The 57,671-nt window shown below is 73.4% G+C and carries 45 protein-coding genes; 27 read left to right on the top strand and 18 right to left on the bottom strand.

Annotated features, from left to right (window positions below):
* The first annotated feature begins 204 nt into the window (after positions 1–204).
* The 5 genes from ACGF7U_RS25480 (at position 205) to dinB (ending at position 5,354) form a co-directional block, all read left to right on the top strand.
* Positions 205–1,371, top strand: a complete 1,167-nt coding sequence (locus ACGF7U_RS25480) for a PP2C family protein-serine/threonine phosphatase (protein WP_393110702.1) — start codon at positions 205–207, stop codon at positions 1,369–1,371.
* A gap of 102 nt (positions 1,372–1,473) precedes the next feature.
* Positions 1,474–3,048, top strand: a complete 1,575-nt coding sequence (locus tag ACGF7U_RS25475; protein ID WP_393110700.1) for an FMN-binding glutamate synthase family protein — start codon at positions 1,474–1,476, stop codon at positions 3,046–3,048.
* A gap of 29 nt (positions 3,049–3,077) precedes the next feature.
* Complete coding sequence (locus ACGF7U_RS25470) at positions 3,078–3,482, top strand: DUF2809 domain-containing protein (protein WP_393110698.1); 405 nt, start codon at positions 3,078–3,080, stop codon at positions 3,480–3,482.
* 55 nt (positions 3,483–3,537) lie between these two features.
* Positions 3,538–4,062, top strand: coding sequence for a GNAT family N-acetyltransferase (locus tag ACGF7U_RS25465; protein WP_393110696.1), 525 nt, complete (start codon positions 3,538–3,540; stop codon positions 4,060–4,062).
* A 104-nt stretch (positions 4,063–4,166) separates the two neighbouring features.
* Positions 4,167–5,354, top strand: a complete 1,188-nt coding sequence (dinB, locus tag ACGF7U_RS25460; protein WP_393110694.1) for a DNA polymerase IV — start codon at positions 4,167–4,169, stop codon at positions 5,352–5,354.
* 238 nt (positions 5,355–5,592) lie between these two features.
* Here dinB and ACGF7U_RS25455 read toward each other — a convergent pair whose 3' ends face one another.
* Complete coding sequence (locus ACGF7U_RS25455; protein WP_393110692.1) at positions 5,593–8,025, bottom strand: M14 family metallopeptidase; 2,433 nt, start codon at positions 8,023–8,025, stop codon at positions 5,593–5,595.
* Between the two features lie 388 nt (positions 8,026–8,413).
* On the opposite strand from ACGF7U_RS25455, the gene ACGF7U_RS25450 reads away from it, so the two are divergent.
* Entirely contained in the window at positions 8,414–8,740 is a 327-nt protein-coding gene (locus tag ACGF7U_RS25450; protein WP_393110690.1) for a hypothetical protein, read from the top strand.
* An 84-nt stretch (positions 8,741–8,824) separates the two neighbouring features.
* On the opposite strand, the gene ACGF7U_RS25445 is transcribed toward ACGF7U_RS25450, so the two are convergent.
* From ACGF7U_RS25445 to ACGF7U_RS25405, 9 genes are all read right to left on the bottom strand, one after another.
* Positions 8,825–9,493, bottom strand: a complete 669-nt coding sequence (locus ACGF7U_RS25445; protein ID WP_393110688.1) for an SMI1/KNR4 family protein — start codon at positions 9,491–9,493, stop codon at positions 8,825–8,827.
* 99 nt (positions 9,494–9,592) lie between these two features.
* A complete protein-coding gene (locus tag ACGF7U_RS25440; protein WP_393110686.1) occupies positions 9,593–10,522 on the bottom strand; it encodes an ROK family protein in 930 nt (309 codons plus the stop codon).
* Between the two features lie 40 nt (positions 10,523–10,562).
* Positions 10,563–12,020 (bottom strand): argininosuccinate lyase, encoded by a 1,458-nt coding sequence (locus ACGF7U_RS25435; RefSeq protein ID WP_393110684.1) that lies wholly within the window; start codon positions 12,018–12,020, stop codon positions 10,563–10,565.
* A gap of 62 nt (positions 12,021–12,082) precedes the next feature.
* Positions 12,083–13,036: an amidohydrolase family protein gene (locus ACGF7U_RS25430; RefSeq protein WP_393110682.1), complete on the bottom strand. Its 954-nt coding sequence runs from the start codon at positions 13,034–13,036 to the stop codon at positions 12,083–12,085.
* The gene (locus ACGF7U_RS25425; protein WP_393110680.1) at positions 13,033–14,007 is read right to left on the bottom strand and encodes a creatininase family protein; all 975 of its coding nucleotides are present in this window, start codon (positions 14,005–14,007) and stop codon (positions 13,033–13,035) included. The genes ACGF7U_RS25430 and ACGF7U_RS25425 overlap by 4 nt, the downstream gene beginning before the upstream one ends.
* On the bottom strand, positions 13,995–15,788 hold the full coding sequence (locus ACGF7U_RS25420) for an ABC transporter permease (protein ID WP_393110678.1): 1,794 nt from the start codon (positions 15,786–15,788) through the stop codon (positions 13,995–13,997). The genes ACGF7U_RS25425 and ACGF7U_RS25420 overlap by 13 nt, the downstream gene beginning before the upstream one ends.
* A complete protein-coding gene (locus ACGF7U_RS25415; RefSeq protein ID WP_393110676.1) occupies positions 15,785–16,858 on the bottom strand; it encodes an ABC transporter ATP-binding protein in 1,074 nt (357 codons plus the stop codon). The genes ACGF7U_RS25420 and ACGF7U_RS25415 overlap by 4 nt, the downstream gene beginning before the upstream one ends.
* Before the next feature lie 173 nt (positions 16,859–17,031).
* Entirely contained in the window at positions 17,032–18,078 is a 1,047-nt protein-coding gene (locus ACGF7U_RS25410) for an extracellular solute-binding protein (RefSeq protein ID WP_393110674.1), read from the bottom strand.
* A 43-nt stretch (positions 18,079–18,121) separates the two neighbouring features.
* Positions 18,122–19,285 carry an ROK family protein gene (locus tag ACGF7U_RS25405; RefSeq protein ID WP_393110672.1) on the bottom strand — a complete coding sequence of 388 codons (1,164 nt, stop codon included), beginning with the start codon at positions 19,283–19,285 and terminating at the stop codon, positions 18,122–18,124.
* Positions 19,286–19,702: 417 nt separating this feature from the next.
* On the opposite strand from ACGF7U_RS25405, the gene ACGF7U_RS25400 reads away from it, so the two are divergent.
* On the top strand, positions 19,703–22,399 hold the full coding sequence (locus ACGF7U_RS25400; RefSeq protein ID WP_393110670.1) for a sugar-binding protein: 2,697 nt from the start codon (positions 19,703–19,705) through the stop codon (positions 22,397–22,399).
* 100 nt (positions 22,400–22,499) lie between these two features.
* Here ACGF7U_RS25400 and ACGF7U_RS25395 read toward each other — a convergent pair whose 3' ends face one another.
* Positions 22,500–23,261 carry a sulfite exporter TauE/SafE family protein gene (locus ACGF7U_RS25395; RefSeq protein ID WP_393110668.1) on the bottom strand — a complete coding sequence of 254 codons (762 nt, stop codon included), beginning with the start codon at positions 23,259–23,261 and terminating at the stop codon, positions 22,500–22,502.
* Between the two features lie 294 nt (positions 23,262–23,555).
* Between ACGF7U_RS25395 and ACGF7U_RS25390 the strand changes: the two genes are divergently transcribed.
* The 6 genes from ACGF7U_RS25390 (at position 23,556) to ACGF7U_RS25365 (ending at position 31,421) form a co-directional block, all read left to right on the top strand.
* Positions 23,556–23,927, top strand: coding sequence for a sterol-binding protein (locus tag ACGF7U_RS25390; RefSeq protein ID WP_393110666.1), 372 nt, complete (start codon positions 23,556–23,558; stop codon positions 23,925–23,927).
* On the top strand, positions 23,920–26,007 hold the full coding sequence (locus tag ACGF7U_RS25385; RefSeq protein ID WP_393110664.1) for a glycogen debranching N-terminal domain-containing protein: 2,088 nt from the start codon (positions 23,920–23,922) through the stop codon (positions 26,005–26,007). The genes ACGF7U_RS25390 and ACGF7U_RS25385 overlap by 8 nt, the downstream gene beginning before the upstream one ends.
* 11 nt (positions 26,008–26,018) lie before the next feature.
* Positions 26,019–26,621, top strand: a complete 603-nt coding sequence (locus ACGF7U_RS25380) for a cysteine hydrolase family protein (RefSeq protein ID WP_393110662.1) — start codon at positions 26,019–26,021, stop codon at positions 26,619–26,621.
* Between the two features lie 358 nt (positions 26,622–26,979).
* Positions 26,980–27,324, top strand: a complete 345-nt coding sequence (locus tag ACGF7U_RS25375; protein WP_393110660.1) for a VOC family protein — start codon at positions 26,980–26,982, stop codon at positions 27,322–27,324.
* A 315-nt stretch (positions 27,325–27,639) separates the two neighbouring features.
* Positions 27,640–28,785 (top strand): alpha/beta hydrolase family protein, encoded by a 1,146-nt coding sequence (locus ACGF7U_RS25370; protein WP_393110658.1) that lies wholly within the window; start codon positions 27,640–27,642, stop codon positions 28,783–28,785.
* Between the two features lie 1,094 nt (positions 28,786–29,879).
* Complete coding sequence (locus tag ACGF7U_RS25365; protein ID WP_393110656.1) at positions 29,880–31,421, top strand: TROVE domain-containing protein; 1,542 nt, start codon at positions 29,880–29,882, stop codon at positions 31,419–31,421.
* A gap of 115 nt (positions 31,422–31,536) precedes the next feature.
* On the opposite strand, the gene ACGF7U_RS25360 is transcribed toward ACGF7U_RS25365, so the two are convergent.
* From ACGF7U_RS25360 to ACGF7U_RS25350, 3 genes are all read right to left on the bottom strand, one after another.
* Positions 31,537–32,313, bottom strand: coding sequence for an alpha/beta fold hydrolase (locus ACGF7U_RS25360; RefSeq protein ID WP_393110654.1), 777 nt, complete (start codon positions 32,311–32,313; stop codon positions 31,537–31,539).
* Positions 32,306–32,827 (bottom strand): PadR family transcriptional regulator, encoded by a 522-nt coding sequence (locus tag ACGF7U_RS25355; protein WP_393110652.1) that lies wholly within the window; start codon positions 32,825–32,827, stop codon positions 32,306–32,308. Before ACGF7U_RS25355 ends, ACGF7U_RS25360 begins: the two co-directional genes overlap by 8 nt.
* Positions 32,828–33,040: 213 nt before the next feature.
* A complete protein-coding gene (locus tag ACGF7U_RS25350) occupies positions 33,041–33,808 on the bottom strand; it encodes a Stf0 family sulfotransferase (protein WP_393110650.1) in 768 nt (255 codons plus the stop codon).
* 873 nt (positions 33,809–34,681) lie between these two features.
* Between ACGF7U_RS25350 and ACGF7U_RS25345 the strand changes: the two genes are divergently transcribed.
* From ACGF7U_RS25345 to ACGF7U_RS25310, 8 genes are all read left to right on the top strand, one after another.
* Positions 34,682–35,251 carry a sigma-70 family RNA polymerase sigma factor gene (locus ACGF7U_RS25345; RefSeq protein ID WP_393110648.1) on the top strand — a complete coding sequence of 190 codons (570 nt, stop codon included), beginning with the start codon at positions 34,682–34,684 and terminating at the stop codon, positions 35,249–35,251.
* A 207-nt stretch (positions 35,252–35,458) separates the two neighbouring features.
* Positions 35,459–36,232, top strand: coding sequence for a zf-HC2 domain-containing protein (locus ACGF7U_RS25340; RefSeq protein ID WP_393110646.1), 774 nt, complete (start codon positions 35,459–35,461; stop codon positions 36,230–36,232).
* Between the two features lie 96 nt (positions 36,233–36,328).
* Positions 36,329–36,928 carry a copper chaperone PCu(A)C gene (locus ACGF7U_RS25335; RefSeq protein WP_393110644.1) on the top strand — a complete coding sequence of 200 codons (600 nt, stop codon included), beginning with the start codon at positions 36,329–36,331 and terminating at the stop codon, positions 36,926–36,928.
* A complete protein-coding gene (locus ACGF7U_RS25330) occupies positions 36,925–38,157 on the top strand; it encodes a Dyp-type peroxidase (protein WP_393110642.1) in 1,233 nt (410 codons plus the stop codon). Before ACGF7U_RS25335 ends, ACGF7U_RS25330 begins: the two co-directional genes overlap by 4 nt.
* Positions 38,158–38,185: 28 nt before the next feature.
* Entirely contained in the window at positions 38,186–38,782 is a 597-nt protein-coding gene (locus tag ACGF7U_RS25325) for a copper resistance protein CopC (protein WP_393110640.1), read from the top strand.
* A gap of 264 nt (positions 38,783–39,046) precedes the next feature.
* A complete protein-coding gene (locus tag ACGF7U_RS25320; RefSeq protein WP_393110638.1) occupies positions 39,047–41,020 on the top strand; it encodes a cytochrome c oxidase assembly protein in 1,974 nt (657 codons plus the stop codon).
* Between the two features lie 282 nt (positions 41,021–41,302).
* On the top strand, positions 41,303–41,638 hold the full coding sequence (locus tag ACGF7U_RS25315) for a YnfA family protein (RefSeq protein ID WP_393110636.1): 336 nt from the start codon (positions 41,303–41,305) through the stop codon (positions 41,636–41,638).
* Between the two features lie 439 nt (positions 41,639–42,077).
* Positions 42,078–42,647: a winged helix-turn-helix domain-containing protein gene (locus tag ACGF7U_RS25310; protein WP_393110634.1), complete on the top strand. Its 570-nt coding sequence runs from the start codon at positions 42,078–42,080 to the stop codon at positions 42,645–42,647.
* A 213-nt stretch (positions 42,648–42,860) separates the two neighbouring features.
* On the opposite strand, the gene ACGF7U_RS25305 is transcribed toward ACGF7U_RS25310, so the two are convergent.
* Entirely contained in the window at positions 42,861–47,228 is a 4,368-nt protein-coding gene (locus ACGF7U_RS25305) for a S8 family serine peptidase (protein ID WP_393110632.1), read from the bottom strand.
* Positions 47,229–47,583: 355 nt separating this feature from the next.
* On the opposite strand from ACGF7U_RS25305, the gene ACGF7U_RS25300 reads away from it, so the two are divergent.
* From ACGF7U_RS25300 to ACGF7U_RS25290, 3 genes are all read left to right on the top strand, one after another.
* Complete coding sequence (locus ACGF7U_RS25300) at positions 47,584–48,111, top strand: winged helix-turn-helix domain-containing protein (RefSeq protein WP_393110630.1); 528 nt, start codon at positions 47,584–47,586, stop codon at positions 48,109–48,111.
* 136 nt (positions 48,112–48,247) lie between these two features.
* Positions 48,248–48,559 (top strand): ArsR/SmtB family transcription factor, encoded by a 312-nt coding sequence (locus tag ACGF7U_RS25295; protein WP_393110628.1) that lies wholly within the window; start codon positions 48,248–48,250, stop codon positions 48,557–48,559.
* A complete protein-coding gene (locus tag ACGF7U_RS25290; protein ID WP_393110626.1) occupies positions 48,556–48,960 on the top strand; it encodes an SRPBCC domain-containing protein in 405 nt (134 codons plus the stop codon). The genes ACGF7U_RS25295 and ACGF7U_RS25290 overlap by 4 nt, the downstream gene beginning before the upstream one ends.
* A gap of 79 nt (positions 48,961–49,039) precedes the next feature.
* Here ACGF7U_RS25290 and ACGF7U_RS25285 read toward each other — a convergent pair whose 3' ends face one another.
* The 3 genes from ACGF7U_RS25285 to ACGF7U_RS25275 form a co-directional block, all read right to left on the bottom strand.
* The gene (locus ACGF7U_RS25285; RefSeq protein WP_393110624.1) at positions 49,040–49,969 is read right to left on the bottom strand and encodes a diacylglycerol/lipid kinase family protein; all 930 of its coding nucleotides are present in this window, start codon (positions 49,967–49,969) and stop codon (positions 49,040–49,042) included.
* Positions 49,970–50,101: 132 nt separating this feature from the next.
* Entirely contained in the window at positions 50,102–52,729 is a 2,628-nt protein-coding gene (locus ACGF7U_RS25280; protein ID WP_393110622.1) for a discoidin domain-containing protein, read from the bottom strand.
* 233 nt (positions 52,730–52,962) lie between these two features.
* On the bottom strand, positions 52,963–54,162 hold the full coding sequence (locus ACGF7U_RS25275; RefSeq protein ID WP_393110620.1) for an ROK family protein: 1,200 nt from the start codon (positions 54,160–54,162) through the stop codon (positions 52,963–52,965).
* Between the two features lie 232 nt (positions 54,163–54,394).
* Here ACGF7U_RS25275 and ACGF7U_RS25270 point away from each other — a divergent pair, with 232 nt between their 5' ends.
* The 3 genes from ACGF7U_RS25270 (at position 54,395) to ACGF7U_RS25260 (ending at position 57,579) form a co-directional block, all read left to right on the top strand.
* Positions 54,395–55,696: an ABC transporter substrate-binding protein gene (locus ACGF7U_RS25270; protein ID WP_393110618.1), complete on the top strand. Its 1,302-nt coding sequence runs from the start codon at positions 54,395–54,397 to the stop codon at positions 55,694–55,696.
* A 67-nt stretch (positions 55,697–55,763) separates the two neighbouring features.
* Positions 55,764–56,747: a carbohydrate ABC transporter permease gene (locus ACGF7U_RS25265; RefSeq protein ID WP_393110616.1), complete on the top strand. Its 984-nt coding sequence runs from the start codon at positions 55,764–55,766 to the stop codon at positions 56,745–56,747.
* Positions 56,740–57,579 carry a carbohydrate ABC transporter permease gene (locus tag ACGF7U_RS25260; protein WP_393110614.1) on the top strand — a complete coding sequence of 280 codons (840 nt, stop codon included), beginning with the start codon at positions 56,740–56,742 and terminating at the stop codon, positions 57,577–57,579. The genes ACGF7U_RS25265 and ACGF7U_RS25260 overlap by 8 nt, the downstream gene beginning before the upstream one ends.
* Positions 57,580–57,671: the final 92 nt, after the last annotated feature.

Below are 57,671 nucleotides of genomic sequence, written 5' to 3'. Positions count from 1 at the left end.
ATCCGGCTCCGGGCCGCGGCCGGCTCGAAGGACCCCGACCGGGCAGGTTTGGCACGGCCGCCCCGCGGCAGGTCCGTTCCGCACCGCACCCGATCCGACCGACGCAGTTGGCAGGTCGGCGGGAGCAGCTCACGGGGCTAGGATCCTGTCGTGGCCGACGCGGGGCTCATCCGGGATGAAGAACGGTTGCGTCGCATCGAGGCCGTGACGGACGCGACGCTGTCCCGCCTCGACGCGGCCGACCTGTTCGACGAGCTGCTCGACCGCGTCCGCGATCTGCTCGACGTCGACACCGCGGCCATCCTCCTGCTCGACACGCACGCCCAGCAGCTCGTGGCGACCGCCGCCAAGGGCCTCGAGGAGGAGGTCCGGCAGGGTTTCCGCGTCTCGGTCGGCCGCGGGTTCGCCGGCCGGGTCGCCGAGAGCGAGCGGCCGGTCATCATCGAGAACGTCACCTCCGACACCGTCGTCAACCCCGTCCTGCTGACGATGGGCCTGCGGTCGCTGCTCGGCGTGCCGATGTTCGCCCGGGGTCAGGTCATCGGCGTGCTGCACGTCGGTACGCTGCGCCACCGCGACTTCACCCCCGACGACGTCCGCCTGCTGGAGTTGGTCGCCGACCGGGCCAGCCTGGCCAACTCCGCCCGGTCGAACAACCTCGACCACACCGCCGCCCTCGCCCTGCAACGCAGCCTGCTGCCCACCCAACTGCCCGACGTGCCGGGCCTGGACATGGCCGCCCGGTACGTGCCCGGCCACGCCACCGGCATCGGCGGGGACTGGTACGACGTTTTCCGGCTGCCCTCCGGTTGGCTGGGGCTGGTCATCGGCGACGTGTCGGGGCACGGCCTGCAGTCGGCCGTGGTCATGGGACGCATCCGCAGCGCCCTGCGCGCCTACGCGCTGGTCTCCGACGAGCCGGCCGAGGCGTTGTCGCTGCTGGACCGCAAGGTCTCGCACTTCGAGGCGGGAAGCCTGACCACCGCGCTCTACGCGATGATCTCCCCCGACCGGACCACCGTCCGGCTCTCCACGGCCGGGCACCTTCGGCCCGTCCTCGCCGTCCCGGGCCGGCCGGGCACCCAGGTCCCGGCCCACATCGACCCGCCGCTGGGCACCGGCCGCCGCTCGCCCGCCCGGCGCCAGACCGCGGTGGACCTGCCCCCGGGGGCCGTCCTGGCCTGCTTCACCGACGGGCTCGTCGAACGCCGCCGCGAGGTCATCGACATCGGCGTCGAGCAACTCCTCGACGTGGTCCGGCCGGCACCCGCCGAGGAGGTCTGCGCGACCGTCATGGCGGCCCTCGCCACCGAACAGCCGACCGACGACATCGCCCTGCTGGTCGTCCGCCGCCGGCCGGCGCACGGCTGAACCCGTCGGGTGCCCGGTCCCGTACCCGCCGGCGGGTATCGAGACGACGGAGCGGGCGCCCGGCCCGTTTGGCGGGGGGCGATCGCGGAAAGAGTGGCGGGCATGAAGTGGGCAAGCCGAGCCGTACCCGCCGCCGTCGCCGCCGTCGCGGCCCTCGCCGCGCGGGACCTGATCCAGCGCGACCACGCGTTGCTGCGCAACTTCCCGGTCCTCGGGCGGGCCCGCTACCTGCTGGAGTCGATCGGGCCGGAGCTGCGGCAGTACATCGTCGCGGGCAACAACGAGGAACGCCCGTTCACCCGCGACCAGCGCCGCTGGGTGTACGCGTCGGCGAAGCAGCAGAACAACTACTTCGGCTTCGGCACCGACAACGACATCGAGTTCACCCCCGGCTATCCGATCATCAAACACCGCACCTTCGGCCGGGCCGTCCCGCCGTCCACGCCGAGCGCCGGACACGACGTGCGGCTGCCGTGCGCGAAGGTGCTCGGCGCCGCGAGGGGCCGCGCCCGCGCCTTCCGACCCGAGTCGGTGGTGAACATCTCCGGGATGAGCTTCGGGTCGCTCTCCGGCAACGCCGTCGAGGCGCTCAACCGGGGCGCGGCGCTGGCCGGCTGCCTGCAGAACACCGGCGAGGGCGGGCTCTCCCCCTATCACCGCAAGGGCGGCGACCTGGTCTTCCAGATCGGCACGGCCTACTTCGGCTGCCGCGACGAGCAGGGCCGCTTCGACCTCGACCGGCTCAAGGACCTCGTCGCGGGCGCGCCCGTGCGGGCGCTTGAGATCAAGCTCAGCCAGGGCGCCAAGCCCAGCCTCGGCGGCCTCCTGCCGGCCGCCAAGGTCTCCGCGGAGATCGCCGCGACCCGGGGCATCGCGCGGGGGCGGGACTGCGTCAGCCCGTCCCGGCACGCCGAGTTCTCCGACTGTGACAGCCTCCTCGACTGGGTCGAACTGCTCGCCACCGAGACCGGCCTGCCGGTGGGCATCAAGTCCGCGGTGGGCGACCTCGGCTTCTGGGAGGAGTTGGCCACCCTGATGCGTGACACGGGACGCGGGGTCGACTTCGTCACCGTCGACGGGGGCGAGGGCGGCACGGGCGCCGCGCCGCTGATCTTCACCGACTCGGTGTCGCTGCCGTTCCAGCAGGGCTTCGCCCGGGTCTACAAGGTCTTCGCCGAGCGCGACCTGCACGAGCGGGTGGTCTTCGTCGGCGCCGGCAAGCTCGGCCTGCCCGACAACGCCGTGGTGGCGTTCGCGCTCGGCTGCGACATGGTCAACGTCGGTCGGGAGGCGATGCTGGCGATCGGCTGCATCCAGGCCCAGAAGTGCCACACCGACACGTGCCCCACCGGCGTCGCCACGCAGAACCCGTGGCTCGCCCGGGGACTGGACCCGGCCCGGAAGTCGGTCCGCGCGGCCAACTACATCCGGACCCTGCGCCGGGACCTGGTCAAGGTCGCCGAGGCGTGCGGCGTCGAGCACCCGGGCCTGATCGACACCGACGCGATCGAGGTCCTCGACGGCCGCACCGCCTCCCACCCGCTGCACGAGGTGTACGGCTACCGTCCCGACTGGGGCCTGCCGTCCGTCGCCGACCGGGCGGAGATCGCCCGGCTCATGACGGCGGAGGCGCCGCAGGGCGGCACCGCCCCGCCCTCGCCGACCGCGCTGCCCTGACCCGCCCCGTCCGCACTAGCATCGCCCGGATGTCGATGTCCCCGTCGTCGCTCCGGGTCCTGATGCTGGCGGCGGCGGCCGTCTTCCTGGCCGTCGCCCTCGTCGTCCGCGCGGCGGCCGACGGCGGGATCGAGCAGCACTCCGGCACCGCGCTCTACGCCTGCGTGATCTGGGCCGCAGTGGTGTTCGTCCGGCCGCGCGCCGCGCCGCTGCCGGCGGGCGCGATCGCGGTCGCGTTCTGCTGGGCGGTCGAGGTGTCACAGCTGACCGGGATCCCGGCGGCCCTCTCCGCGCGCAGCCTCCTGGCCCGGCTCGCGCTCGGTGTGCGGTTCGACCCGGTCGACCTCGCCTGGTACCCCGTCGGGGTCCTGCCCCTCGTGGCGCTGCACCAGCTCGTGCGCAGCCGCGCCCGGCGGCACCGGGCCACGGCGTGAGCGGACGGGCCGATAATCGCGCGCACCGCCGGCCCGCCCCGCCTATCGTGGCGCGGTGCTGATCAGACGCGAGACCCCCGCCGACGTCGACGCCGTCCGGGCGGTGCACCTCGCCGCCTTCGCCGACCCCCACAGGCCGGACGCCGTACCCGTCGAGGCGGGGCTGGTGGCGGCGCTGCGGGCGGACGCCGGGTGGTTGCCTCCCCTCTCCCTCGTCGCCGTCGACGACGACGGGCAGGTCGTGGGGCACGTGGTGGGCACCCGGGGCCGGGTGGCCGGCGAACCGGTCGCGGTGGGGCTGGGCCCGCTCGGCGTGCTGCCGGCCTGGCAGCGGCGCGGCGCCGGCTCCGCCCTGATGCACGCGGTGCTCGGCGCGGCCGACGCGCTCGACGAATCCCTGGTGGTGCTGCTCGGGCACCCCGGCTACTACCCCCGCTTCGGGTTCCGCCCCGCCGTCGACCTCGGCGTCACCCCGCCCCGGCCGTGGGGGCCGCAGTACTTCATGGCGCGCACGCTGAGCGCCTGGCGGCCGTCGATCCGGGGCGAGTTCGCCTACGCCAAGCCGTTCGACGAGCTGTAGGCGTGGCGCCCGCCGGACCGCCACGGCACCCGACGGTAACTGACCGACGTGACGTTCGGGCAGGTCAGTGACACCTGCGGGCCGTTCCGTGCGAACATGTGTTCGTGTCGCGCGAGGCCAACATCCTGCACGCCGACCTCGACGCGTTCTACGCGTCGGTCGAGCAGCGGGACGACCCGCGCCTGCGCGGGCGACCGGTGATCGTCGGCGGCGGCGTCGTCCTCGCGTGCAGCTACGAGGCGAAGGCTCGGGGCGTGCACAGCGCGATGGGCGGCCGGCAGGCCCGCCGGCTCTGCCCGGAGGCGGTCGTCGTACCACCGAGGATGGCGGCCTACACGGCGGCCAGCCGCGCGGTGTTCGAGATCTTCGGGCAGACCACCCCCGTCGTCGAGGGGCTCTCCATCGACGAGGCGTTCCTCGACGTCGGCGGGCTGCGGCGGCTGGTCGGGCCGCCCGCCGACATCGCCGCCCACCTGCGCCGGGAGGTGCGCGCGCGGGTCGGCCTGCCGATCACCGTGGGCGTGGCCCGCACGAAGTTCCTCGCGAAGGTGGCCAGCGGCGTCGCCAAGCCCGACGGCCTGCTGGTCGTCCCGCCCGACGAGGAACTGGCGTTCCTGCACCCGCTGCCGGTCGAGCGGCTGTGGGGCGTCGGTCCGGTGACGGCGGCGAAGCTGCGCGAGCGGGGGATCCGGACCGTCGGGCAGGTCGCCCGCCTCGGCGAGGCGACGCTGGTCTCGCTGCTCGGCACGGGTGCCGGCCGGCACCTGCACGCCCTGGCGCACAACCGCGACCCCCGGCCGGTGCAGGTCGGCCGCCGGCGCGGGTCGATGGGCGCGCAGCACGCCCTCGGCGGCACCCCGCGCTCCCCCGCCGAGCTGGAGGCGATCCTCGCCGGTCTGGTCGACCGGGTCACCCGGCGGATGCGGGCGGCGGCGCGGGCGGGCCGGACGGTCACGCTGCGGCTGCGGTTCGGCGACTACACCCGCGCGACCCGCTCGCACACGGTGGCCAAGGCGACCGCGGACACGACCCCGCTGCTCGGCGCGGCGCGGGCGCTGTTGCGCGCCGCGCTGCCCGAGATCGAGCGGCGCGGCGTGACGCTGATCGGCGTGTCGGTCGGAAACCTCGACGACGCGCCCGTGCAGCCGCCGCTGCCGTTCGACCGCGATCCGGGGGCGGACCTGGACGCGGCGGTGGACGCGGTCCGCGACCGGTTCGGGTCGGGGGCGCTCACCCGGGCGGTGCTGCTGGGTCGCGCGCCGGGCCTGGAGATGCCACTGCTACCGGACTGATCGACGCGGAGACCGGGCGGTGGTCGTGACGGCGGCCCGCGGCGCCGCCGGTGACCGTCGTCGTCTCGCGCTTCGGGATCGTCGACGACGGGCAGGCCGGCGGCCCACCTGCCACAACCTGCCGATTGCCGGAGCGGCAGCCAGCAGGGCGGAACGGCGCGGGCCACCCGGGGGCGGTCCGCGCCGTTCCGGCTGCACGGCAGAGGCACCGCGGGCCATCGGTACCGGCCGGACGAGCTCAGCCGGCAGGGAGGACGGCCTCGCCCCTGCGGTAGTTCCTGCCGTTGCCGTCGGGGCGGTAGTTGTTCTCCACGTTGCCGGCCGAGTCCACCGAGAACCAGTGGACCGTGGTTCCCGCCGGGACGGTCAGCGTCTCGCCGCCCTCGCGGATGCCGGCGGAGCCGTAGAGCGTCGACGCGTACGTCGGGGCGCCCCGGTCGAGGGTGTAGAAGACCGCCGCCGGCTCGCTCGTGGAGAACGTCACGTTCACCATGCCCGGCGTCGTGCTCGGGGCGACCGCCAGCGTGCTGTGCGGTCGCGCCTTGTCCCTGGCGAAGTCGCGCGCCACCCGCATCAGTTCGACCAGCCCGTTGGCGAACTCCATCGTCTCGGCGTGCGCCTCGTCCCACTCCGGCTGGAACGAGGTGCCGACCTCGAAGTTCCACGCGTAGATGCCGTACCTGTACCAGAGCATGTCCCCGGAGTTGCCGGCCGCCGAGTAGAGCACGTCGGAGATCGGGCCGGTACGCGCCGGGGTGACCGCCATGTTGCGGTGCCGCTTGATGGCGGTCAGGATCCGCGACGAGGCGCCCCAGAACGCGGACTCCTCGGCCAGGGTCGGCCGCGGCGCGGAGACCCGGTCCGGCAGGGCGTACGCCCCCGGCGACCACATGAAGTAGTTGCCGGAGGAGTGCAGGTTCATCGAGAACCTGATGTTCGGGCGGGCCGCCAGCCAGTCGAGGTTGCGGTTCTCCGGCTCGGACAGCTCGCTCGGGCCGGCGTACGTGCCGCTGGTGCAGCTCGCCGACGCGCCGGAGTAGCCGTCGAAGAGGCTGTACTCGGTGTAGTTGCGGTTGTTGTCCACGCCCCACGAGTTGCGGGCGAGGAAGTCGGCCGCCCCGGTCGACGGGCAGTGGTTGGTCATGTTCTTGCGCTGGGAGTTGAAGTCGTAGAACGAGTAGTGGCCGCCGTCGGGGTTGACCGACGGGGCGATCCAGATGTCGAGGTTGTCGAGCAGTTGCTTCGTCTGCCCGTCGTGCGCGTAGTTGCGCAGCAGCCGCTCGGCGGTCTCGATGGTCACCAGCGGCGGGACCCACTCCCGGGCGTGCTCCTGCGCATACGCCAGCACGCCCAGCTTCGAGCCGTCGCGGTGCTTGCCGATCCGGATGGCGTACACCGGATGGGGCTCCCGGGAGACGCTGGCTGGCGCGCTCAGCCCGTCGCTGAGCGGCGTCCGCGCGGCCGGCGCGACCACGCCGGTGCCCGGGCTGCCCCGATAGGTGTACGCCCGGACCAGCGTCCCGGCCCGGGCGTTGAGGGCCGCGACGACCTGGGCGGCGGTGCTGCTCAGCGCGCCGGTGCCGTCGGTGGCCAGAGCGACCCGGATCGCCGTGCCGGTGACGGTCACCGACAGCGGTGCGTTCGCCGCGCCCGGGTCGAGGAACTCCACCGAGAGGTCGTTGCCGCCCCGGTGGCCCCAGGCGAGGGAGTCCACCGCGACCCGGCTGGCCGTGGCGGTGCCGAACACCGCCTGCGCGTGCCGCCGGTAGCCGTTGGTCTTGTACGGCAGCTCGACGATCTCGGCGAGCCGCGGGAACTCGGCGGCCAGCTGGTGGATCCGGGCGTACAGCTCGGTGGGCGTCAGGTAGCTGGTGACGAAGTCCTTCTGGTAGCCCGGACCCTCCGGGCCGGTGCCCGGGGTCGGCAGCCACTCCTGCACCGTGGCGACGGCCACGTCGCCGGTCGGGCTGGTGATCCGGATCCGGTCGGGACGGCTGGCCACCGTGGCGGCGCCGCGATGGTACAGGTAGACGCCGGCGTCGACGAATCGGGAGATGGTCTGCGTGCCGCCGGAGCCGAACCCGGTGCCCGGGCCGCTGTCCCGCTCGACGGTGAGGGGGGTCGCGGCCGTCTGGCCCTGCGCCCACTTCGCCTCGACGGAGAGGATCTTCTCGGTGCCGGAGGTGTAGTAGTCCGCCCGGATGATCTTGACGTCGGAGACGTCCGGGGCGGTCGGGTCGGCAGCGGCGGCGGCGAACCGCCGGTTCTGCGCGGCGTGCCCGGCGATGGTCGCCTCGCGTTCCGCCACCCGCTTTCGGGCGTCGGCGGGCCGGTGCAGCACCTCGCCGAGCCGGAAGCCGGCGGCGGTCAGCGTCGCGGCCTCGCTGGCGGTGACGACCGCGTGCGCGACGACGCCGTCCTCGGTGCGGGAGACGTGGTGGTCGAGGTCGACGCCGGTGGCGACGAGGGCGTCCAGTTGGGCGGTGTCGGCGAGCAGCACCTCGACGACGTTCGCCTCCTCGTGGCCGGCCCGGACCAGGTCGACGGTGGGCGGGGCGGCCGGCGCGGTGGCCGAGGCCGGGCTGACCAGCAGCACCAGGGCCATGGCCCCGGCCAGCGCGGCGGGGAGGGGCAGGCGGCGTCGCCACCGGGAACCTAGGGGATCACGCATCTGTCGACCCTTCTGTTTCTCGGCACGTGACCGAATGAGACGGCCGAGGGGCCCGCCCGGGGTACGCGGCTCCGCCCCGTCGGTCGCGCGCCACGCTGCGGCGTCACGACCCGGTGGAAGGAATGTGGTGGTGGTGTCCGGTTGCGGCGGACCGGGGCTGCCCGCATCGCCGAGGTGCGGACACGGCGTCGAGCTGGTGGACGGGGGGCGACTTCGGTGACGGTCGGTGGACTGAGCCAATCCTCAGCGTGCCCAAAGTGATCTGTCAATCCCCGCGGTGCCGCCCTCGACCGGGGAGCCCGCCACGCGACGAGAAACACAGAGGTTTGAGCGACCCTACGACTGGAGAATGGTGGGGGTCGCACCTGCGCTCAAGGGGGGATCATTCGTGTCCGACGCCAACACCGACCGGTCCGATCACCAGGACGAACGTCCCGACGAGGTGACCGACCCGTTGCTGTGGAAGCTTGCCCTGGGCGTGGCCGACGCCCACGAACCGGACGGGGACGGCGGCTGCCGCAACCTGCTCTGCACGGGCCAGGCCTGGCCCTGCCCGGCGTGGAACAACGCCCAGCTCGCGCTGCGCGTGGCCCGGACCGGATCCGCCCAGCCGTCCACGGACGGGCAGGCGGTCAGCCGCAACGGGCACGGTGGAGTGCCCGCGGTGCCGGCCCGCCGCGCCCGGCCGGCCTCGCCGAGGGCGACGGCGGCGTAGGGCGCCGCACACGGACCGCAGGGCGCGGGGACCGTAGCCGCCACCTCCGACACTTCCGCCGCCCCTGCCGGCACCTGCCACGCGTCAGCCGAGGACGGCGGCGTCCGCCTCGTCGAGCCAGCGCCGGTACCAGCGGGCGAAGCCCAGCGGCGTGCCGTCGGAGTCGAGCAGCGGCCGGAAGCCGGCGCTGTCGGCGGTGTCGTCGGCCCACATCTGCCCGCGTGCCGGGCCGCTGACCACCAGCGCCTCGCGCGCCGCGCAGCCGAGGTGGCACAGGTAGAGCAGCCCGATCGAGTGCTCGGGGACGTAGACCGTCCGGTCGTGCAGTTCCCAGTAGGCGTCCTCGGCCTCGTTGAACGCCTCGACGGTGTCGTAGTCCTCCTCGTCGGGAGGCTCGGGCAGCCCGTCGGCCGGGTTGAAGGCCTCGGTGTGCGGGAACGGCTGGTGCAGCGTGTCCCGATCGGTGAGGTCGGCGCCGTCGCCCTCCCACGCCCAGCGCCCGTCCACCCGGCGCAGCGGGAACAAGCCGTAGGCCGGACCGGCCCCGCCCCGGCCGGCGGTGAGCAGGAACGACCGGTATTCCTCGGGCAGCTCGACCCGCAACTGCCCCTCCAACTCGGCCAGTTCCCCGGCGCGCAGCGGCGGCTCGAGCGTCCAGCGATGGGTGGGGGCACCGAAGACCCCGTCGCCGCCGGGGTGGGCGGCCAGCCGGGCGAGCCGCCCGCGTACGTCGGACCAGTCGGTGTGCGTCACGGGCGGCACCCTACCGGCGGGCGCCGACAACCGGCGGCGGCCGTCCCCGGCCCGCGCCCGGACGGCACGGGGCGGGGACGGCACGGGCCGTCCGGACGTTCACCGGGGCGTGGGGACCGCCTCGCGGGCGAGGATGACCGCGCCGAGCAGCGCGGCGTCGTCGGCGAACCGGGACAGCACCACCTCTGGCGGGTACGGCAGGGCCGCGGCGAGCCGCTCCCCCAGCAGGTTACGGATCAGCCCGTTGCCGGCCACCCCGCCGACCAGCACCACCCGCTGCGGGTCCAGCAACAGGCAGCAGGTGACCAGGTGCCGGGCCAACTCGTCCACCCGGGCGGTGAGCGCGTCCCGGGCCGGGCCGGGGTGCTCGGCGGCGGCGGCCAGCCCCGGCGCGCCGCCCGCGAGGCCGAGCGAGTCGGCGAGCCCGTCCAACGCCCGGCCGGAGAAGTCCAGCTCCAGCATCGTGCCCGGCCACGGGCCGCCGGCCACGGCGTACCCGATCTCGCCGGCCGCGCCCCGGTGACCGGCCAGCACCGCGCCGCGCACCGTGACCGCCGCCGCGACCCCGGTGCCGAGGCCGACCACCAGGCCGGGGTCGGCGTCGCGCAGCGCGCCGGTCCGCAGCTCGGCCAGGGCGGCGGCGTTCAGGTCGTTGTCGACCGCGACCGCCGGCACCGCCAACGCGTCCCGGACCGCGTCGGCGAGCCGCAGCCGATCCCAGCCGGGCACGTTCGGGGCGAGGTCGATCCCGTCGGGGCGGACCACGCCGGGCGAGGCGACCCCGGCCGCGGCGACCGGCGCGCCGACCTCCCCCACCAGCCTCGCGGCCAGCTCCAGCGCCCGCTCCAGGGCCTGCGGGGCGCCCTCCTCGGCGTGCGTCGGGACCCGCTCGCGGGCCAGCAGGCGGCCCTCGCCGTCGGCCACCCCGACCGCCATCTTGGTGCCGCCGAAGTCGATGCCCAGCAGCACGCCCGCGTCGCCGTCGACCGGGGCGGCCTCGGCGGCCCGACCGGCCAGCCGCACGCTCACCGTCGCGTCCCCGCGGGCACGACCGCCACGCCGCGCGCGCTCATCGGGCCGCCCGCTGCGCGGCGACCGCGTCCAGCGCCTCGTCGGCGGCGGCCAGCCGGTCCCGGACGGCGGCCAGCCGGCCGGCGACCGTGTCGAAGGTGCCCCGCAGCACCGCCACCTGGGCCCGCACGGCGTCCGCGCCGGGGCCGTCGACCTGGGCGCGGTCGAGCACCAGCTCGGGGCGCACGGCGGCGGCGATCAGGTCGGCGATCGCCGCGTCGGTCAGCCCGTCGGCGATCCCCTCGGCGGCCGCGCGGACGGTCTGCGCGGTCCAGGTGTCCGGGGCGCCGCCGCGGACGAGCCGGCCGACCACCGAGTGGGCGGCCCGGAACGGCACCCCGTGCCGGGTCAGCGCGTCGGCGGCGGCGGTGGTGGTGGCGCCGGAGGCGACGATCTCCTCCCGCGACGGGGGCTCCAGCGGCTCGATCTCGGCGAGGAAGCCGCCGAGCAGGGCGAAGAACCGGTCGGTGCGGTCGTTGCTCTCCCAGAGCCGGACCTGCACGTCGGTGGTGGCGTTGTTGGAGTCCTCCCACCAGGCCGCGCCGACGTTGTTGAGCACGCTGGCCGCGTCGGCGGCGGTGGCCCCGGCCATCGACACGAGGTGCTCCAGCACCACCGGGTTGCGCTTCTGCGGCATGATGCTGCTGCCCTGGGTGAAGTCGCCGGGGGTGGTCACCCAACGCCAGCTCAGCCAGTCCATCAGCGTGCGGGCCAGGCGGGCGCCGGTCGCGAGGGCCTGGGCGTTGAGGGTGCCGACCCGCACGAGGTGGTCGGCGCCGGCCACCGCCTCGTATGAGTTGGTGACCAGGCCGTCGAAGCCGAGCAGCTCGGCCACCCGGGCCGGGGCGATGTCCAGGTCCGTGCCCGCGAACGCGCAGGAGCCCAGCGGCGAGGTGTTGAGGGTCTCGATCAGGTCGGCGTACGCGACGGCCTCCCCCGCGAGGGCCTCGGCGTAGCCCGCGAGGGCGTGCCCGATGGTGGTGGGCTGGGCCGGCCGGCGGTGGGTGTAGCCGGTGATCACCACGTCGGCGTACCGGTGCGCGGAGTCCAGGGCGGTCGCGCCGGCGGCGAGGACCCGGTCGAGCACTCCGAGCAGCTGGTCGCGCAGCAGCATCCGGAACACGCCGGCGTCGAGGTCGTTGCGACTGCGGGCCATCTGCACGTCCAGCTCGGACGTGGGGATGCCGCACGCCTGCGCCAGCCGCTTCTCCATCAGGTAGTAGGTGTCCTCGAAGGTGCCGTCGAACTCCGGCGCACCGGTGGTGTCGGCGCGCAGTTCGGCCAGCCCGCGCAGCAGTCGGGCGCCCCGCTCGGCGGGGACGAGTCCCTGCTCGGTCAGCATCACCACGTGCGCCTGGCTGGCGCGCACCATCGCCGGGAACAGGTACCCGACGTGGTGGTCGTAGGTCGGCCGCAGGTGGTGCCGCTGGTAGGTGGTCAGCGCGGGTGTGCTCATGACGGTTCTCTACTTCCTTCCGTGCCGGGCGCGGCCGTACACCGCGCCCGGGCGTCAGCCGGTCAGCGGTCCAGGCCGAGCAGGCGCTCGGCGTTCCCGGCGAAGATCGCGCGCAGGTGGTCGTCGGGCAGGCCCAGCTCGCGGCAGATCCGCAGCTGGTCGTTGAGGTAGCGGGTGACGTAGCCGCGCGGGAACCACGACGAGTCGCTGCCGAACACGATCCGGTGCGGGCCGATGGTCTCGTAGCAGCGCCGGAACAGGTCCTCCAGCGTCAGCTTGTACGGCATCCAGCGCACCCACTGGTTCGACCCCGAGGTGTCGACGTGGATGTTCGGGCAGCCCCAGGCGGCGAAGAGCAGGTCCTGCACGTGCTGGACGCCGAAGTGCGGCACCACCACCGCCAGCTCCGGGAAACGGCGGGCCATCCGGGCCAGCTCGTCCGGGCCGCCGTACCGGCCGTGGGAGAGGCCGCCGGCGCTGCCGTAGTGGCCGATGTGGATCAGCACCGGCACGCCGAGGCGCTGGGCGGTGCCCCAGAGCGGGTCGAGGGCCTCGTCGTCGAGCGGACCGCGCAGCAGCGGGGCGAAGAGCTTCAGCCCGCGCAGGCCGCGCTCGACCACCGCGCGTTCCAGCTCGGCGGCGGCGTCCGCGCCGTACGCGTCGTGGTGGGCGAAGCCGAGCAGCAGGTCGGGGTGGCGGTCCACCACGTCGGCGACGGCGTCGTTGCCGCCGCCGGTGACGAAGACCGCCCGGCGGATGTTCACCGCGCGCAGTTCCTCGACCCACCGGTCCGCCTCGTCCTGCCACCGGGGCGCGGGGGGCTCCGGGTCGGGGAAGCCCCACGCCTGCCGCCACTGCTTGGCGTACGGGGCGGAGCCGGCGGCGCGTACCGCCCGCTCGTGCTCGCCGCCGGGATGCATGCCCGCGGCGTGTTCACAGCCCCGGACCGTCTCGTCGGCGCCGATGCGGAAGTGCAGGTGGAAGTCGACGACGTCGAGTCCACGGTCGACGGTCACGGTGCCTCCTCGGGCTCGGGCCCGTCGGTCGCCGGACCGGCCGACGGGGTGCCGGCCGACGGACCGGCGGAAGGTGGTGGGGCGGCGGCGGGCAGCGGGGCGTCGGTGGGCGGGGCCGGCGGCGGGGCGGCCACCCAGGCGGCGACGACCTCCCGCAGCCGGGTCGCGGCCAGTTCCCGGACGCGGCGGCCGGTCTCCTCGCCGGCCAGCGAGACGTGCCCGGACCAGCCCTGCCACGGGTCGGGTCGGGACTCCACCAGCACGTACGGGTGGCTCACCGGCAGCTTCGGCCTCGGCGGCAGGTCGGCGACCGCGTCGAGGCGCACCGCGCCGGGGTCGAAGCCGAGCACCCCGTCGGTCTCGTACGCCCCGCCGTGGCCGCGCGCCGGCAGCGGCCCGTACAGCTCGGCGGTCTCGGCCGGGGTGACCAGCTGGAACCAGTTGACCAGCAGCAGGCTCGCCGTACGCCGCCCGGACACCCACTCCATGGCGGCCCGGACGGTGGACATGTTGGCGTCGTGTCCGTTGACGATGAGCAGTCGGGGGAACCCGGCGGCCACGATCCCCTCGATGACGTCGGCGAGGTAGCCCACCGCGATCTCGGGTCGGATCGCGACGGTGCCGGGCCACGGCCGGGTCTGGCCGGGGCAGGCGGCGTACGGCACGGCCGGAAAGAGCACCCCGCGCGGACCTGGCGCCGGGTGCCCGCCGGCCGGGGTCGCGGTGCCGTCCGGGGTGCCGCCGCCGGACGGCACCCCGCCGTCGCCGCCGGGGGCGCTCTCGGCGGCGAAGCCCTGGGCGAGGATCAGGTCGGTGCCGAGCGGCAGGTGCGGGCCGTGCCACTCGACCGCGCCGACCGGCAGGACCGCGAAGTCGGCCGCCTCGGCCACCGCCGCCAGCTCCCCGCCGGGGATGCGGGCGGCGGGGACCAGCCCGCCACCGGCCGGCCAGGCCGCGCTCACGCCGTCCACCGCGCCGCCTCCCGGCTGGAGCGCCGGCCGCCCTCCAGCCGGCCGGAGAGCACCATCACCACGAAGATCAGGACCACCTGGAGCATGCCGTACGCGGCGGCGGTGCCGACCTCGAACGAGTACATCCTGTTGTTGATCTCCACGGAGATCGGGGCGGTCTCGGAGGTGTAGATGAGCACCGAGGCGACGAACTCGCCGACGCCGTGTACGAAGGCGAGCAGCGCGCCCGCCACCACGCCGGGCAGCATCAGCCGCAGGGTGACCGTGCCGAACGCCCGCCACCAGGACGCGCCCAGGTTGCGCGCGGCTTCCTCCAGCGACGGGTCGATCTGCGCCAGCGTGGCGGAGCTGGACCGGAACACCAACGGCAGGAACCGCACGAAGTACGCCAGCGGCATGATCCAGAAGGTGCCGATCAGTACCTGGCCGAAGCTGAACGCGTTGCCGGTGCTGAACGCCGAGATCAGGTTGATCGCCACCACCGTGCCGGGCAGCGCCCAGGCCAGCATGACCGCCACGTCCAGCAGACCCCGGCCGCGGAAGTTCAGCCGCCGCACCGCGTACGCGATGAGCACGCCGACCACGACGCAGGCGACGGTCGCGATGAGGCTCATCTGCAGCGAGTTGAGGATCGGCTGGAACGCCGCCGGGTCGGAGAAGATCGTGACGAAGTTCTGCGTGGTGTACGCCGCGGGGATCACCTCGGTGGTCCAGGAACCGTCCCGGGAGAACGCCACCAGCGCGATGGTCGCCACCGGGGCGAGCAGCACGGCGGTGGCCAGCAGCGACGCGAGAAGGGCGAGCCACCTGCCGAACGGGTTGGTGATCTCGCGCCGGTGCGCGGCGACGCCCTTGGACTGGGAGCGGTAGCTGCGCCGCCCCTCGTACCAGCGCATGCCGAGCAGGAACAGCACCGAGACCACGCCGAGCACGGAGGCGTACGTGGAGGCCATCGGCAGGTCGCCGTTGGTGCGGTTGATGTAGATCTGCATCGTCATCGTCTGGTCCACCCCGAACAGCAGCGGGGCGGTGTACGAGGCCAGCGAGGTCATGAAGACCAGTAGCGAGGCGGAGACCAGCGCCGGGGTGAGCATCGGCAGCAGCACCGTGCGCCACACCCGGACCCGACCGGCCCCCAGGTTGTACGCCGCCTCCTCCACCGACGGGTCCATTCCGCCGAGCGCGGCGGAGGCGGACAGGTAGAAGTACGGGTACATGGTGAAGGTGTGCACCACGAGCACCCCGGCGATGCCGCTGAACGGCAGCACCGGGTTCTCGGTGCCGAAGAGCTGCTGGAGCCCGCGCGGCAGGATGCCGGTCTCGCTGTAGAGCAGCTGGAACGAGATCGCCCCGATCAGCGGCGGCAGGGCCGCCGGCACCAGGATGATCGCCTCGATCAGCCGGCGGCCGGGGAACGAGAACCGCTTGAGCAGGAAGGCCATCGCCACGCCGACGACGCCGCAGAGCAGCACGCTGGCCGCGGAGATGACCAGCGAGGTGACCAGGGACGAGCGGGCGACCCCGTCGCCGGTGAGGAAGCTGCCGTAGTTCTGCACCCCGTCCACGCCGACGCTCTCGGCGAAGGTGGCGAACATCGGCTGCACCACGTACCCGAAGAGGATCAGGGCGAGCGGGAAGACCAGGACGTACGGGAACCAGCGGGAGCCGGTGCCGCCGGCGAACCGGTCGGCGAGGCGGCGGCGCGGGGCGGGGGGCGGGGTCGGTTCCTGGGTGACCGGGGCGACGGTGGCCGGGCTGGGGGTGGCGGGGATGGTGCTCACGGCCGCACCACCCACATCCGCTCGCGGTTCAGCCGCAGTCCGACCTGGTCGCCGACGGCGACCCCGGCCGGCACGTCGATCGCGGCGACCTGCACCGGCTCGCCGGCCACGTCGACCACGAGGTTGGTGGCCATGCCGGTGAACTCCACCTCGGTGATCCGGCCGGGCAGCGCGCCCGCGTCGGTGGTCGAGGTCAGGCCGATGTGCTCGGGGCGGACCGACACCAGCGCGGTGTCCCCCTGGCTCAGGCCGTGCCCCGTCGGGGCGGGGACGACGATCTCGCCGCCGGCGGGCAGCCCCACGGTGACGGCCTGCCCTGCGGCGGTGACCACCGGCAGGGAGAGCACGTTGCTGCGGCCGATGAAGCGGGCCACGAAGCTGGTCGCCGGGCGGTGGTAGATCTCCTGCGGGGCGCCGATCTGCTGCACCCGGCCGGACTGCATGACCGCGATCCGGTCCGACATGGCCATCGCCTCGGCCTGGTCGTGGGTGACGTAGATGGAGGTGGTGCCGGCCTCGCGCTGGATGCGGCGGATCTCCACCCGGGTCTCCTCGCGCAGCTTGGCGTCGAGGTTGGACAGCGGCTCGTCGAGCAGCAGCGTGCGCGGCCGGATCACCAGGGCCCGGGCCAGGGCGACCCGCTGCTGCTGGCCGCCGGAGAGCTCGTCGATGCGACGGTCGCCGTAGCCGGCGAGGTGCACCTGCCCGAGCGCCTCCTCGACCCGGCGCCTGGACTCGGCCCGGCCGACCTTGCGGATCTTGAGTCCGTACGCGACGTTCTGCGCGACGCTCATGTGCGGGAAGAGCGCGTAGTTCTGGAACACCATGCCGGTGTCGCGCTTGTTCGGCGGCCGGCGGGTGACGTCCTCGGCGCCGAACCGGATCCGGCCGGAGGTGGGGAAGTAGAACCCGGCCACCATGCGCAGGGTCGTGGTCTTGCCGCAGCCGCTCGGGCCGAGCAGCGTGAAGAACTCCCCGGCGGCGATGGTGATGTCGACGTCGTCCACGGCCGCGGTGTCGCCGCCGCGCGCGAAGCGCTTGCTCACCGACTCCAGCGTGACATCGATCATGAGGTCCTCTCCTTCGTGCGGTACCGGACCTGGTCGGTCGTGGGATGGGGGGCGGAGGCGAAGGGCACCTTCCGACGCCTCCGGGTGGAGAAGGGCTGTCCTCGCACACCGTCCCGGCGCCCCGCGGGCGGGCGTCCGGGGGCGGAAGGGCCCGCCCGCGGACGCCCGGGCGGTCAGCCCTTGTTCTTGATCTGGCTGTTCCAGTGGTTGATCCACTCGGTCTCGTTCTTGCCGATGACGTTCCAGTCGACGTCGAGCGGCTTGAGCTGGAGCTGGGCCAGCCACTCGGGCTTCTCGGCGATGTCCACGGCCGGGATCTGGTAGTAGTCCTTGGCCAGGTCGGCGCGGAGCTTGTCGTCGAAGAGGAACTCGATGAACTTCTGCGCGCCCGCGCTGTTGCCGCCCTTGACCGCGGCGAGGCCGTCGACCAGCACCGGGGCGCCGGAGGCCGGCATGACGTAGCCGAACGGCATGTTCGACTGGTTGGCCTGCAACAGGATGTCCTGCAGGTTCCAGGCGCTGAGCAGGCCCTGCTGGCGGGACAGCTTGAGGTAGAGGTCGGTCGGGTTGGCCGCGTACGCGCCGGTGTTGGCGTCCAGCTTCTTGAGCCAGTCGTAGCCGGGCTGCGGGTTGCTGCCGTCCGCGGACTGGCGCACGATCATCGCGGCGTAGATCGACCGCATGGTGCCGGACGCGGCCACGTCCCGGATGACGATCTTGTCCTTCCACTCCGGCTTGAGCAGGTCGTCCCAGTCCTTCGGGGCCTGTTCCGGGGTGAGCGCCTTGTTGTTGTACATGATCACCTCGGGCAGCAGGATCTCCCCGAACCAGCGACCCTCGGCGTCCTTGTACTTCGCGTCCATCTTGCCGGCGAACGTCGGCTGCCAGGCCGCCAGCAGGTCCTCGGACGCGCCGGAGGCGAGGCCCTGCTGGGTGCCGCCCCACCAGACGTCGGCCTGCGGGTTGGCCTTCTCGGCCCGGACCCGCTCCAGGATCTCCTGGGCGCCCAGGTTGAGGATCTCGACCTTGCCCTTGTACTCGGGGTACTTGGCGGTGAACTGGTCCACCACGTAGGTGGAGACCTTCTTGTCGCGGGCGGTGTAGATGGTCAGCTTCTCGGCGCTCGCGCCGCCGGCCGCGTCGTCACCGCCGCCGCCGCAGGCGGTGCCGGCGGCGAGCACTGTGGCGAGCGCGCCGGCGAGAAGAAGGCGACGTCTCATGGGGTACCTCCGAGGGGTTAGGGGAAGGGGGCGTGGTGTGTGGTCAGGGGGTCGGCAGGAGGGTGGGCAGGCCGGCAGCGGCCGCGGAGAGGGCGTAGCTGACGGCGCCGTGCAGCACCGCCCGGTCGCCCAGCACCGCCCGGCGAACCTCCGTGGCGCTCGGCGCGGCGGCGCCGACCAGGGCCTGGAGCCGGTCGACGGCGGCGTCGTCGAGCTGGGCGGCGGCGCCGCTGAGCAGCACCCGCCCGGGGTCGACGACGCAGACACAGGAGACGATCAGTCGCGACCAGGCCGCGAGCACCTCGTCGAGGTACGCGGCGGCCCGCTCGTCGGTGGCGGCCAGTTCCACCAGGGCCGCGACGGGTGAGTCGGGGCGCCGGCCGGGGGCCAGCGCCACCACCCGCTCGGCGATGGCGTTCTCCGACCAGCGGGCCTCGAACGGGCCGATCCCGTCGTGGCCCCGGTCGGCCGGGTCCAGCGGCAGGAAGCCGACCTCCCCGGCGGCCCCGCCGGCGCCCCGGCGGACCTGCCCGTCGAGCACCAGGCCGGCGCCGATGCCGTCGGCGACGTGCAGCAGCAGCAGGTCGGCGACGTCGCTGCCGGCGCCGGCCGCGTGCTCGCCGGCGGCCATCAGGTTCACGTCGTTGTCCACCACCACCGGCACCCCGAGCCGGCGCTGCACCGACTCCCCCACCGGCCGCCCCTCCACGAGGCCGACCGAGGGGGCCAGGCGGACGGCGCCGCCGGTGGATATGCCGGGCGCGGCGATGGCGACCCCGCGCAGCGCCGGCAGGCCGTCGCCGGCGAGTTCGGGCACCGAACGGCAGATGGTGTCGACGATGTCGCCAGCGAGCCGCACCGCGCGGTGGGCGATCACGGCCCCGTCGCTGTCGGCGATCTCGCAGCTGATCCGGGACGGCTCCAGCGACACCGCGGCGACCAGCTCGGCCCGGGGGTTGAACTCCAGCATCGCCCGCGGACGGCCGGCGCGGGACGCGCCGGGGCCACGCTCGATGAGGTAGCCCTCGGCGATCAGCTCACGCACGAGCGGGGTGAGCGTGGCGGGGCTCAGCCCGGTGAGCTCGGTCAGCTCGGCGCGGGAGAGCACCCGCACCTGGCGGGCGGTGGAGATCACGGAAAGCCGCTTGATCTCCTTCGACCGCTCCCGGCTCACCGGGCTCGTCGGTGGCGTCACCACGTCAGTCACACTTCCTTCCTACGGCGAACGAACTATTGAGTCAAGTAACGAAATCGTCTCGTTACCTCACGGCCACCTTCATGAGCAGCAGAAACGCGCCAGCGGGGACGTCACCGAGGCCGGACAGGTGCGCTGCCGGGCAGCGGCGTGGGGTCGGATCACCCCTCGTTTGTTTCTTTCGCAAATAAAGAAAGACCTTGCAAGGCATTGACGAGCCGCCGCGCCGGTCCCTAGCGTCACCGGGCGAAGGCCTTCCAGTGTGTACGGATCTCCGTTCCGCTGCGTACCCCCGGTGCCGTGGCGCCCCGCGCGCCCCGCGCCCCACCGCCGCCGTCTTTCGTCCGACCCACGGCCCCACGCCGACGCCGCCGCGCGTGCGTCGTCGGTGGCCGCTGCGCGGACCTCGCGTGTCGCGAAAGGATCTGCATGCGACTCAAGGCGTTCCTGCTACCCACGGCGCTCGCCCTGGCCCTGTCCGGGACACCGGCCGCCGCCCTGGCCGCCCCCGCCGACGCCCGACCGACCGACACCGTCGACCTGGACGTCCTCTTCGTCAGCGCCCACCCCGACGACGAGGCCGGCAGCCTCGCCACCCTCGGCCAGTGGAAGGAGAGGCACGGCGCCAAGGCCGGCGTCGTCACCATCACCCGCGGCGAGGGCGGCGGCAACGCCGTCGGCCTCGAGGAGGGCCCCCCGCTCGGCATCATCCGCGAGCGCGAGGAGCGCACCGCGATCGGCCGGGCCGGGGTGGAGAACCTCTACAACCTCGACCGCGTCGACTTCTGGTACACCGCCTCCGCGCCGCTGTCGGAGCGGATCTGGGGCCACGACGACACCCTCGCCCAGATCGTCCGGGTGATCCGGCAGACCCGGCCCGAGATCGTCATGACGATGAACCCGTCGCCGACCCCCGGCAACCACGGCAACCACCAGCAGGCGGCCCGGTTCGCCGCCGAGGCGTTCCACGCCGCAGCCGACCCGGCCGCCTTCCCCGAGCAGCTCACCGGGGAGGGCCTCAAGCCGTTCCGGGCGGCGAAGTTCCTGCGTACCGGTGGAACCGGCAGCTCGGCCGCCGGGCCGCAGTGCGCCTCCAGCTTCGTGCCGACCGTCCCGACCGACCAGGTGTTCGGCGTCTGGGAGGGCACACCGAGCGCCGGTGGCAAGACCTGGGCCGAGGTCGAGGTCGACGCCCGCCGGGACTACGTCACCCAGGGCTGGGCCGGCACCGCCGCCGCCCCCACCGACCCGGCGAAGATCCGCTGCGACTTCTACACCCTGGTCGACAGCCGCGTCCCGTACGACCCGGCGGACACCTCCCCCGAGGCGATCCTGCGCGGGTCGGTGCTGCCCGCGGCGGCCGGCGGGCTGCCCCGGGGCACCGAGCTCTACCTGACCGCCGACCGGTTCGACCTCGCCCCCGGCGAGACCGTCGACGTCACCGCGCACGTACGGGCCCCCCGCGACCGGGCGCTCACCGCGCCGCGAGTGTCGCTGCGGCTGCCGCAGGGCTGGACCGCCACCGGCTCCGGCGCGCTCCGGGGCGCCGTCCCCGCCGGCCGGGAGCGGACCATCGCCTTCACCGTGACCGTCCCCGCCGACGCCGACACCAACCAGCAGCACCTCGTCGGCGCGAACCTGACCACCGGCCAGGGCGCCGGCCGCACCGACCGCGCCGTCCGGGTCGTCGCCGACGTGCGCGGCACACTGGAGCCGCTGCCCGAGGTCGGGCTGTTCCGCGACTGGGCCGGCGACAGCGGCTACCCGCAGCTGGACACCCTGATCAAGCCGGTGCTCACCGTCGGCTCCGGCAAGAGCCGCACGGTCCGGGTCGACCTGCGCAACCACGGCGACGCCAGCCAGAGCGGCACGGTGGCCCTCGGCCTGCCGGCCGGCTTCACCGCCGACGCGGCGACGAAGAGCTACGCCGGCCTGGCGCCGGGCGCGACGGGGGCGGTCACCTTCACCGTCACCAACAGCGACCCGTCCCTGCCGACCGCCAACGAGGGCGGCGTCGACGGCGACTACGGCATCACCATCACCACCACCAGCGCCGCCGGCAGCACGGTCGAGACCGGCGCCCTCGAGATCGTGCCGACCAGCGAGGTGCCGCACGCCGGGCACGACCACGCCGTCGACGGGGCGGCCACGCCCGGCGAGTACCCGGGCGAGGAGCTGGACCTGTCCCGGATCTGGGAGGGGCAGGCCACCACCCCGCAGGACGCCTCGGCCACCGGCCGGATCGCCTGGACCGAGGACGCGTTGAAGGTCCTCGTGCGGGTCACCGACGACGTGCTCGGCAAGAAGGTGGTGCCGCAGGACTGCAAGCGCCAGCGCCGCACCGACAGCGTCGAGATCATCGTCGACCCCAGGGGGAACTCGACGGACACCTCCACCGTGTTCAAGGCCGGCATCTTCCCCGTCACCGACGACCCGGCGGGCGGCGACCCGCCGTGCTGGCAGCGCGACGCCGACAACCGGCAGGGGCCCGGCGCCACCACCGCGCCGGGAATGACGGTGGTCAGCAAGGTCACCGCGCCGTACGCCGGCTACACGATCGAGGCGAGCATCCCGTTCGCGGTCCTGCCCGACGCGGTCGACCCGGCCCGGATGGGCTTCAACGTGCTGGTCTACGACTCGGACACCCAGGACCTGACGTCCCAGTCCCGGCTGGGCTGGTCCACCTTCACCGGCGTCCGCGCCGACCCGTACCGGTACGGTCTGGTGACCCTGCCCGGCCTCGCCCCCGCCGCGCGGCAGCCCAGTGCCCCGGTCTTCCCGGACACGGCCGCCCGCAGCGTGCACAGCCCGCAGACGATCGCGCAGTCGGCGGTGGACGGCGTCGCGCCGGCCGCCGTGGCCCGGCTGCCCGAGCGGGCGCTGCGGCTGACCGCCCAGCGCCGGGTGGCCGGCGGGGTGGAGGTGACCGTCCGGGCCGACCGCACCGGCACGGCGTACCTGCACGCCTGGGACGGCGACCGCTCGCTCGGTGAGCGGACGGTGCGACTGAACTCCGGCCGGCCGGTGACCGTCCTGGTCCCGGTCACCGGCGGCACGCCCACCGCTCTCCTGGCCGCCTTCGAGGCCGGCGGCGCCGCGCTCGCCCGCCACGTTCCGCTGACCTGACCGCGGTCGGCCCCGGTCGCCCGGTCCGGGCCGGCCGGGGCCGACGCGCGGGCGCCCGGAGCCACACGGCCGCGCGGCTCGTACCCACGGGCCGCGCGGCCTACAGCACGTTGCGCCACAACAGGGCCAGGCCGAAGACCGTCCCGAACGCGACGACCACCGCCCTCAGCAGACCGCCGGGGAGCCTGCGCAGCAGCCGCGCACCGGCGTACCCACCGACGACGGTCGCCGGGACCAGGATCGCCACCCCCGTCCAGTTGACCACGCCGAAGATCAGGTAGAGCACGACCGCCGTGCACGAGATGACGGCCGACAGCAGGTTCTTCAGGGCGACCGTCCTGGTGAGCGGCTCGTGCTGGAGGAGAGCCAGGGTGGCGACCAGGACGATGCCGAACCCGGCGCCGACGTAGCCGCCGTAGACCCCGCCCAGGGCGACGAACGCCTGCAACGTCGCCGGATGCCCCCGCCCGTGCCGCAGCGCGGACCGCCTGACCATCTCGTTCAGGCGGTCCTGTAGACCGAGGACGGCGGAGGCGGCGAGCACCAGGAACGGGACGATCACGTCGAAGACACGGCTGGGTGTCACCAGCAGCAGCACCGACCCGGCGACCCCGCCGAGCACGGCGGCGGGCAGGACACGCCCGATGTCTCCCCGCGGCGGCAGGTCCCGGTAGCCCCCCGCGACGCTGGCCACGTTTCCGGGGAACACGGCGACCGTGCTGGTCAGCTTCGCGGTCAGCGGCGGTATACCGACGCCGATCAGCGCCGACAGGGCGATCAGGGAACCGCCGCCCGCGACCGCGTTGAAGGCGCCCGTGACGACACCGGCGGCGACGAGCAGCGTTGCCTGGATGGGATCCATCGAGTCCCAGGCTAGTGGCGGCGGCGGCCGGTCGGGCCGGGTGTCCGCCGGCCGCCCGGCGCGCCACGGCGAGAGCGGGGGCGAGCCGCCGCCCGGCGACGACGCGCAGGCGAGGACGGCCCGGTCAGGGCCGGGCGGGCAGCCGGCGACGGGCAGCGGGCAGCCGGCGGCGGGCGGGCGGCGGGCGGCGGGCGGCGGGCGGCGGGCGGCGGGCGGCGGGCGGCGAAGTTCACCTTTTCCGGGTGAGGCGAAAGCCGCCATTTCCGGGAATGGTGGCCGTGAGGAGGGGTCGCGATGGCGGATGCCACCCAGGATTTCTTCCGCAGCCTGGCGCGGCGGGGCCACGACCGTCGCCTGACGGCGATCGACGAGGGCAGTGTCCGCTTCGACATCGACCGGGGCGGCCAGGTCGACCACTGGCTGGTCGCCATCGAGAAGGGCGACATCACGGTCACGGAGCAGGCGACGGGCGGTGACGCGGTGGTCCGGGCGGACCGGGCGGTGTTCGACCGGATCGCCAGCGGGGAGGCGTACTTCCTGACCACCGTCCTGCGCGGTGAGGCGGCCGTGGAGGGCCACCCCCGGTTGTTCGCCACGGTCCGACGGCTGTTCCCGCCGCCGCCGGCGGCCGGGACGACGCGCAGCCGAGGAGGTGACGATGGCTGAGAACCAGGTGGGGATCCTGGACGGCACGACCTTCATGGTCTGCGATCGCGTGGGGGACATCGTCCCGTCGCACGACACGCCGCTCGGCCTGTTCGCCCACGACACCCGCCTGCTGTCGAAGTGGGTGCTGACGGTCAACGGAGAGCGGCTGAGCACCCTTTCCATCGACGATCTGCACTACTTCGAGAACCGGTTCTTCCTGGTCCCCGGGCGTCAGGACGTCTACGTCAACAGCACCCTCGGGGTGCGTCGGATGCACAGCCTGGACAGCGGCCTGCACGAGGACCTGACCGTCATCAACTACGCCAACGAACCGGTCGACGTGACCCTCAGGGTCGAGGCGGACGCGGACTTCGCGGACCTCTTCGAGGTCAAGGACGCCGAGGCCAGGAAGAAGGGCCGGCACTACCGGCGGGTCGAGGACGGGCGCCTGGTCCTCGGATACGAGCGGGAGCGGTTCCGACGGGAGACGTTCATCTCCGCGTCGGTGCCGGCCACGTGGGACGACGACGGCCTGACGATCGAGGTCCACCTCGAACCTCACAGCCGTTGGATCGCCAGGCTCAGTGCCGTGCCGGACCTGCCGATGCCCCGCGGGTTGGAGCGGCTCTCGATCCCCGGGCGGGCAGCCGGCAAAGGCAGGGACAAGGAGCGGGACCTCCTGGAATGGCTGGACCGCGCGCCGCGCCTGGAATCCGGGTGGGGGCCGCTGAGCGGCACGTACCGGCAGAGCCTGATCGACCTGGCCGCGCTGCGCTTCAGTCCCTTCCTCGCCGAGGACAAGAGGGTCCCCGCCGCCGGCCTGCCCTGGTTCATGGCCATGTTCGGTCGGGACAGCATCTTCACCAGCCTGCAGGCGTTGCCGTTCACGCCCGAACTCGCCGCCACCACCCTCCGGGTGCTCGCGCTCCGGCAGGGCAGCCGCGTCGACGACTTCCGGGAGGAGCAGCCCGGCCGGATCCTGCACGAGATGCGGTACGGCGAGATGAGCATCTTCGAGGAGACCCCGCACACGCCCTACTTCGGCAGCGCCGACGCCACTCCCCTGTTCCTCGTGCTCCTCGACGAGTACGAGCGGTGGACCGGCGACGCCGACCTGGTGCGCTCGGTCGAGCAGGAGGCCCGCGCGGCGATCGACTGGATCAACGACTACGCCGACCTGACCGGCATGGGCTACATCTCCTACGAGCGGCGGAACACCAGGAACGGTCTGGAGAACCAGTGCTGGAAGGACTCGTGGGACGGCATCTCGTACCGCGACGGCCGGCTGCCGCGCTTCCCCCGCGCGACCTGTGAGTTGCAGGGGTACGCGTACGACGCGAAGATGCGCACCGCGCGGCTGGCCCGCACCTTCTGGAACGACCCGCAGTACGCGGACCGGCTGGAACGGGAGGCCGCGGACCTCAAGCAGCGCTTCAACCGCGACTTCTGGGTGGCGGACGGCGAGTACATGGCGCTCGCCCTCGACGGCGACGGCCGCCAGGTGGACGCCCTGTCCTCCAACATCGGCCACCTGCTCTGGAGCGGCATCGTCGAAGAGCCGAAGGCGGACGCCCTGGTGCGGCACCTGATGTCGCCCGCCCTGTTCAGCGGCTGGGGCGTCCGCACGCTGGCGGAGGGGCAGGCCCGCTACAACCCCATCGGCTACCACGTGGGGACCGTCTGGCCGTTCGACAACTCCTTCATCGCCTGGGGGCTGCGGCGCTACGGGTACGCCGACGAGGCGGCACGGATCGCCGCCGGCATCCTGGACGCCGCCGTGTTCTACGACGGCCGGCTGCCCGAGGCGTTCTCCGGATCCAGCCGTGCCGACACCCGGTACCCGGTACTATATCCCACCGCCTGCAGCCCGCAGGCGTGGTCCGCCGGAGCCACCCTGCTCCTGCTGCGGACGATGCTCGGGCTCAAGCCGGTAGGCGAAGACCTCGTCGTCAGGCCCGCCCTTCCCGCTAACCTCGAATTCGTGGCGTTGCACGGCATCCCCGGACGGTGGGGGCGGTTCGACGCCTACGGCCGGGGGCCGGGCGCCACGGGCAGGCGGGGCTACCACCCGGCGCCGGAACAGCTCTCCGCCCTGTGACGGGAGGAACGATGCGGGAGATCGACCCGGCGCGCACCGCGGTGGTCGGCGTCCACTGGCAGCACGAGGTCGTCAGCCCCGACGGACTGTTCGGCCCGTTCTTCGCCGAGCAGGTCGCCCGACACCGCGTCGCCGCGCACGCCGCGCGGGTCGCGGCGGCGGTACGAACCAGCGGCGGACTGGTCGTCTACACGCGGGTCGCCCACCGGCCCGGCTACCCGGAGCTGATCCCCAACACCCCCAGCTTCGCCATGATCCCCGAGCGGCAGGCGTTCCTGGAGGGTACGCCGAAGGCCCGCATCATCGACGAGGTCGCGCCGCAGGCGGGCGACGTCGTCGTCACGCACGTGCGGCTCACCGGCTTCTTCGGCACCGAACTCGACACGGTGCTGCGGCGCAGACAGGTCGAGACGGTCCTGTTCACCGGCGTCGCCACCAACCTTTCCGTCGCGGGAACGGCCTTCGAGGCGGTCAACCACGGATACCGGCCGGTGATCGTCTCCGACGCCTGCACCGCCGCGACCGACGACGCCCACCGGGCCAGCCTTCAGACGTGGAGCCAACTCGGCGAGGTGGTCACCACCGCCGAGGTGGTCGAGCGGCTGTCTGGCTGAGCCGCCCGCGACCCGCACCCCGGGGCGGGCCAGGTCCGCGTCCGCCCGAACCGCCGGTGCCCTGTCAGCCCACGCACGGCCGGTCACGGCAGTTCTGCTGGTGTCGAGGTGCGAACGGCCGCATCGGGCACGGGACGGACACGGCTGTCCCAAGGGACTACGATCATGCCCTTGGCGGTTGTCGGAGCTCTCAGCATGGCCCTGCGGCGCGCCGATCCGTCCCACTCGGGTCGATTGAAGATCCGTCGCATCGACACGTCGCCGTGCGTGAGATCAGGAGGCGATGGCCATACAGTGGCGGGAACGCAGTAGCCAAACCCATCTCAAACCTTGGTGACTCGTCGGAGGTCGGACAACGATGCAGATCTACTACCTCGAAATCGTGACCAGGGATGTCGACGTGGTGTGTGCCACCTACGCAGCAGCGAACGGGGTGCGGTTCGGCGAGCCGGACTCCGGGCTCGGCAACGCACGGACGGCCGAGATGCCGGGAGGCGGGCTGGTGGGGGTACGGGCGCCGTTGCGGGACACCGAAGAGCCGGTGGTACGGCCCTACTGGCTGGTGGATGACATCAAGGCGGCCGTCGCGGCGGTGGCGGAGGCCGGCGGCGAGATAGCCGTGGAGCCGCTGGAGATCCCCGGCCGTGGCACCTTCGCCATCTACGTCCAGGGCGGCAACGACCACGGCCTCTGGCAGCGGTAGACCGCCGGCCGGGGCGGGTTGGGCGTTCATCCGATGGCTGCACGGTCCCCTTCTCCCGGTGGTAGCACCGGCACGCTGGCCGCCCACCGGTCCCCCACGGGGCCGATCGTCGCCCACCCGCTCCGCCCCGACATCGCGTGGCCGGCTCGCCCCGGTCGTACCCCTGACGAAGGTGGGTGAGACCGCCTGCCGTTCGGGCGCAGTGCGAGCCCTCTCCCGGTCCCTACCGTCGACGCGTCACGACGGTTCCCCCGGGAGGCAGCATGATCACAGCAACGGCACGCTCCGGCTCGCCGGCGTCGACCGAACGGGCGGGTGGTCGCCTTGCGTAGCGGCGGCCGGACACTGCTCGTACTCCTGACGCTGCTGGCCACGCTGCTGGCCGGCGGCCCGGTCGCGGCCCAGGCGTCGGCGCCGGCGTTGACGCTGCCGGCGCCGACGGGCCGCTACCCGGTCGGCACCACCTGGCTGCACCTGACCGACGACGCGCGGCCCGACCCGTGGCGGCCCGAGCTGCGCCGGGAGCTGATGGTGTCGCTCTGGTATCCGGCGGTGGCCTCGCCCGGCACGCCGGCGCCCTACACCACGGCGGCGGTCTCCGCGCGGATCATCGCCGCCGAGGGTCTGCCCCTCCCGCCCGACCTGTTGACCACCGTACGCACCAACGCCCGCCGCGACGTGCCGGTCCGGCCGACCGCCCGGGGCTGGCCGCTGGTGGTGCTCTCCCCCGGCTTCAGTCTCAGCCGGGAGTCCGTGACCGGGCTGGCCGAGGAGCTGGCCAGCCGCGGGTACGTGGTGGCGGGCGTGGACCACCCCCACGAGGCGCGGGGCGTCGAGTTCCCGGACGGCCGGGTCGCCGACTGCCTCGCCTGCGAGGCGACCGGGCCGGACAGGATGCCCCGCGTGGTCGAGGGGCGGGCGGCCGACGTGTCGTTCCTGCTGGACCGGCTGACCGGGCCGCGTCCGGTGTGGCGCGGCGCCCGCTTCGTCGACCCGGCCCGGATCGGCATGGTCGGGCACTCCATCGGCGGCGCCAGTGCCGCCCAGACGCTGCGCACCGACCCGCGGGTCGACGCCGGGGTCAACCTGGACGGCACCCACTTCGTCCCGGTCCCGGCCGACTCGGTGGCCAAGCCGTTCCTGCTGGTCGGCTCCGAGCGGCCGACGGACGCGAGCTGGCTGCGCGACTGGCCCGGCCTGGCCGGCTGGAAGCGGTGGCTCACGGTCACCGGCAGCGGTCACCTCTCCTTCACGGACCGGCCGGTGCTGGGCGCCCAGCTCGGCATGGACCCGGGCGCGATTCCGGGCGACCGGCAATTGCTGATCACCCGCGCGTACGTCGCGGCGTTCCTCGACACGCACCTGCGCGGGCGACCGCAGCCCCTTCTCGACGGGCCGGCCCCGGCCTATCCCGAGGTGCGCTTCCAGCACGGGACACCGACGCCGGCCGCGGCGGGATGACCGGGCGCGCGACGCCCTGACCCGTGGCGGCCGGAAGATCCGCAGCCCGGCACCACGCCCCGGCGGCCGGGTCCCGGCAGCCGGAGGACCGCCGCCAGGCCCGCCACGTCAAGCCGCCGCTGACCCTCCGCCCTCGGGCGGCCCGACAAATGCGGTTGGCCCACGTGGACCCGAGTCGCTAACGTCAGGGGGCACCTCCCGGTGCGCAGGCAACGGCTACTTCCGCTTCCCACGGGGAGACGCGGGTTCGAATCCCGCCGCCGATGACACGGTGTCGACCAGTGGCCCAGGTCGCCTTGGCCCGCAAGGGCCGGTCTCCGTTGCCGCTCCTGTTCTCGGGAGGCGCGCGCACGCCGCTCACCCGGTGCGACGGAGACGGTTACTTCTGGCAGGGTGCCCACAGCAGGGCGCTGCGGTTCGAACCCGCACACGCCGTCACCAACCTTTGGTCTCGGGTGAGCGGCACGCGTGCCCGCCGGACGCGAAATCCCTTGCCGCTCAACGGTTTCGCTTGTACGTTACGGCCGCACGTCCCGGTGCGATGGTGACGGATACTTCCTTATCCGGACACAGCCCGTCGCCGATGTCGGTCTCGGAACGTGCCCACGCCGCGTACCCGGTGCGCAGACGACGGATACTTCGTGATCTACGGGTCGGGGGTTCGAGTCCCCTCCAGCCGTTGTGCTGGTAGCTCAGTCGGCAGAGCGGTAGACCTCCGTCGCCGACCCCTGATCTCGGGTACGCGGCGCGCGGCGTAGCCATCGCCCGTGTCAGTGGGAGCGCAAACTCCGTTGCCCGGCCGCCGACGCCGCCGCTACGGTCGATCCGCACTTCCCGGTGCGAAGGCGACGGTTACATCTGGAGGGGCGAAGGAACCGTCCGTCGCCGGCTCCGATCTCGGGAGGCGCGACCACACGCCCACCCGGTGCGCAGGCGACGGTTACTTCACGGATCCGCGGGTTGGGGGTTCGAGTCCCCCCGTACGCCTGCGGGCTGGTAGCTCAATCGGACAGAGCAGCGGACACAGTCCGTCGCCGACTCTGGTCTCGGGTGTGCGTGTGGCCGCGTCCTCCCGCCCGAAACAGGGGGACGCGATGGCCAGGTTCAACCTCAAGCTGCGCCGGAACCGGCAGGAAGCCGACTACGAGCTCGTCACCGCCGAGGGCGCCCCGGCTTTCGCCCGCGAGCCGCGTACGGAACTCTTCCTGCTCGGGGTGTCGAACATGGTCGGCGAGGATGCCTTCTACGAGGGCGCCGCCGACCGCGACGCCCGGTTCCGTGAGCTGGTCGCCGCCGTCGCCGTTGCCGACCCCGACTGGTTCGCCCGCTTCGTGCCGTGGCTGCGCACCGGCGCGATGCTGCGTTCGGCGTCCGTCGTGGCCGCCCTGGAGGGCGCCCGCGCCCAGGTCACGGCCGGCATCCCGGGGTCGCGGTCCATCGTGGACTCGGCGTTGCAGCGCGCGGACGAGCCGGGCGAGGCGCTCGCGTACTGGCTGGGTCGCCACGGCCGGGCGCTGCCGAAGCCGGTCAAGCGGGGCATCGCCGACGCGGCGGTGCGGTTGTACCACGAGCGGAGTCTGCTCAAGTACGACTCCGATCGGAATCCGGTCCGGTTCGGCGACGTCATCGACCTGACCCACCCGAGGGCGAAGGACGAGCGGCAGGGTGACCTGTTCCGGCACGCGCTGGACCGGCGGCACCAGCGGGACAACCCGCTGCCGGCGTCGCTGACGGTGCTGGCGGCGCGGGCCGAACTCATGGCGTTGCCGGTCGAGCGGCGGCAGGAGATCACCGACCCGGCGGTGCTGGGCGCGGCCGGTATGACCTGGGAGGCTCTCGCCGGCTGGCGGCAGACGGCGATGGACGCGGCGGCGTGGGAGGCGATCATCCCCACCATGGGCTACCTGGCGCTGCTGCGCAACCTGCGCAACTTCGACCAGGCCGGAGTCAGCGACGCGGTCGCCGAGACCGTGGCGGCCAGGCTGTCCGACCCGGGCGAGGTCGCGAGGTCGCGGGTGCTGCCGATGCGCTTCCTGTCGGCGTACAACGCGGCCCCGAGCCTGCGGTGGGCGTACCCGCTGGAGAAGGCGTTGCAGCACGCGCTGGCGAACGTGCCCGCCCTGGACGGTCGGACCCTGATCCTGATCGACACGTCGGGGTCGATGAACAGTGCGTTCAGCAAGGACGGCACGCTGCGCTGCTGGGACGCGGCCACCGTGTTCGGCCTGGCCCTGGCGGCCCGCGCCCGGGACACGACCGTCGTGTCCTTCTCCCACGACACCAGGGTCTTCCCGGCGGTCGCGGGCGAGTCGGTGCTGGCGGCGGTGCGCCGGTTCAGGGAGGACGGCTACTTCTACGGCGGCGGGACCGAGACCGAGAAGGCGGTGCGCAGGCACTACGACGGGCACGACCGGGTGGTCGTCCTCACCGACGAGCAGGCCCACTGGCACCGCTCGGCGGACGTGACGGCCGCGGTGCCCGGCCGGGTGCCGGTGTACACCTGGAACCTGGCCGGGTACAAGGTCGGGCACACGCCGACGGCCGGAAACCGGCACACGTTCGGCGGCCTGTCCGACGCGGCGTTCGCCATGATCCCGCTCATCGAGGCGGGGTCCCGTGAGCGGTGGCCCTTCTGATCCGCGCACTGCCGATCGTGGTCGTCGGCCCGGCCCCCGTCCGGGCCGACGACCATCCCCGGGACGCGGACGTTTCGTGACCCCGGGCGGGGATCCGCCGGCACGGCGCTCAGGCTCAGGGCAACGGGACGAGACGCGGGTCGATGGTTCCGGTCAACCACGAGCGGAGGACTTCGTTGAACAGGTGGGCGTCTTCGACGTTCCAGATGTGGTGCATTCCGGGCGCGAGCCGCATCTGCGTTTGTGGTGCGGCCTCGGCGATTGCCGCGAGGGAGTGGCGCACCGCCGCGGATTCCTTCTCGCCAGCGATCGCGAGCAGAGGGCCGGAGTAGCGGCGAACGCCGGCCGGCACACCGCCGGCGAACACCTCGGCGTTCATCGCGGACGCGGTCTCGGGGCGCACCGAAAGGCCGTGCGCGACGTACCGGGCGCGTGAGTCGTCCGGAATCCCGAACGCGGCGGCTTGGACGCGCCAGAACCACGGCGCACGCCAGAACGCCAGTTGCAGGCGGCAGATCAGGCGCACCCCGAAGCCGGCCGGCTCGAGCGGCGCTCCGGTGAGGAACGCCGAGTGCACCCGGTCGGGGTGCCGCGCCAAGACGCGAAGCGCCAGCACGGCCCCCAGGGAGAGCCCGACGAGGTCGAAGGGGCCGGCGAAACCGTGGTCGGTCACTCGCGCCACGAGGTCGTCGGCCATCGCGTCCAGCCCCGGCCAGTCCTCGCGGACCCGCTCGCCGAAGCCCGGCAGATCCGGCGTGAGCACCGTCCGGTCGGTGAGCGCGGCCACCTGTGGTTGCCACATCCAGTTTGCGACGTTGCCTCCGTGCAACATCACCAGCGGGCGCTCCGCCACGTCCGTCGATGGACTGTGCACCTCGGGAAAGTCACTCACCGATCTCCCCCTCCACCGCGTCGAGCCAGGCGAGTTCGGTGCGTAGGTGCGCGATGCCGTTGTCCAGTGTGGCAAGCCGCAGCCGGGCGCCGCGGTCGGATGCTTCCGCCCCGGCTCGCATCCGCTCGAAGCGCGCCAGCTGCGCCCGGGTAGCCGCACGACGTTGCGCGAAGAGCAGCCGGAGGCCGCCATCGTCGAGATCGGCGCCGAAGAACACCCGCGCGAGAAACGGGTCGCGGTCAACCTGACGCTCCGGCTCGCTGGCGAGCCACGCGGCGAGAGCCGCCCGCCCGGCGGCGGTGATGCGGTGCTCCTGACGGTCCGGCGCCCTTGATCCGGCCACCGTCTCGACCTCCGCAAGCCCCTCAGCGACGAGCTGGGCGAGGGTGCGATAGATCTGGGCTTTGTCCGCCGTCCAGAAGTGCCCCACGGTCGAGTCGAAGTGCCGCTTCAGGTCGTAGCCGGTCATGGGCGCGAGGGCGAGCAGCCCCAGGATGATGCGTGATAGAACCACTCATCTAGTAGACAAGTCTCCTAGTAGATTTGTCAACTAGCCCCGCGTCAGCGACTGGTCGGGCGCACCGAGGCCGTGGTCGGGCGTGCGGAGGACGTGCGGCCGCAGCGCTGATCGGCGCTGAGACGGTGGTCAGGCTTCAGTGTTGAGCCGGATGACGGGTGGGCACTGCGTCGCGCTCCATCCGGTCGACCATTGGCAGAGACAGCCGAATCATCCGTCGGCGGCCTCGCCGCGGTACCGCGCGATCCACTGCCGGTTGAGGTCGTCGGCCTGGCGCTGGTGGCGGGCCACGATCGGGTGTCCCGCGGCCGGTGCGTCGAGTCCGAGGAAGTCGAGGATGCCGCGCGTGGTGGCCGCCATGTCCCCGACGAGTTCCTCGTAGCGCACGGGATGGGGCCGAATCCCCCACCTGTCGAACCACGCCTCCCAGGCCGCGTTGTGCTCGGCGATCGTTTCGAGGAGATGCCGGATCCCGCCGGCGTCGAAGCACGGCGCGCGCCCGTTGCCGGCGTCGCCACTGATCTCGCCGTTGCCGCCGACGAACCAGGCGCCGGTCTGCTCGGCGCGCAGCCAGGACACCGCCTGTGCCAGCACGTCGTCGCGCCGGAGGAAGACGAAGCGGGTGCGGCCGAACGCCCGGTCCAGCAGCGCGACATCGTCGCCGGCGAGGTCGGGGTGGACCGACGCGAGCCTGGCGACCAACTCGTCCAGCGTGCCCCACATCAGCTTCGCGCCGAACACGCCGTTGTCGGTCCGGCCCTCCGCGAGCGCGGCCCGCACGAAGTCCGCGTAGTCGAAGCCGCCGTCGGCCGTGCGCGGGAGCTGCCACCGATCGGCCCACGCCGACTCGTCCGGCGAGCGGAAGTACGCCTGTGGACGACCGGCGACACCGGTCGACTCCAGCAGGCCGAGCAGCAGCGAGCTGCCGGTGCGAGGAGTGGCGCAGACGAAGTACGAGTCGACAGTGTCCCCGGGCATGGTCGTACACAATCGCAGTCCGTACGGGATCGACAACCGGTTTTGCGGCCGCCTGTGCCGCCTCCGCCATCGCTCGCCGGGTCCGGGCAGCTCGATCCCGTCGGTACGGGCGAACAGCCGGGCCGGCTGGTCGCCGGGCAGATGGTGAAGCTGTCCCGGGCGGTGGAGCCGCTGCGCGACGCCGCCCTCGCCGGGGCGCCGCCGACCGTGTGGCGGCGGCTCGCCGCCGCGCTGCCGGCGCTGCTCGCCGCGTCCAAGCCCCCGTGCGGTCTGCCCGACCTGCTGACCCCGGCGACGGGGACGCTCACCACGACCGGGGCCGGATCGAGGTGCCCGGCCCGGGCGAGGTCGCCGGCCGGGGCGGGTCGGGCAGCCTGGTCACCGAGGCCCGGCGCCTGTGTCGCGCGCTCGCCACGGCCTGACACCTGTCGGGGGGGGGGGGGGGGGGCCCCCCCCCCCCCCCCCCCCCCCCCCCCCCCCGGGCGGGGGGGGGGGGGGGGGGGGGGGGGGGGGCGGGGCGGGGGCCCCCCGGGGGGGGGCGGGGGGGGGGGGGGGGGGGGGGGGGGGCGCCCCCCCGCCCCCCCCCCCCGCCCCCCGGGGGCGCCCCCCCCCCCCCGCCCCCCGCGGGGGGGGGGCCGGGGGGCCCCCCCCCCCCCCCCCCCCCCCGACGCCGTCCCGCGGGCTCCGGGGTCCGACGACCCGGCGCGAGCGCGGCACCGGGCCCTCGCGCGATTGATCCGATCCGGTCTGCGACCGGGCGGGTCGAGAAGGGCGAGGGACCGCGCCCGCGGTACGGTACCGTCCGACTACTACTACGACTTGTCGTGACCGCCGTGGGGCTCCCTCCCCGGGTGGGCTGACGGGAGGTGCCGGATGGCCGACGACGACGCGGAGATCACCGCGTGGGCGCTGGCCGCCGGCCGGGGTGACCGGGAGGCCGCCGCCCGCTTCGTCCGGGCGACGCAGCAGCAGGTCCGCCGCTTCCTCGCCGCGCTGGTCTCCCCCGGGGAGGCGGACGACCTCGCGCAGGAGACCTTCCTGCGGGCGGTGCGGTCGGTGCGGTCGTTCGCCGGGCGGTCCTCGGGGCGGACGTGGCTGCTCGCCATCGCCCGCCGGGTCGCCGCCGACCACATCCGGACCGCCACGTCGCGTCCGCGGACCGTGCCGCTGACCGATGGGCACGACACCGCCGACGCCGCGCGGAGCGCCTTCGACCGACAGGTGGTGCTGGAGCAGCTGGTCGCGGCGCTGTCGGCGGATCGCCGGGAGGCGTTCGTCGCCACCCAGGTCCTCGGCCTGTCCTACGCCGAGGCGGCGGAGGTGTGCGGCTGTCCCGTGGGCACCATCCGCTCCCGGGTGGCCCGGGCCCGGGAGGACCTCGTGGCCGCCATGGCGGGTCGGTCCGGGCCGGTGGCGCGGCGGGGCGACAACGCGGCCGGCTGACCACACCCGCCCTGCGGCTGCGGCTGCGGCTGCGGCTGCGGGCTGCGGGCTGCGGGCTGCGGGCTGCGGGCTGCGGGCTGCGGGCTGCGGCGATCATGTCGCGGGCGGCGTGCCTGAGCCGGCCGGGCCCCGGCTGAGCAGGGGCCGCAGCGGCGGTCGACGGAAATCGTCGGGAACCGACGGGGGCACCGGACCGACTACCCGTACATGGGGTGTGAGCAGTGGCGTGAGGTGCTGTCGGCGCAGCTGGACGGGGAGGAGACGCCCGCCGAGCGGACGGCGGTCGAGGCGCACCTGGCCGGGTGCGGCGACTGCCGGTCGTGGCTCGACCGGGCCGCGGCGATGACCCGGCGGGTTCGGCTGTCTGTCCCGGTCCCCGGCGGCGACCTCACCGACGCCGTCCTCGACGCGCTGCCCGAGGCACCGCCGCGCCGCCGGGCGCGGGCCGCGCTCGGCCTGCGGGCCCGGGCGGCGCTGAGCCTGCGCGCGGCGCTGGGGTTGATCGGGACGCTGCAGCTGGTGCTGGGCCTGACGCAGATCGGGCGCGGCGTCGCCGGCCCCCACGTGCATCCGGCAGCCGAGGCGCTGGCGGCGGGGCATCTGTGGCACGAGTCGGCCGCCTGGAACGTGGCGGTCGGGGCGGGTTTCCTGTTCGTCACGGCCCGGCGCACTCCGCCGACGGGACTGGTGCCGATGTTGAGCGCGTTCGTCGGCACGTTGCTGCTGCTGTCGGTCAACGACCTGGTGACCGGACGGGTGGACACCACCAGGCTGGTCAGCCACGGGTTCCTGCTCGCGGGCTACGTGCTCGTCGTCGCGCTGTCACGCCCCGGGCTGCGGCCCCACGGCCCGGCACGACGTGGTCGCCCGGGCGAGCCTCGTTGGCACCTCCCGGCGGAGGAGCAGCCCGAGTCGCCGGGGCTGCGGCTGCTGCCGCCGTACCCCGGCTCCGCCCGCGTCCCCGACCGCCGGGCGGCCTGATCATTTTCGGACAGGAAGTGGGACGCCGGCGGGAACTTTCCGCGGCGGCCGACCGACCAACCTGACATCGCCTCACCGATCGAAGGGACCTGCCCGATGCGTCGCACCGTGCTCGCCGGCTCACGTCGCTCTCCGGCCACGCGCCTCGCCGCCGCCGCTCTGCTGGTCGCCGCCGCGACGGGCTGCGGATCGTCGGAGGGCTCGTCGACCGCCACGCCGAGCCCGGCGCCGTCGGCCTCGGCGAGCCCCGCGGCCGCAGACGTGCTCGGCGTGCGCGACCCGTGGGTCAAGGCCGCCGACAGGGGAATGACCGCGGCGTTCGGCACCCTCGTCAACGACGGCGACACCGATGTCACGATCACCGGCGCGGCCTCCGACGTCTCCCCGATGGAACTGCACGAGATGGCCATGGCGGACGGCCGGTTGGTCATGCGCGCCAAGCAGGGCGGCGTCGTGGTCAAGGCGAAAGGCACGCACGCGCTGGAGCCCGGTGGCGACCACCTGATGCTGATGGACCTGAGGCAGCCGGTGCGAGCCGGCGACCAGGTGAGCTTCACGCTGACCTTCGCCGACGGACGGACCCAGACGTTCACCGCGACGGCCAAGCCCTTCACCGGCGCCCAGGAGAGTTACGCTCCCGGCCACGGCCGGCCCGCGCCGGGCACGAGCGGCGCGCCCGCGAGCCCCGCGTCATGACCGGGGCGTCCACCGCCCGCGCGGTGAGCAGGCGCCGCCTGCTCACCGGTGGCACCCTGGCCGCGGGCGGAACCCTGGTCGGCGCCGCCGCCGTCACCGCCGACCGCTCCGACGAGCCGGGGGTACGGCCCGTCCGGGCAGCACCGGTGGCAGACGTCGGCGGCGCGGTCGAGCCGTTCCACGGGCGCCGGCAGGCCGGCGTCGCCACCGAGCCGCAGGCACACGCGTCGTTCGTGGCGTTCACCCTGAGGCCCGGCACCGACCGGGCGGCGCTGGGCCGGATGCTACGGCTGCTCACCGACGACGCCGCCCGCCTCACCCAGGGCCGGCCCGCGCTGGCCGACACCGAGCCCGAACTCGGGATGCTGCCCGCCCGGCTGACGGTCACGTTCGGCTTCGGCCCCGGCCTCTACGCCGCCGCCGGGGTGGACGACCGGCGTCCGACGTCGGTGGCCGCCCTGCCGTCGTTCCGCGTCGACCGGCTCCAGCCCCGCTGGTCGGGCGGGGACCTGCTGTTGCAGATCTGCGCCGACGACCCGGTCACCGTCGCCCACGCACAGCGGGTCCTGGTCAAGGACAGCCGGCCCTTCGCCACGGTGCGGTGGGTGCAGCAGGGCTTCCGGCGCGGCGCCGGGGCCGAACCCGGCGGGCGCACCCAGCGCAACCTCTTCGGCCAGCTCGACGGCACCGCCAACCCGCGGCCGGGCGGAGCGTTGGAGACCGCGGTGTGGGTATTCGACGGGCCGGCGTGGCTACGCGACAGCACCACCCTGGTCGTCCGTCGCATCAGCATGAACCTGGAGACCTGGGACCTGCTCGGCCGTCGCGACCGGGAACTCGCCGTCGGCCGTCGCCTCGACACGGGCGCCCCGCTGACCGGCACCGCCGAGCACGACGAGCCGGACTTCGCCGCCACCGGCCCCGACGGGCTCGTCGTCATCCCGGACTTCTCCCACCTGACCCGCGCCCACGTCGGCGACGATCGGCTGAAGATCCTGCGCCGCCCCTACAACTACGACGGCGTACCCACCGCCGACGGCACCGCCGACAGCGGGCTGATCTTCGCCTCGTACCAGTCCGACATCGCCCGCCAGTTCCTGCCCATCCAACGACGCCTCGCCGAACGGGACCTGCTCAACGAGTGGACCACTCCGATCGGCTCCGCCGTCTTCGCCATTCCGCCCGGCTGCCCCGACGGCGGCTGGATCGGCCAACAACTGCTCGGCTGAGCAGCACGCACCAGGAGATGCACCGAGAATGAACACCCGGTTCCGTCGCCCGACCACGGTGGGTCTCGTCGCCGCCGCGCTGGCCGCCGTCGCGCTGCTGCTCGTGCCGGCCGCTCCCGCCGCCGCCCACAACACGTTGCGGTCCGCCAGCCCCGCCAAGGAGGCCCGGCTGGCGACGGCTCCGACGCGGGTCACGCTGACGTTCCTGCAGAAGCTCGACCCGGCCTTCACCACCGTCGCGCTGACCGACGCCGCCCAGGAGAGGGTCCCCACCGGCAAGCCCGTCGTCACCGGTACGACGGCCACGGCCACGATCGACCGACCGCTGGCCGACGGCACCTACACCGTCGCCTACCGGGTCGTCTCCCCCGACGGGCACCCCGTACAGGGCTCCTACCGGTTCACGGTCGCGGGCCCCTCCGCGAGCGCCGGCGCGGCGGTCACCGCGGCGAGCAGTGCCGCACCGGCCGTCGACCCGTCCACCACGTCGGCCGGCCCCGCCGTCGCGAGCGGTTCCCGAGGCGGCGGACCGGACACTCCCGTGCTGGTGGTGGCCGCCGGGGTGCTGGCCGCCGTCGTCGGCGGAGTCGCGATCCTGCTGCGTCGTCGCCGCGCCAGCGCCTGACCCGCGCCCCGCCACCCGGCAACAGCCCGACCCGTCAACGGCGGACCCGCTGGGCCGCACCGCCCGGTCACGTGCTCCGCCGCCATCTGACCCCAGCAAGGGACCGACGTGTCAGACACCATCTCCCATCCGGCTCACCCCGCCCGTTCTCCGCACGCCGAACCCCCTGCCGCGTCGCGGGCGGGCGACGTCGACCAGACGGAGGGGTCGCCCCGCCCCAGCACCCGGCCGGCGGCCGGGGGGCGCGTCGGACGGCTCGTACCGGTGGCCGCCGTCGCGTCGGCGGTGGCCGTGCTCCTGCTCGGGCTGCGCGCCGGCGACGCGCTCGCCGTCGCGATCCCCGGCCTGCCGGATCCGGGGCCGGTCACGACGTGGGCGCTGCCCGTGGTGCGGCTGCTCGCCGACGGCCTCGCCACCCTGACGGTGGGGATGCTGGTGACGGCGGCATTCCTGCTGCCGGGCGACGGCCGCAGCGTGTCCCCGCGCGGCTGGCTGCTGCTGCGCCGCGCGGGGGCGCTGGCCGCGGGCTGGGCGGCGGTCGCGACGACCCTGATCGTGCTGACGGTCTCGGACCTGCTCGGCGCTCCCGTGGACGAACTCACCGTGGCCACCGTGTTCAGCTTCGCCGTCTCGATCTCCCAGGGTCAGGCGTTGCTGCTGCAGGCGGGGCTCGCCCTGACGGCGGCGGTGCTCGCCCGGGCGGGGGTGTCGCGGGGGCTCGCCGCCGTGGCGGCGCTGGTCGCGCTGGTCGCGCTGGTGCCGCCGGCGTTCACCGGGCACGCCGCCGGCGCGGGCAACCACCAGGTCGCGGTGACCAGCCTCGCCCTGCACGTGCTGGCCGCCGCGCTGTGGGTCGGCGCGCTCGCCGCGCTGCTGATGGTGCGCCGCAGCCGGCAGCTCGCCGACGCCGCCGACCGGTACAGCCGGCTCGCCCTGGGTTGCTTCGCGGCCGTGGCGGTCAGCGGGTCGGCCAACGCCGCCGTGCGCCTCGGCACCGTGGCGGAACTGTGGCAGTCCCGCTACGGCTGGCTGGTCCTCGGCAAGCTCGGAGCCCTGGCGATCCTCGGCGCCCTCGGCGCCGTGCACCGGTCCCGGACCCTGCCGGCCCTGCGCGCGGGCCGGGGCGGCGCGTTCGTCCGGCTGGCCGCCGGCGAACTGGTCGTGTTCGCCGCCACCGTCGCGCTGGCGGTGGCGTTGTCCCGCAGCCCCACCCCGACGGCGGAGGATCCGCTCGACGCCGACCCGATCACCGAACTGCTCGGCTTCCCGATGCCCGCACCGCCGAGCCCAGGGCTCCTGCTGGGGCAGCCGCTGCCGGACATGTTCTTCCTGACCCTCACCGTCGCGGGCGTCGGCGGCTACCTGACCGGCGTGTGGCGGCTGCGCCGGGCGGGGCACCGCTGGCCCGCCGCCCGCACCGCCAGTTGGCTGGCCGGCATGCTGCTGCTGGCCGCGATCACCAACCTGGGCGTGGCCCGCTACGCGTACGTGCTGTTCAGCGCCCACATGGTGCAGCACATGGTGCTGTCGATGCTGGTGCCGATCCTGCTCGTCGGCGGCGCCCCGGTCACCCTCGCCCTGCGCGCCCTGCGCCGCCCGGCCGATCCGCAGGTCCGTGGCACCCGGGAGTGGCTGCTGGTGGCGCTGCACAGCCGGCCCGCGAGGCTGCTCACCCATCCCCTGGTCGCGCTGGGCATCTACGCCGGCAGCCTCTTCGGCCTGTACTTCAGCGACCTGCTCGGCACGCTGATGCGCTCGCACGTCGGCCACCTGGCCATGCTCACCCACTACGTGATGGCCGGGTACCTGCTGTTCTGGGTGCTCATCGGCGTCGACCCCGGCCGGCCGAGGCTCGCCCCTCCGCTGCTGGTGATCCTCCACCTGGCCTCGATGATGGCGCACGGCTTCTTCGGCCTCGTCCTGATGCAGACCACCACCGTCATCGCCCCGGACTGGTACGTGGCGGTCCACCCCGGGTGGGCGTCGTCCCTGCTCGACGACCAGAAGCTGGGCGCGGGCATCGCGTGGGCCTTCGGGGAGGTGCCCGCCGCGGTCGTCATGATCGTGCTGGTCCGGCAGTGGATCCGCGCCGACCAGCGGGAGCAGGGCCGCCTCGACCGGGCGGCCGACCGCGCCGAGGCCACCGGCGAGGAGGACGACCTGGCCCGGTACAACGCCTTCCTCGCCGCCGCCCGGCACCCCGGTCCGGGCGACGGCGGCGACCCCGCGCGCGCGTGAGCGGCCGACGGCACCGGCCGCGCGCGAGTCGCGCTGCTGCTCGTTCTTCCCTCCGCGCTGTCCCGGTCGGGCCCGGAAGTGCTGGCGTAGGACGTACCGGTGCCGGCGGCGCACGTCGACGTGCTCGACGGCCTCGCCGGCCGCGCTGCGTCGACGGCGGCCGGGCGATGACCCGCCTCGCGTACGCCGGCAACGCCCGCCGCCCACTGCCGTTCGCGGCACGGGCCGCGGGGGACGACCGCGTCGGCCACGGCTGACCGGCCTCCCGCTACCGTCCGAGGCATGACGGTCGTCCGCTCGATCCTGCTGTTCCTGCTCGCCGCGCTCGCCGAGATCGGCGGCGCCTGGCTGGTCTGGCAGGGCTGGCGTGAGAACCGCGGCCTGTGGTGGATCGCAGCCGGGGTCGTCGCGCTCGGGTGCTACGGCTTCGTCGCCACCTTCCAGCCCGACCCGAACTTCGGCCGCATCCTCGCCGCCTACGGCGGTGTCTTCGTCGCCGGTTCCCTGGTCTGGGGAATGGTCGTCGACAGGTTCCGCCCCGACCGCTACGACATCGTCGGCGCGGCCATCTGCCTCGTCGGCGTCGCGGTCATCATGTACGCCCCGCGCGGCGAGTGATCCTCGGCGGCCCGCACGACCCGCTGCCCGGGCGGCGGTCCGGAGCGCCCCGATCCACGGCTCGTTCCCCCGCATCGCATGCTGATGCGGCGACGCGGATGCGGAAACCGGAATTGTCCTTCGCGCAATTCGGGGTGCGCCGAACCGCATTACCACGGGCGCGTGTCCTGACGGTGTCGTACGTGGAACGCCGCGGGGCGGACCACGGGGACCGAACAGCCAGCTCACGGTACGAAAACGGGGCAGGTCGAGGAGCGCGGTGGAACCAGCGCGAAATGTCGCCCGGCGATGCCCTCGGGCGCCGGGCGACAGCCATTCATGGATGCCGAAACGTAACTATCCTTGGCCGAAACGAGGTGGCACCCTACTAGGGTCACCGTGTCGATTGATCGTCGTCGCGGAGTGTTCCGGAATGGGTGGGGAGCCGGAAGGGGTGGGCATGAGGGGAAGCCCGGCCGTATCCTTGGTCATCGGCATCGCCTCCTCGCCGGCCGAACGCAGACAGCTCGCGCGACTGCTCGGCGGGACCGAGGCGTTCCTGATCGTCTCGAACGTCGAGCAGGCGCGGGAGTTCCTCGACGTGGCCGAGACGAACCGCACACCGGCAGCCGAGACGACGCGCACGCCCGCGCCGGCGGCCGAGACGCCCGGTGCGGCCGCGGCGGCCGCGCCCGTGCAGACCGTCGTCGCCGAGGCCGTGGCGGGCGCCGCCGCGCCACCCCCGCCCGACCTGAGCGTCGACTCCGACCGGCGGGTGCTGCGCTGGCTGGACCGCGAGATCGGGTTGACCCGGCTGGAGCACGATCTCCTGCTGTGCCTGGTCGGCGCGCCCGGGCAGGTCTGGACCTACGAGCGGCTGCACCTCAAGGTCTGGGGCAACGAGCACCTCGGTCGCGGCTCCGACATGCACTCGGTGGTGCGGCGGGTGCGACGCAAGCTCGCCCGGCTGAACGCCTCGGCGACGATCCACGCGGTCCGCGGGGTCGGCTTCCGCCTCGCCCCGGCCTGACCCTCGCGGCCGGCGGGTCGGTTGCCGTTCCGCCCCGCCCGACCTCGCGGAAGGCGGAATCTGCTCCCGCCCCGGCCTGGCCCGACCTCGCGGTCCGCCGGCCCGCCCCGGCCTCCGGGGCGCCGCCGAGTCGACGACTCGTGGTCCGCAGAGCTGGTCCGGCCCGCCCGGTCGGTGACCAGGCGGGCCGGACCGTCAACTAACGGTCAGCGCTCAACAGCGGATGGGTGACAGCGCGAAGTCCTCCACCGTCGGGGTGGTGGTGTTGATCCTCGTCTGACGGGTCTGGGGCTTCCAGCCGTCCTTCGCGACGATCATCGTCATCGGGTTGTTCCGGCGGTCCATCCAGTAGGCGTACTTCCCGTCGGCGTCGGTGGCGAACGTCCACGACATCGCCCACGAGTCGACCTGGACGACCGCGCCGGGAAGCGGTGCGCCGGCGCCCTGGCAGCTCGTCCCGGTGACCGTACCCATCAGCTTGCCCCACGTGCTCGGCGGCCGCACGTTCATCGTCACCGCCACCGGCGGCACCGTGTACGGCGTGTTCTCCTTGATGGCCACCGAGGCGGAGTAGGTGCCCGGCTGGTCGACGTTCGCCGTCATCCCGACGGTGACCGTGACCTGCTCGCCCGGCGCCAGCGTGGCCGTGGTCCTGTCGATCGTCATCCAGCTGACGTCGGCGGCGCCCTCGGCGCACTCCTCGAATCCGGGCAGCGCCTCGCTGTCCGGGGTGGCGGTGAAGCTGCCGGACGAGCCGCCGACCTTGTAGAAACCGCACGCCGCGGCACCGCGGTACCGCGCGGTGTTGGCGTTCGGCAGGTTGGACCACGAGTCGGTGGCCGGGTCGTAGGCGAAGCCGGCGTTGGTGATGGCCCCGCCCTGCGAGCCGCCGACGACGAGGAGCCTGCCGCCCGCGACCGCGAACGAGCTGGCCCAGTTGTCGGCCGGCGCGTCGGCGATGGCGGTCCAGCTGTTGGCGCCCGGGTCGAAGGCGTAGCCGGCCTTCTGCGCCGCGGAGCCGTCGTTGCCGCCGGTGCAGTAGACGACGCCGTCGATCCCGCCGCAGGAGGCGAAGGCCACCGCCTTCGGATAGTCGGGCAGGGTCTCCCAGCTGTCGCTGCCCGGGTCGTAGCGGACGACGTCGTTCGACATCGGCGTGCAGGACGCCGTGGTGCAGCCACCGACGGCGTACAGCTTGCCGCCGACGACCGCCTGTCCGGCCGCGGAGCGCGGCGCCGGGTTGTCGGCCTTCTCCGTCCAGGTGTTGGCCGCCGGGTCGTAGGACCAGGTGGTGCCGTCGGGGCCCGCCGCCGCCCAGCCACCGGTCGCGATGATCTTTCCGTCCACGACGCCCACCGTCATGGCGGTACGCGCGCCGGGAAGATCGGCGATCGGTGCCCAGGTCTGCGCGATCGGATCGTAGACGAAGTTCTTCGTCGTGGACGTGGACCCGTTGCTGCCGCCGATGGAGTAGACCTTGCCGTCCAGGTTCACCACCCGGTTGTCCATCACGTTCGCCGGGTAGTCCGCGATGTCGGTCCAGGGCGCGGCCTGCGGGCCGACCGGGGCCGACGACGCCGTCGCCGACTTGCCGGACGCCGTGGCGGCGAACGACGTCGGCGTGGTGAGCCGCTGCTCCGGCGCCCCGGTGGACCCGAGGACCTGCTGCTTGCTCATCCGGGACCCGTCGGCCCGCAGGAGCGTGAACCCGCCGTCGCGCTCGCCGAACTCGACGGTGGCCGGGGCCCCGCCGGTGTTCGTCACCGTGAACGCCTTGCCGACCTTGCCGGTGGGCATCTGGACCGTTCCGCTCACCTGGGCCGGCTTGACCGACAGGCGGCCGGCCGCCAGCTGGAAGTTCGCGGCGGTCGCCCAGTCGGTCTGGACGTCGACCTGCTTGCGCTGGCCGACGTAGTTGGCGGCCTTCGCGGTGAACGGGTGCTGGCCGGTCAGGGAGGAGAACAGCCAGTAGAAGCCGTCCGCCAGCCCCGGGTCGTCGGGGGTCGCCACGGTGGTGGCCTTCTCGGCCGGCCGGTCGTCGCTGGTGACGGTGGCCCCGTTGACGTAGCCGCTGGTGTTCTTGTCGCGTACGTGGCCGAGCACCAGGCCGCCGTTGGTCGGCTCGCAGACGACCTGGCTGCCGATCAGCACGTTGTCGACCTGCCACCACCACTCGTACGAGGCGTCGTAGTAGTGGAACCGGACCCGGGTCTGTGCCTGGCCGGCGGCCTGCGGGATCGGGATCTCGGTCACCCGCGGTCCGCGGACGTCGGCCGCCTGCCGGAGCACGTTCGTCCACGTGGTGCCGCCGTCGATGCTGAGGTCGACCTCGGCGCGGTCGCTGCCCAGCCAGTTGTAGTCCTGGTTGAACCGGATCACCGGCGTCGCGACGTCGGTCAGGTCGACGACCGGGCTGACGAGCGACGTGTCCTGGCGCCCACCGGAGCCGTACTCGTCGCTGTCGATGATGGCGAAGTTGCCGGTGCCGCCGGTCAGGTTGCCGCGGCCACCCTCGTCCGTGAACTTCCAGACCTGACCGCTGCCCGCGTGGTCCACGACGGACCAGCCGGCCGGCACCGTGGCGCCGTTGAAGGTCTCGAACTCGCCGTCGGAGCCGAACGTGTATCCGGGCGCGGTGGTGCAGGCGTTCGTCTGCACCGGCACGGCGACGTTGGCGGTGACGTTGCCGCCGCCGACGACGACCTCCTTGGTCACGGTCTGGTAGCCCGGGTACTGCGGCTCGATCTTCAGCTTGTACGTGGCCGAGGCCGGGAGCGTGAGGCTGTAGCGGCCGTTGACGGGCGTGGTGTAGTCGGACACGCCCGACGGGCCCTCGACGGTCACCTTGGCGTACAGCGGCCAGCCGTGGCCCGAGCCGTCCGTGACCGATCCGCTGACGGTGACACTGGGCACCGCCGTCAGCGCGACGTCGACCGTCGTGGTCGCGTCCTTGGCGACGGTCGCCGGGACCGTCCTGCCCTGGTAGCCGAAGGCCGTCACGGCGACCTGGTAGTCACCCACCGGGAGCAGCGACGAGTACGTGCCGTCGGCGGCGGTGGTCAGCTCGCGCTCCGCCGCGCCGGTCAGGGTGACCGTGGCGCCGGCGATCGCGGCGCCGGTGCCCGCGTCCGTGACCTTGCCGGCGAGGGTGCCGGTGTCGCCGATCGGAGCGGCGTTGAGCAGGGCGAGCGCGTCCAGCCGGCCCTCGCCGTACACGTTGTTGTCGTCGGCGCTGCCGCCGCACTGGGCGTCGGCCTTGTCGACCGCCGAGTTGTCCAGCAGCGCGCGGGTCGCGTCGATGTCACCGACCAGCGCCGGTGCCGCCGACCACAGCAACGCGACGGTGCCCGCGAGGTGCGGGGCGGCCATCGAGGTGCCGTTGTAGCTGGCGTAGCCGCTGCCCGGGATGCTGGATCGCACGTTGACGCCGGGTGCGGCGATGTTGGGCTTGAGCTCGCCGTTCTGGCCGGCGCCGCGGGACGAGAAGCTGGCGACGTTGTTGTTGATGTCGTAGGCGCCGGCCGAGTAGTTGCTGACCAGGCTGCCCGGGGAGCCGCTGGTCTGGCACGCCGAGCCGCTGTTGCCGTTGGACCAGATCCCGAAGATGCCGGACGCGGCCCAGGCGAGCGTCACGTCCTCCATGAACGGGTCGTTGGAGGGAGCCGTGGTGCCCCAGGAGTTGTTGATGATGTTGGGCCGCTTGCTGGCGTCGGGGTTCTGGCCGCTGAGGTCCGTCGGCTCGAGCATCCACTGGCCGGAGGTGACCAGGGCGGCGTCGTTCGGGCAGCAGCCGTTCGCCGCGATCCACGTGACCTCGGGGGCGACCCCGATCTGGTTCGCGCCGGCGGAGCCGGCCATCGTGCCCATCGTGTGCGTGCCGTGGCCGTTGCTGTCGCAGGGCGCGGCGGCGCAGGTGCCGGCGGCGTTGAACCAGTTGTAGTCGTGGTCGAACGTGCCGTCGCCGTTGTTGCCGCGGTAGGAGTTGACCAGCGCGGGGTGGTCGAACTGGACGCCGGTGTCGATGTTCGCCACCGTGATGCCGGCGCCCTTGACGCCGTACTGGGACCAGACGTCGTCGGCGTTGATGCTGGCGATGCCCCACTCGAGGGCGTTCACCGTCTTCTCGTCGGTGCCCTTGGTGACCTCGGGCACCGTGTAGGCGACCGGGGCGTACAGGCCCTCGACCTCGGCGTGGGCGGCGAAGCTCTGCGCCATGGCCAGCGAGCCGCCGCTCACCTTGATCGCGTTGGTCGCCCAGAAGGTCTGGTACTTCGCGCCCGTGCCGTCGAGCTCGGCCCGGATCTTGCTCTGGCTGTCGGCGGCGGTCTTCTTCAACGCCGCAGCGACCGCGGCGCCCCGCTTGTCCCAGTCCTCGATGGCGGTGGCCTGGCTCAGGTCCGCCCGGTCCCGGAAGCGGATCCAGAAGTCCCCTTCGGTCTTGCCCTGGAGTTGCTTGCCGAGTTCCGGCCGGATCTTGTCGGCCGGGGAGGTGGCTCCTGTCCCGGCCGGCGCGGCCTGTGCGCCCGTGCCGGTGGCGGCCAGGCCTGTGACGACGAGGATCATCGCCGCGCCGGCGCTCACCAGGGATCTGGCTGTGCGCCTTGTGGGTGGATGTCTGAACATCGGTGGTGCCTCCTCCAGAACGACCCAGAGTTGAACGAGCCATGGTGGAGGGTGCAGGGACTCATCCCATGTGGATGAACCGGAACGGACCCCCTGGTGCCCCCCAAGGCACCGCGCGGGTCACGCCGGCTGCCCGTCTGGACACTATGATCGACACGAGAGGACGATCAAGAACGTGACGTAAGCAATCTGTCACCATCCGTTGGTCCGCTCTCGGGGAGCTTGCCAATTCTTGTCACGATCATGACGAAGCTGGGCAGAAATTTGCCCCTCTTTCCGGGTGGGTGCTGTGGGGGCACACGACGAAAGCAGGGTGCCGGACGGGTCCGATCCGGCCGAGGAACCGTTCCCGCTGGTGATCGCGGTGACACCGTCACCGGCCGAGCGGATCCGACTCGCGGAACGCCTCGAGGGCGTTGCGCCGCTGCTGCTGGTCTCCGACCTCGACGAGCTGCGCAAGCTGATCGCGGCCCCGCAGCGGCTGCCCCCGGCGCCGCCCGGGCGGGCGTCCCCCGCGGTCGAGGCGGCCGACGACACGCTGCTGATCGACTCGGCCCGGTCGACCGCGCGCTGCCGGGGTCGCGAGGTCGGCCTGACGCGACTCGAGCACGACCTGCTGACCTGCCTGAACACCGAGCCGATCCGGGTCTGGAGCTATGCCGAGCTGCACCGGTCGGTCTGGCGCGACGAAGGGCTGCAACGCAAGGCCGACGTGCAGTCGCTGGTGAAGCGGCTACGGCGCAAGCTCACCGGCATCGGCACCGGCGTGACCATCGACGCGGTGCGCGGCGTCGGATTCCGGCTGACCGACCACCGGCAGCCGAGGGTCAGCGGTTCCTGAGGTCCGCCCACGTGCGCAGCCCGCCGCGACGGGATCCGCGCCGAGGTCTGCCTGACTTGGGCAGCACGTGTCGGGGGCCGCACTAAAGCGTCGGAAATCTTTGACATGTCGGCAACCTCCGACATATCTTGGGGCGGTGCCCGAAGACGACGTGTTCCTCGCCCTGGCGAACCCTGTCCGCCGCAGGCTGCTGCAACTGCTCACGGAGGGGCCTCGCACGGCCGGGGAGCTGGCCGACCAGTTCGACCTGAGCCGGCCGGCCGTGGCCGAGCACCTGCAGGTGCTGCGGCGCGCGGCGCTGGTGCACGACGAACCCAGAGGCCGGCAACGGCACTATCACCTGACCCCGGCCCCACTCGCCCAGGTCGGCGAGTGGCTGCACCCGTTCGAACGATTCTGGCGTGAGCGGCTGCGCTCGCTCGCCGATGTCGCCGAGGAGGACCAGTGACCACCGACACCATCGCCGTCGACCAGTTCGTCGACGCCCCGCCGAGCAGGGTCTGGCGCACGCTGACCGACCCCGAACTGCACGCCCGCTGGTGGGTGCCGGGCGACATCGCCGCCACCGTCGGCCACCGCTTCCACCTCCAGATGCCGGGCTGGGGAGCGGTGCCCTGCGAGGTGGTCGAGGTGGTCCCCGAACAGAAGCTCGTCTACACGTTCAACGAGACGTGGACGCTGACCTGGCGGCTCGCCGCGGAGGGCAGGGGCACGCGGCTGCTCTTCGAGCACAGCGGATTCGACCTCGATCAGAAGTCCGAGCGTGACGCCTTCAACCGGATGGGCCCCGGCTGGCGCGACAAGGTGCTGCCGCAACTCGCCCGGACCGCCGCTGAACTCGCCGGCTGAGCGTGTGCGGAGCCACTGACGTCTCCCGCGCCCTCGGCGGCGGGCCCGGCGGCCGGGACCGGAGACCCACCGGTTGCGCCTAACGGTCCGGGCTGTCGGCGGAGGCCATGACGCGCAGCGCGTTGGGATCCAGGCCGATCCGGACCGGGGTCTCGCCGTACGGCTCCCCGTCGACCTCCACCCGCGCCGGCCGGTCGGTCTCCAGCCAGAGCTCGCGTACGGCGAGGAACGGCTCCTCGCCCAGGGTGCGACGGTGGCCGGTCGCCGCGTTGCGGGCCGTGTCGCGCAGCAGCCCACGGCGGGTGGGGCCGCCCACCGGGTACGCGAGCAGCAGCCGGTCGTCGGCGTTCGCGTCCGCGGTGATCAGCCGCCCGGCGTGGAAGCCGCCGTTCGCCACGTACAGCTGGTGGGTGACGAAGTCGTGCCGCCGTCCCTCGGCGCGCACGGTGGCGCGCAGCGACCGGTGCCGGGTCAGCAGCGCCAGTGCGGTCGCCGGGTACGCGAGCCGGCCGATGACCCGCTTGAGCCGGGGCGGCGTCCTGAGCATCACGTCGGCGGACAGGCCGATGCCGACGTGGTTGGTGAACCGCGTGCTGCCCACGAGGCCGAGGTCGACGTCGATCACCTTGCCGTCGGTCAGGACCGCGACCGCCGCGTCGAGGTCGAGCGGGATCCCCACCGTGCGGGCGAAGTTGTTGGTGGTGCCCAGCGGCAGCAGGCCGAGCGCCATGTCGCGGTGGGCGAGCAGGCGGGCGGCGGTGCCGATCGTGCCGTCGCCGCCGCCGGCGACCAGGAGGTCCGGCCCGAGTTCGGCGGCGGCGGCGAGGCTCTGCTCGAGCTCGGCGGGCCGGTCGACCGGGTACGTGGCGAGCAGGGTGAAGCCCGCCGCGACCAGCCGCGACCGGGTCTCCTCGTAGAGCTGGCGACCCCGGCGGGAATGGGCGTTGACGACGAGCGCCGCTCGCCGCTCCCGCCGGATGGCCGCGCTCAGCTCCTGCTTGGTCCGCATAGGGCCCGACCCTAGCGGCGGCCGGGCACGCGCCCGCGCACGGTCCGGTGCGCGCCGGACGCGGCTTCGCCCCGGGGGCACCGGTGGTGGGCGCGGCCGGGACGACCGGGCCGCGCCCACCACCGGGGACGGTCACGGATAGTTCGTCAGGTACACCTGCTGGTTGCTGGCGTTCACGGTGCCGCCGGTGTTGTTGACCACCCGGTTGATGGTGCCCACGCCGCCCAGGGAGACGGTGACCATGTTGGTGAACCGCACGTTCGGGTTGGTCGGCGCCTCGATGGCCCGCTCGGCGACGACCGCCGGGTTGACGTTGAAGTAGCAGTAGCTGCCCAGCCCCCACGCCTGGTGACTGGTCACCGAGTCGGCCACCTTGTACGCGGCCCAGCCCCGGGTGGACCCGTTCGTCCAGGCGGCCTGGTTCGGCGGGTCGTACGGCATCTCGTTCTGGTAGAAGTACGTCCGGCCGCCGTTGCCGTTCCAGACGGTCTGGTACTTCTGGTAGTGCTCGACGAAGAGGCCGTACATCGTCACGTTGTCGCCGTTGACGGTGAGGCCGGTGTCGGCGGTGTTCACCGCCCAGCCGACGCCGTCGCCGTGGTCGGCCCGCCACAGCCACATGTGGTCGCCGATCACGTTGTCGCTGTTGACGGTCAGCGTGTTGGTGGCCCGGCCGACGCCCGGCCCGCCGATGCGGAAGAAGACGTCGTGCAGCGAGGTCGGGTTGGCGGCGTGGCTGGCCGCCGAGCCGGGCGGGCCGACCTCCATCAGCACCGGCGAGTTGACCTGGCCGGCCTCGAACATGAGGCCGGCCACCTTCACGCCGTCGACGTCCGCCACGCGCATCGCGACGGTGCCGTTGTCGGCCTGGATGGTGGCCAGGCCGAGGCCGAGGACCACCGTGTCGGCGCGGTCGACCCGGATCGGTTCGGTGACATGGTGCACGCCCGGGGTGAACAGCAGGTGCCGGCCCTGGGCGAGCGCGGCGTTGATGGTGGCCGCGCTGGTGCCGGGCCGCACCACGTAGAACTGGCTGAGCGAGATGGACGAGCCGGCCGGGGTCTTGCCGTACCAGCTGGTGCCGGTGGAGTTGGTGCGCAGCGCGGGCACGAAGACGCGGTACTCGCCGGTGCCGTCGACGTAGAGGAACGGCTTCTCCCGCACCTGCGGGGTCTGCGGGATGACGGTGTGCGACGGGTTCGGGAAGTGCGGCGGCGGCGCGCCGACCACGCCCTGGAAGACCATGTTCCACACCGAGCCGGTCCAGCCGTTGCCGAACTCGCTGTTGCGCGAGTACCACTGCTGCTGGGAGCCGGAGACGACGAGGCCGTCGATGCGGGTGTCGGCCATCAGGCCGCCGCTGGACCAGCCGTCGCCGCCGTTCCAGAGCTGGATCTGGTTCTGCGCGCCGCGCAGGTGCATCCGCCGGTACGGCGCGGCCTGCGACACCGCCCACCGCTCGACGGTCACCCCGGCGGGCAGGGTCACCGACAGGTTCTCCGCCGCGCGCCAGAAGTTCTGGGTGGCGTTGCCCCCCATCCAGAACGCCTCGACCCGGACGTGGCCGTTGAGGTTGACGTCGTCCGGGCTCATGCCGAGGCCGGCGACCTGGGTGAAGAAGCCGAGGTTGACGTCGGCGGTGTAGTTGCCCGGCTTGAACAGCACGGCGTAGCGCTGCGGGCCGAACTGGTTGGTCTCCTGCTGCGTGAAGAGGGTGTCCAGCCGGCTCTGGATGGTGGCGGTCGGCGTGGACGGGTCGAAGACGAAGGTGTGCGGGCCGAAGTTGGGGTTGCGCGGATCGGTCGGCTCGACCGGTTCGCCGGTGTCGCCGCCGGTGGTGTGCACCTGCAGTTCCCAGAGCGAGTAGCCGTAGCCGGTGGCGCGCGCCGTGCCGTACATCCGCAGGTAGCGGCCGATGCCGGCGACGGTGAGGGTCTGCGTGCCGCCGGTGCCGGTGGTGGTGCTGTGGATGGTGGTCCAGGCGGCGCCGTCGTCGGAGGTCTGGAGCTGGAACGCCCGGGCGTACGCGGCCTCCCAGGTCAGCACGACCCGGCAGATCGTCCGGGTGCCGCCCAGGTCGACGCGCAGCCACTGGGGGTCGCTGGCCGCGCTGGCCCAGCGGGTGCCCGGGTCGCCGTCGACCGCGGCCGAGGCGGGCAGCCCGGCGTTCTCCACCGACGAGGCGGTGGCCGGGCGGCCCTGGGCGGCGTTGGCGCTGCCGCAGGCGGGATCGGCGCCGCCGGTCTCGCCGTAGACCTGGAACTCCCACAGCGAGTAGCCGTAGGCGGTGCCGCGCGCGGTGCCGTACATCCGCACGTACCGGCCGGCGCCGCTGACGGCGAGGGTCTGCGTGCCGCCGGCGCCGGCGGTGGTGCTGTGGATGGTCGTCCAGGCGGCACCGTCGTCGGAGGTCTGGAGCTGGAACGCCCGGGCGTAGGCGCCCTCCCAGGCCAGGGTGACCTGGCTGATGGTGGCCCGGGCGCCGAGGTCGACCTGGAGCCACTGGGGATCGCTGAAGGCGCTCGACCAGCGGGTGCCGGTGTTGCCGTCGACGGCCGCCGCGGCGGGGGTGCCGGCGTTCTCCGTGGACGACGCGGTGGCGGGGCGGCCCTGGGAGAGCAGGACCGGCGCGGCCTGCGCCGGGGGCGTCAGGCCGGTCGGCGCCAGCGCCGCGACGAGGGCCACCACCAGCCCGAAGACGGTACGCCGGCGGGGCGGCCGGCCCGGTGCCGGGCGTACGGATGTAGCGCGAGATGTCATGACTTCGCCTGTCGATAGGGGGTGCGGACGCCGGGCGCGACGGGATGACGGGAGGGGCGACCGCGGTGCGCGCAGTGCTGCCACCGGGACGGGCACCGCGATCGGGGAGCGCTCTCGGCAGAGTGTTACGGCGCGGTTGCGACCGCGTCAAGACATCGATCTATAACACTGTTATATATCCCGAATGTTCGATGCGTCCGGTACCGCCCCGGCGAGCCCCGCGGGCGGGCGCCTCAGGGCCGGACGCCCCCGGCCGCGAGCAGCCGGGCGATCGGCAGGGTGGCCGCGCCCAACGCCACCGCGTCCACGCCGAGCCGGCACAGCTCGATCGACGCCTGCGCGTACGGCTGGCGCAGGGCCTGCCGGCCGGCGGCCTCGCGTACGGCGGGCAGCAGGTCGCCCAGCGCCATCGCCGCCCAGCCACCCAGCACCACCCGCTCCGGGTTGAACAGGTTGATCAGGTTGGCCACCCCGGCCCCCAGGTAGCCGGCGGTCTCGTCGAGCACCCGGCGGGCGGTGGCCGACGTGGCGGCGGCCTCGACCAGGGCACCGAGTTGGGACTCCTCGTCGTCGCCCGGCACCGCCCGACCGCGCCGCGCCTCCCGGTACCGGTCGATGATCGCCTCGGCGCCGACGTACGCCTCGAGGCAGCCCCGCGCCCCGCAGCGGCACGGCCGCCCCCCGTACACCAGGGTGGTGTGCCCCCACTCCCCCGCGCTGCTCGACGCCCCCCGGTAGGTGACCCCGTTGGTCACCACGGCGGCCCCGACGCCGGAGCCGACCAGCGCGAACACGGCGTGCCGGGCGCCCCGTCCGGCGCCGAACCACATCTCCGCCTGGCCCAGCGTCTTGGCGCCGTTGTCGATGCGCAGCGGCAGGTCGGTGCCGGCGGCGATGAGGCTCTCCAGCGGCACCCCGTCCCAGCCGAGGGCCTGGGCGTGCACCACCGCCCGCTCCCCCTGCTCCACCACACCGGAGACGCCGATGCCGACGCCGAGCACGTCGTCCGGGGCCACCCCGGCCCGGGTGGTGACCGCGTCGATGCCGGCCAGCACGTGCCCGGCGACCACGGCCGGCTCGGTGCGCACCGGGTCCAGCGGATACTCGGCGCTGGCCAGCAGGGCCATCGCGAAGTCGAACAGCTCGACCCGCACCCGGGTCTCGCCGACGTCCACCCCGACCACGAAGGCGAAGCGCGGCGCGACCCGGAGGATCATGCTGGGCCGGCCGCCGTCGGACTCGGCCGCGCCGGCCTCGACGACGAGGCCCTCGTCGATCAGGTCGCCCACCACGTTGCTCACCGCGGGCTGGCTGAGCCCGGTGCTGCGGACCAGGTCCTGGCGGGTCAGCGGGCCGTCGAGGAAGAGCTTCGACAGCAGCGCCGACCGGTTCCGCAGCCGGACGCCGCGATTCGTCGCTCGCGCCAACTCCACACGCCACCTCGATCCCCCGGGTCGTCCGAGGCGACTGTACGACCCCGTGCTTGACGGCTCCCGCCGACAGCCACTTTAATGACGACATTCATTAAGCCGTGATGTAACTTGCGCTACACGTCGGCGAACCGCCGTCGGAACAATCGCCCCACCCCACCCCGCCGGCCCACCCGCGACCCCCCTGCGCCACCGGGCCGGCCGGCGTCCACCCCCGTAACCGGAAGGGCAGCTCGTGTCGAAACGGCACCTCGCGATACTCACCGCCGCCGTCCTGGCGGCCGCATCCCTGACCGCCTGCGGCGGTTCGGGCGACGACTCCTCCGCCGGTGGCGCGAAGACGCTGACCTACTGGGCCAGCAACCAGGGCGCCAGCCTGGAGGCCGACAAGCAGATCCTCCAGCCGGAGCTGGACAGGTTCGAGCAGCAGACCGGCATCAAGGTCAACGTCGAGGTGGTGCCCTGGTCGGACCTGCTCAACCGGCTGCTCGCCGCCGCCGCCTCCGGACAGGGCCCGGACGTGGTGAACATCGGCAACACCTGGTCGGCCTCGCTGCAGGCCACCGGCGCGCTGGTCGAGTTCGACGACGCCACCCTCGCCAAGGTCGGCGGCAAGGACCGGTTCGTGCCGGCCGCGCTGGCCGCCGCCGGCGCCCCCGGCAAGCCGCCCGCGGCGGTGCCGCTCTACAGCCTCGCCTACGCCCTCTACTACAACAAGAAGGCGTTCGCCGACGCCGGCATCGCCAGTCCGCCCACCACCTGGGAGCAGGTGGCCGAGGCCGGCCGGAAGCTCACCGGCGGCGGCAGGTGGGGCCTGGCGGTCGAGGGCGCCAACCCGTCGGAGAACGCGCACCACGCGTTCACCTTCAGCCAGCAGTACGGCGGCGAGTGGTTCGACTCCGCCGGCAAGCCGACCTTCGACACCCCGCAGAACGTCGCCGCGGTCAAGCGCTACGTCGACCTGATGGCCACCGACAAGATCGTCAACCCGAGCAACGCCGAGTACGCGCAGAACCAGTCGGTCTCCGACTTCGCCAACGGCAAGGCCGCGATGCTGCTCTGGCAGGCCGCCGGGTCGAACCTGAAGTCGCAGAACATGGCCCCCGACGCGTACGGCGTCGCCCCGGTGCCGTTCCCGGCCGCCCCGCCGGCCGGCGGCAAGAAGGTCAACAGCATGGTCGCCGGGATCAACATGGCGGTGTTCAAGCACACCAGGAACAAGGACGCCGCCCTGGAGTTCGTCAAGTTCATGACCAGCGACGCCGAGCAGGTCGCGCTGAACAGGACGTACGGGTCGCTGCCCGCCGTCAGGACCGCCGCCGGGGACGCGGCGTTCGCCGCGCCGGAGCAGAAGGTGCTCCAGGAGACCCTCGCCACCACGGCCGCGCCCCTGCCGCAGGTGCCCGACGAGAGCACCTTCGAGACGCTGGTCGGCACCGCCATCAAGGAGCTGTTCGCCGACGCGGCGAGCGGCAGGCCGGTCACCGAGGACAGCGTCCGGCAGAAGCTGAGCCGGGCCCAGCAGCAGATGCGCTGACCCGCCGGACCGGTGGCCGTGGGAGGGACGCCGACCCTCCCACGGCCACCCAGCGAGAGGACCTGTGATGGCAACCAGCACCACCGGCCGGGACGTCGTCGTGCCCGACCGGCCGACCCGCTCGGGGACACCGGCCAGGGGCCGCTCCCGGCCCCGCCGGTCGCTCCTGCCGTACCTGCTGCTCGCTCCGGCCGTCGCGCTGGAGCTGGCGATCCACGTGGTGCCGATGCTCGTCGGCGCGTGGATGAGCCTGCTGGAGCTGACGCAGTTCCACATCCGCGACTGGTCGACCGCCCCCTTCGTCGGCCTGGAGAATTACCGGGTGGTGCTCGATTTCGACTCCGCCGCCGGGGCCGAGTTGCTGCACTCGTTCGGGGTGACCGTCGTCTACACCGTCGCCTCGGTCGGGCTCTCCTGGGTGCTCGGCACCACCGCCGCCGTGCTGCTGCAACGGCCCTTCCGCGGTCGCGGCGTGCTGCGCGCGCTCTTCCTCACCCCGTACGCGCTGCCGGTCTACACCGCCGTGATCACCTGGAGCTTCCTGTTCCAGCGGGACACCGGCCTGGTCAACCACGTCCTGGTCGACCAGCTGCACCTGCTCGACGACAAGCCGTTCTGGCTGATCGGCGGGAACAGCTTCTTCGCGCTGCTGATCGTGTCGATCTGGCGGTCCTGGCCGTTCGCCTTCCTGTGCGTCATGGCCGGCCTGCAGAACATCCCCGGCGAGCTGTACGAGGCCGCGGCCATGGACGGCGCCGGTTTCTGGCGCCGGCTGCGCTCGGTGACCCTGCCCATGCTGCGGCCCGTGAACCTGGTCCTGCTGCTGGTGCTGTTCCTCTGGACGTTCAACGACTTCAACACCCCGTACGTGCTCTTCGGCGGCTCGGCCCCGCAGCAGGCGGACCTGATCTCCATCCACATCTACCGCAGCTCCTTCAAGACCTGGGACTTCGGCTCCGGCTCGGCGATGTCGGTGGCGCTGCTGCTGTTCCTGCTCGTGGTCACCGCCGCGTACCTGCTGATCACCAACCGCCGGAGGAACGATGCGTGAGACCCCCGCCGAGCGCTGGGCCCGCCGGGTGGTGCTTACCCTGCTCGCGATCTTCGTCCTGGTGCCGCTGTACGTGATGGTCAGCTCGGCACTCAAGCCGCTGCGGGACGTGCAGAACGCGTTCACGTGGTGGCCGCGCCGCCCGACGCTGCAGGCGTTCGTGGACATGTGGTCGACCGTGCCGCTCGGCCGCTACCTGGTGAACAGCCTGGTCGTCTCCAGCGTGGCGGCGGTCCTCTCGGTCGCCGTGGCGATCTTCGCCGCGTTCGCGGTGAGCCGCTACCGCTTCCGCGGCCGGGGCCTGTTCTCGGTGACCGTGCTCTCCACCCAGATGTTCCCCGGCATCCTGTTCCTGCTGCCGCTGTTCCTCATCTACGTCAACCTCGGCAACGCCACCGGCATCCAGCTCTACGCCAGCCGGACCGGCCTGATCATCACGTACCTCACCTTCTCGCTGCCGTTCTCGATCTGGATGCTGGTCGGCTACTTCGACTCCATCCCGCGCGGGCTCGACGAGGCCGCGCAGGTCGACGGCGCCGGGCCGCTGCGCACCCTGTTCCAGGTGGTGCTGCCGGCGGCGGTGCCCGGCGTGGTCGCGGTGACCGTGTACGCGTTCATGACCGCCTGGGGCGAGGTGCTGTTCGCCTCGGTGATGACCAGCGAGGAGAGCCGCACCCTGGCGGTCGGCCTGCAGGGCTACTCCACCCAGTTCAACGTCTACTGGAATCAGGTGATGGCGGCCTCGCTGGTGGTCAGCGTCCCGGTCGTCGCCGGCTTCCTGGCGTTGCAGCGCTACTTCGTCGCCGGCCTCACCGCCGGCGCGGTCAAGTGAGATGCTTCTATAGCTGTCAAGTGGTGCTGGTGGCTGAATGGGCGCCGTTCAGGGTCCGGAAGAGTTGCCGGCTGATGTAGCGCTTGAGGCTG

Origin of the sequence: Micromonospora sp. NPDC047670, from assembly GCF_043204915.1 — a bacterium.
Taxonomy (GTDB): domain Bacteria; phylum Actinomycetota; class Actinomycetes; order Mycobacteriales; family Micromonosporaceae; genus Micromonospora.
This window is presented reverse-complemented; position numbering and strand designations above follow the sequence as displayed.

Bases quoted from the DNA above. Each gene is read 5' to 3' on its own strand.
- ACGF7U_RS25315 (WP_393110636.1), top strand. From the start codon at position 41,303: ATGACGGTCGTCCGCTCGATCCTGCTGTTCCTGCTCGCCGCGCTCGCC.
- ACGF7U_RS25415 (WP_393110676.1), bottom strand. From the start codon at position 16,858: ATGATCGATGTCACGCTGGAGTCGGTGAGCAAGCGCTTCGCGCGCGGC.
- ACGF7U_RS25325 (WP_393110640.1), top strand. From the start codon at position 38,186: ATGAACACCCGGTTCCGTCGCCCGACCACGGTGGGTCTCGTCGCCGCC.
- ACGF7U_RS25380 (WP_393110662.1), top strand. From the start codon at position 26,019: ATGCGGGAGATCGACCCGGCGCGCACCGCGGTGGTCGGCGTCCACTGG.
- ACGF7U_RS25435 (WP_393110684.1), bottom strand. From the start codon at position 12,020: ATGAGCACACCCGCGCTGACCACCTACCAGCGGCACCACCTGCGGCCG.
- ACGF7U_RS25330 (WP_393110642.1), top strand. From the start codon at position 36,925: ATGACCGGGGCGTCCACCGCCCGCGCGGTGAGCAGGCGCCGCCTGCTC.
- ACGF7U_RS25345 (WP_393110648.1), top strand. From the start codon at position 34,682: ATGGCCGACGACGACGCGGAGATCACCGCGTGGGCGCTGGCCGCCGGC.
- ACGF7U_RS25350 (WP_393110650.1), bottom strand. From the start codon at position 33,808: ATGCCCGGGGACACTGTCGACTCGTACTTCGTCTGCGCCACTCCTCGC.
- ACGF7U_RS25390 (WP_393110666.1), top strand. From the start codon at position 23,556: ATGGCGGATGCCACCCAGGATTTCTTCCGCAGCCTGGCGCGGCGGGGC.
- ACGF7U_RS25470 (WP_393110698.1), top strand. From the start codon at position 3,078: ATGTCGATGTCCCCGTCGTCGCTCCGGGTCCTGATGCTGGCGGCGGCG.
- ACGF7U_RS25310 (WP_393110634.1), top strand. From the start codon at position 42,078: ATGAGGGGAAGCCCGGCCGTATCCTTGGTCATCGGCATCGCCTCCTCG.
- ACGF7U_RS25455 (WP_393110692.1), bottom strand. From the start codon at position 8,025: ATGCGTGATCCCCTAGGTTCCCGGTGGCGACGCCGCCTGCCCCTCCCC.
- ACGF7U_RS25340 (WP_393110646.1), top strand. From the start codon at position 35,459: ATGGGGTGTGAGCAGTGGCGTGAGGTGCTGTCGGCGCAGCTGGACGGG.
- ACGF7U_RS25375 (WP_393110660.1), top strand. From the start codon at position 26,980: ATGCAGATCTACTACCTCGAAATCGTGACCAGGGATGTCGACGTGGTG.
- ACGF7U_RS25260 (WP_393110614.1), top strand. From the start codon at position 56,740: ATGCGTGAGACCCCCGCCGAGCGCTGGGCCCGCCGGGTGGTGCTTACC.
- ACGF7U_RS25385 (WP_393110664.1), top strand. From the start codon at position 23,920: ATGGCTGAGAACCAGGTGGGGATCCTGGACGGCACGACCTTCATGGTC.
- ACGF7U_RS25410 (WP_393110674.1), bottom strand. From the start codon at position 18,078: ATGAGACGTCGCCTTCTTCTCGCCGGCGCGCTCGCCACAGTGCTCGCC.
- ACGF7U_RS25395 (WP_393110668.1), bottom strand. From the start codon at position 23,261: ATGGATCCCATCCAGGCAACGCTGCTCGTCGCCGCCGGTGTCGTCACG.
- ACGF7U_RS25365 (WP_393110656.1), top strand. From the start codon at position 29,880: ATGGCCAGGTTCAACCTCAAGCTGCGCCGGAACCGGCAGGAAGCCGAC.
- ACGF7U_RS25265 (WP_393110616.1), top strand. From the start codon at position 55,764: ATGGCAACCAGCACCACCGGCCGGGACGTCGTCGTGCCCGACCGGCCG.
- ACGF7U_RS25280 (WP_393110622.1), bottom strand. From the start codon at position 52,729: ATGACATCTCGCGCTACATCCGTACGCCCGGCACCGGGCCGGCCGCCC.
- ACGF7U_RS25285 (WP_393110624.1), bottom strand. From the start codon at position 49,969: ATGCGGACCAAGCAGGAGCTGAGCGCGGCCATCCGGCGGGAGCGGCGA.
- ACGF7U_RS25475 (WP_393110700.1), top strand. From the start codon at position 1,474: ATGAAGTGGGCAAGCCGAGCCGTACCCGCCGCCGTCGCCGCCGTCGCG.
- ACGF7U_RS25400 (WP_393110670.1), top strand. From the start codon at position 19,703: ATGCGACTCAAGGCGTTCCTGCTACCCACGGCGCTCGCCCTGGCCCTG.
- ACGF7U_RS25335 (WP_393110644.1), top strand. From the start codon at position 36,329: ATGCGTCGCACCGTGCTCGCCGGCTCACGTCGCTCTCCGGCCACGCGC.